The 57,671-nt window shown below is 60.7% G+C and carries 50 protein-coding genes (1 of these 50 running past the window's edge); 19 read left to right on the forward strand and 31 right to left on the reverse strand.

Annotation, left to right across the window (positions count from 1 at the left end; genetic code table 11):
* The first annotated feature begins 749 nt into the window (after positions 1-749).
* Entirely contained in the window at positions 750-908 is a 159-nt protein-coding gene (locus tag IP76_RS22985) for a YqaE/Pmp3 family membrane protein (RefSeq protein ID WP_082352663.1), read from the forward strand.
* A 5-nt stretch (positions 909-913) separates the two neighbouring features.
* Here the strand turns inward: IP76_RS22985 and IP76_RS21350 are convergent, their stop codons facing one another.
* Positions 914-1,798: an AraC family transcriptional regulator gene (locus IP76_RS21350; RefSeq protein ID WP_054160261.1), complete on the reverse strand. Its 885-nt coding sequence runs from the start codon at positions 1,796-1,798 to the stop codon at positions 914-916.
* A gap of 101 nt (positions 1,799-1,899) precedes the next feature.
* Between IP76_RS21350 and IP76_RS21355 the strand changes: the two genes are divergently transcribed.
* From IP76_RS21355 to fhuB, 3 genes are read left to right on the forward strand one after another with little or no spacing between them, the layout of a single operon-like run.
* Positions 1,900-2,706, forward strand: coding sequence for an ABC transporter ATP-binding protein (locus tag IP76_RS21355; RefSeq protein WP_054160262.1), 807 nt, complete (start codon positions 1,900-1,902; stop codon positions 2,704-2,706).
* Positions 2,707-2,725: 19 nt separating this feature from the next.
* A complete protein-coding gene (locus tag IP76_RS21360; RefSeq protein ID WP_245281538.1) occupies positions 2,726-3,616 on the forward strand; it encodes an iron-siderophore ABC transporter substrate-binding protein in 891 nt (296 codons plus the stop codon).
* A complete protein-coding gene (fhuB, locus tag IP76_RS21365) occupies positions 3,613-5,577 on the forward strand; it encodes a Fe(3+)-hydroxamate ABC transporter permease FhuB (protein WP_054160263.1) in 1,965 nt (654 codons plus the stop codon). The genes IP76_RS21360 and fhuB overlap by 4 nt, the downstream gene beginning before the upstream one ends.
* Positions 5,578-5,592: 15 nt before the next feature.
* Here fhuB and IP76_RS21370 read toward each other — a convergent pair whose 3' ends face one another.
* The 6 genes from IP76_RS21370 to IP76_RS21395 all read right to left on the reverse strand — a co-directional run bounded on the left by IP76_RS21370 (position 5,593) and on the right by IP76_RS21395 (position 13,297).
* Positions 5,593-6,684: an ABC transporter ATP-binding protein gene (locus IP76_RS21370; RefSeq protein WP_054160264.1), complete on the reverse strand. Its 1,092-nt coding sequence runs from the start codon at positions 6,682-6,684 to the stop codon at positions 5,593-5,595.
* 11 nt (positions 6,685-6,695) lie between these two features.
* Positions 6,696-8,939, reverse strand: coding sequence for a glycoside hydrolase family 2 protein (locus IP76_RS21375; RefSeq protein ID WP_054160265.1), 2,244 nt, complete (start codon positions 8,937-8,939; stop codon positions 6,696-6,698).
* Positions 8,940-8,948: 9 nt separating this feature from the next.
* On the reverse strand, positions 8,949-9,770 hold the full coding sequence (locus IP76_RS21380; protein WP_082352665.1) for a carbohydrate ABC transporter permease: 822 nt from the start codon (positions 9,768-9,770) through the stop codon (positions 8,949-8,951).
* On the reverse strand, positions 9,767-10,669 hold the full coding sequence (locus IP76_RS21385; RefSeq protein ID WP_054160266.1) for a carbohydrate ABC transporter permease: 903 nt from the start codon (positions 10,667-10,669) through the stop codon (positions 9,767-9,769). Before IP76_RS21385 ends, IP76_RS21380 begins: the two co-directional genes overlap by 4 nt.
* Positions 10,670-10,798: 129 nt before the next feature.
* The gene (locus tag IP76_RS21390; protein ID WP_054160267.1) at positions 10,799-12,067 is read right to left on the reverse strand and encodes an ABC transporter substrate-binding protein; all 1,269 of its coding nucleotides are present in this window, start codon (positions 12,065-12,067) and stop codon (positions 10,799-10,801) included.
* Positions 12,068-12,232: 165 nt separating this feature from the next.
* Positions 12,233-13,297 (reverse strand): LacI family DNA-binding transcriptional regulator, encoded by a 1,065-nt coding sequence (locus IP76_RS21395; protein ID WP_054160313.1) that lies wholly within the window; start codon positions 13,295-13,297, stop codon positions 12,233-12,235.
* Between the two features lie 275 nt (positions 13,298-13,572).
* Between IP76_RS21395 and IP76_RS21400 the strand changes: the two genes are divergently transcribed.
* On the forward strand, positions 13,573-14,604 hold the full coding sequence (locus IP76_RS21400) for a four-carbon acid sugar kinase family protein (protein ID WP_054160268.1): 1,032 nt from the start codon (positions 13,573-13,575) through the stop codon (positions 14,602-14,604).
* Between the two features lie 2 nt (positions 14,605-14,606).
* Entirely contained in the window at positions 14,607-15,332 is a 726-nt protein-coding gene (locus IP76_RS21405; RefSeq protein WP_054160269.1) for a FadR/GntR family transcriptional regulator, read from the forward strand.
* Between the two features lie 79 nt (positions 15,333-15,411).
* Here the strand turns inward: IP76_RS21405 and IP76_RS21410 are convergent, their stop codons facing one another.
* From IP76_RS21410 to IP76_RS21420, 3 genes are read right to left on the reverse strand one after another with little or no spacing between them, the layout of a single operon-like run.
* Complete coding sequence (locus IP76_RS21410; protein ID WP_054160270.1) at positions 15,412-16,527, reverse strand: iron-containing alcohol dehydrogenase; 1,116 nt, start codon at positions 16,525-16,527, stop codon at positions 15,412-15,414.
* A 5-nt stretch (positions 16,528-16,532) separates the two neighbouring features.
* Complete coding sequence (gene pdxA, locus IP76_RS21415; protein ID WP_054160271.1) at positions 16,533-17,489, reverse strand: 4-hydroxythreonine-4-phosphate dehydrogenase PdxA; 957 nt, start codon at positions 17,487-17,489, stop codon at positions 16,533-16,535.
* 1 nt (position 17,490) lies between these two features.
* Positions 17,491-18,681, reverse strand: a complete 1,191-nt coding sequence (locus IP76_RS21420) for an exo-alpha-sialidase (protein ID WP_054160272.1) — start codon at positions 18,679-18,681, stop codon at positions 17,491-17,493.
* Positions 18,682-18,914: 233 nt separating this feature from the next.
* On the opposite strand from IP76_RS21420, the gene IP76_RS21425 reads away from it, so the two are divergent.
* The 6 genes from IP76_RS21425 to IP76_RS21450 all read left to right on the forward strand — a co-directional run bounded on the left by IP76_RS21425 (position 18,915) and on the right by IP76_RS21450 (position 25,778).
* Positions 18,915-19,790 (forward strand): DMT family transporter, encoded by an 876-nt coding sequence (locus IP76_RS21425; RefSeq protein WP_054160273.1) that lies wholly within the window; start codon positions 18,915-18,917, stop codon positions 19,788-19,790.
* A gap of 23 nt (positions 19,791-19,813) precedes the next feature.
* Complete coding sequence (locus IP76_RS21430; protein WP_054160274.1) at positions 19,814-21,313, forward strand: ABC transporter substrate-binding protein; 1,500 nt, start codon at positions 19,814-19,816, stop codon at positions 21,311-21,313.
* 84 nt (positions 21,314-21,397) lie between these two features.
* Entirely contained in the window at positions 21,398-22,312 is a 915-nt protein-coding gene (locus IP76_RS21435; RefSeq protein ID WP_054160275.1) for an ABC transporter permease, read from the forward strand.
* A gap of 10 nt (positions 22,313-22,322) precedes the next feature.
* Entirely contained in the window at positions 22,323-23,246 is a 924-nt protein-coding gene (locus IP76_RS21440) for an ABC transporter permease (protein ID WP_054160276.1), read from the forward strand.
* Positions 23,239-24,858, forward strand: a complete 1,620-nt coding sequence (locus IP76_RS21445) for an ABC transporter ATP-binding protein (RefSeq protein WP_054160277.1) — start codon at positions 23,239-23,241, stop codon at positions 24,856-24,858. The genes IP76_RS21440 and IP76_RS21445 overlap by 8 nt, the downstream gene beginning before the upstream one ends.
* A 29-nt stretch (positions 24,859-24,887) precedes the next feature.
* Positions 24,888-25,778, forward strand: a complete 891-nt coding sequence (locus IP76_RS21450; protein WP_054160278.1) for a dihydrodipicolinate synthase family protein — start codon at positions 24,888-24,890, stop codon at positions 25,776-25,778.
* 101 nt (positions 25,779-25,879) lie between these two features.
* On the opposite strand, the gene IP76_RS21455 is transcribed toward IP76_RS21450, so the two are convergent.
* The 18 genes from IP76_RS21455 to IP76_RS21540 form a co-directional block, all read right to left on the reverse strand.
* The gene (locus tag IP76_RS21455; protein WP_054160279.1) at positions 25,880-27,559 is read right to left on the reverse strand and encodes an ABC transporter ATP-binding protein; all 1,680 of its coding nucleotides are present in this window, start codon (positions 27,557-27,559) and stop codon (positions 25,880-25,882) included.
* On the reverse strand, positions 27,556-28,500 hold the full coding sequence (locus tag IP76_RS21460; protein ID WP_054160280.1) for an acetamidase/formamidase family protein: 945 nt from the start codon (positions 28,498-28,500) through the stop codon (positions 27,556-27,558). Before IP76_RS21460 ends, IP76_RS21455 begins: the two co-directional genes overlap by 4 nt.
* 71 nt (positions 28,501-28,571) lie before the next feature.
* Complete coding sequence (locus IP76_RS21465; RefSeq protein ID WP_054160281.1) at positions 28,572-30,191, reverse strand: ABC transporter substrate-binding protein; 1,620 nt, start codon at positions 30,189-30,191, stop codon at positions 28,572-28,574.
* Positions 30,192-30,209: 18 nt separating this feature from the next.
* Entirely contained in the window at positions 30,210-31,130 is a 921-nt protein-coding gene (locus tag IP76_RS21470; RefSeq protein WP_054160282.1) for an ABC transporter permease, read from the reverse strand.
* A complete protein-coding gene (locus tag IP76_RS21475) occupies positions 31,130-31,978 on the reverse strand; it encodes an ABC transporter permease (RefSeq protein WP_054160283.1) in 849 nt (282 codons plus the stop codon). The genes IP76_RS21470 and IP76_RS21475 overlap by 1 nt, the downstream gene beginning before the upstream one ends.
* A complete protein-coding gene (locus tag IP76_RS21480; protein WP_054160314.1) occupies positions 31,978-32,559 on the reverse strand; it encodes an ANTAR domain-containing response regulator in 582 nt (193 codons plus the stop codon). The genes IP76_RS21475 and IP76_RS21480 overlap by 1 nt, the downstream gene beginning before the upstream one ends.
* 2 nt (positions 32,560-32,561) lie before the next feature.
* Complete coding sequence (locus tag IP76_RS21485) at positions 32,562-33,695, reverse strand: transporter substrate-binding protein (RefSeq protein ID WP_054160284.1); 1,134 nt, start codon at positions 33,693-33,695, stop codon at positions 32,562-32,564.
* A 237-nt stretch (positions 33,696-33,932) separates the two neighbouring features.
* Positions 33,933-35,519 carry an FGGY-family carbohydrate kinase gene (locus IP76_RS21490; protein WP_054160285.1) on the reverse strand — a complete coding sequence of 529 codons (1,587 nt, stop codon included), beginning with the start codon at positions 35,517-35,519 and terminating at the stop codon, positions 33,933-33,935.
* Positions 35,520-35,662: 143 nt separating this feature from the next.
* On the reverse strand, positions 35,663-36,352 hold the full coding sequence (locus tag IP76_RS21495) for an HAD family phosphatase (protein ID WP_054160286.1): 690 nt from the start codon (positions 36,350-36,352) through the stop codon (positions 35,663-35,665).
* Between the two features lie 12 nt (positions 36,353-36,364).
* A complete protein-coding gene (locus IP76_RS21500) occupies positions 36,365-37,846 on the reverse strand; it encodes a mannitol dehydrogenase family protein (protein ID WP_054160287.1) in 1,482 nt (493 codons plus the stop codon).
* A 38-nt stretch (positions 37,847-37,884) separates the two neighbouring features.
* Positions 37,885-38,661: an L-iditol 2-dehydrogenase gene (locus IP76_RS21505; RefSeq protein WP_054160288.1), complete on the reverse strand. Its 777-nt coding sequence runs from the start codon at positions 38,659-38,661 to the stop codon at positions 37,885-37,887.
* Complete coding sequence (locus tag IP76_RS21510; RefSeq protein WP_054160289.1) at positions 38,658-39,656, reverse strand: ABC transporter ATP-binding protein; 999 nt, start codon at positions 39,654-39,656, stop codon at positions 38,658-38,660. Before IP76_RS21510 ends, IP76_RS21505 begins: the two co-directional genes overlap by 4 nt.
* An 11-nt stretch (positions 39,657-39,667) precedes the next feature.
* The gene (locus IP76_RS21515) at positions 39,668-40,492 is read right to left on the reverse strand and encodes a carbohydrate ABC transporter permease (RefSeq protein ID WP_054160290.1); all 825 of its coding nucleotides are present in this window, start codon (positions 40,490-40,492) and stop codon (positions 39,668-39,670) included.
* A 12-nt stretch (positions 40,493-40,504) separates the two neighbouring features.
* Positions 40,505-41,377: a carbohydrate ABC transporter permease gene (locus IP76_RS21520; RefSeq protein WP_054160291.1), complete on the reverse strand. Its 873-nt coding sequence runs from the start codon at positions 41,375-41,377 to the stop codon at positions 40,505-40,507.
* Between the two features lie 167 nt (positions 41,378-41,544).
* Positions 41,545-42,858 (reverse strand): sugar ABC transporter substrate-binding protein, encoded by a 1,314-nt coding sequence (locus IP76_RS21525; RefSeq protein WP_054160315.1) that lies wholly within the window; start codon positions 42,856-42,858, stop codon positions 41,545-41,547.
* A gap of 152 nt (positions 42,859-43,010) precedes the next feature.
* The gene (locus tag IP76_RS21530) at positions 43,011-43,964 is read right to left on the reverse strand and encodes a sugar-binding transcriptional regulator (RefSeq protein WP_054160292.1); all 954 of its coding nucleotides are present in this window, start codon (positions 43,962-43,964) and stop codon (positions 43,011-43,013) included.
* 110 nt (positions 43,965-44,074) lie between these two features.
* On the reverse strand, positions 44,075-44,800 hold the full coding sequence (locus tag IP76_RS21535; protein WP_054160293.1) for an anti-sigma factor: 726 nt from the start codon (positions 44,798-44,800) through the stop codon (positions 44,075-44,077).
* Positions 44,797-45,348 carry a sigma-70 family RNA polymerase sigma factor gene (locus IP76_RS21540; protein WP_054160294.1) on the reverse strand — a complete coding sequence of 184 codons (552 nt, stop codon included), beginning with the start codon at positions 45,346-45,348 and terminating at the stop codon, positions 44,797-44,799. The genes IP76_RS21535 and IP76_RS21540 overlap by 4 nt, the downstream gene beginning before the upstream one ends.
* 259 nt (positions 45,349-45,607) lie before the next feature.
* Between IP76_RS21540 and IP76_RS21545 the strand changes: the two genes are divergently transcribed.
* The 3 genes from IP76_RS21545 (at position 45,608) to treZ (ending at position 49,694) form a co-directional block, all read left to right on the forward strand.
* Complete coding sequence (locus IP76_RS21545; protein WP_054160295.1) at positions 45,608-46,393, forward strand: DUF4394 domain-containing protein; 786 nt, start codon at positions 45,608-45,610, stop codon at positions 46,391-46,393.
* Between the two features lie 140 nt (positions 46,394-46,533).
* A complete protein-coding gene (locus tag IP76_RS21550) occupies positions 46,534-47,811 on the forward strand; it encodes a glycerate kinase (protein WP_156318686.1) in 1,278 nt (425 codons plus the stop codon).
* A 95-nt stretch (positions 47,812-47,906) separates the two neighbouring features.
* Positions 47,907-49,694, forward strand: coding sequence for a malto-oligosyltrehalose trehalohydrolase (gene treZ, locus IP76_RS21555; RefSeq protein ID WP_082352666.1), 1,788 nt, complete (start codon positions 47,907-47,909; stop codon positions 49,692-49,694).
* Here the strand turns inward: treZ and IP76_RS21560 are convergent.
* The 3 genes from IP76_RS21560 to IP76_RS21570 form a co-directional block, all read right to left on the reverse strand.
* Positions 49,665-50,588 (reverse strand): NAD-dependent epimerase/dehydratase family protein, encoded by a 924-nt coding sequence (locus tag IP76_RS21560; RefSeq protein ID WP_082352667.1) that lies wholly within the window; start codon positions 50,586-50,588, stop codon positions 49,665-49,667. The two genes, treZ and IP76_RS21560, sit on opposite strands and share 30 nt — an antisense overlap.
* Positions 50,589-50,612: 24 nt before the next feature.
* A complete protein-coding gene (locus IP76_RS21565; protein WP_245281540.1) occupies positions 50,613-52,481 on the reverse strand; it encodes a nucleoside-diphosphate sugar epimerase/dehydratase in 1,869 nt (622 codons plus the stop codon).
* An 82-nt stretch (positions 52,482-52,563) separates the two neighbouring features.
* The gene (locus IP76_RS21570) at positions 52,564-53,130 is read right to left on the reverse strand and encodes a sugar transferase (RefSeq protein ID WP_054160298.1); all 567 of its coding nucleotides are present in this window, start codon (positions 53,128-53,130) and stop codon (positions 52,564-52,566) included.
* 244 nt (positions 53,131-53,374) lie between these two features.
* Between IP76_RS21570 and IP76_RS21575 the strand changes: the two genes are divergently transcribed.
* The 4 genes from IP76_RS21575 to repC all read left to right on the forward strand — a co-directional run.
* Positions 53,375-54,538 carry an osmoprotectant NAGGN system M42 family peptidase gene (locus IP76_RS21575; protein ID WP_054160299.1) on the forward strand — a complete coding sequence of 388 codons (1,164 nt, stop codon included), beginning with the start codon at positions 53,375-53,377 and terminating at the stop codon, positions 54,536-54,538.
* A 355-nt stretch (positions 54,539-54,893) separates the two neighbouring features.
* Entirely contained in the window at positions 54,894-56,147 is a 1,254-nt protein-coding gene (gene repA / locus IP76_RS21580) for a plasmid partitioning protein RepA (RefSeq protein WP_054160300.1), read from the forward strand.
* The gene (gene repB / locus IP76_RS21585; protein ID WP_054160318.1) at positions 56,147-57,235 is read left to right on the forward strand and encodes a plasmid partitioning protein RepB; all 1,089 of its coding nucleotides are present in this window, start codon (positions 56,147-56,149) and stop codon (positions 57,233-57,235) included. Before repA ends, repB begins: the two co-directional genes overlap by 1 nt.
* Before the next feature lie 298 nt (positions 57,236-57,533).
* Positions 57,534-57,671: the 5' portion of a plasmid replication protein RepC gene (repC, locus tag IP76_RS21590; RefSeq protein WP_054160301.1), read on the forward strand. 1,092 nt of this gene lie beyond the right edge of the window; only the first 138 of its 1,230 coding nucleotides appear in the window; the start codon lies at positions 57,534-57,536; its stop codon lies beyond the right edge, outside the window.

Here is a 57,671-nt window from a genome sequence, read left to right on the forward strand (position 1 = left end):
AACGGGGCGCCGGAAGGAGCCACATAAAACTACTTAGACAGGCTGCTTCTGGCGCCTCGTCCGATCCTCGGGTTTCACCCGAGACAAGCACAGCCATCCCCGGAGGGAGCGATCCCGACCGGCGGCGAAGCTTGGTTTTTTTTACAGATTGAACACCACCGCCTCCCCCTCATCCTGAGGTGGGAGCGAATGCGACCCTCGAAGGACGAGGCCACCCCGCCACCCCTCAGCTGAGGTAAGAGCGAATGCGACATCAGAAGCACGAGGCCACCAGAGCGGGATGCTTCGAGGCCCGCGCTCTGCGCGTACGCCTCAGCATGAGGGCGTTGCGACAAGTGGCTTCCCTTGCACCACTTCACCCGGAAATCCCTGCCAACGCGTGCACCACCGCTTCCCCCTCAGCCTGAGGTGCCGGGCTTGCACGGCCTCGAAGGGCGAGGCCACAAGGCCACCCATGCGACAAGCTACGGGGCGATGCCTCAAGGCCAGCGCCATACCCGTGCACCCCGGCATAAGGGCGTTGCGCCAGCGGCAATCTCGGCATTAGCGCGCCTGCCACCGGGCCCTCCCCACGCCCTGGCAGCCTGCCTCAAACCTCATACAGCCTTGGCAGCCGCACCAGGAGGATCAGATCGGCCTTCAGCAGCGCGTGTCCCGGCCCGGCAACTTTCGAATTATCGATCTAATCGAATGAACGAATGCCACAGTTCTGCGTTTAAACGGCGAAGTACCACCGAACCGGAGTTTCCATGGACGTCCTTCGTATTCTTCTTGCCATCCTTCTGCCGCCCGTCGGCGTCTTCCTGCAGGTCGGCATTGGCCTGCATTTCTGGCTGAATATCCTGCTGACGCTGTTCGGCTATCTGCCCGGCATCATCCATGCCATCTGGGTCATCCTGCGCAAGTAAACCCCTTATCGCAGCCTCTCCCGCCGCCAGGCGGATGGGGAGAGGCCGGTGACTTTGCGAAACGATCGGGAGAAGTGGGCGGGATCGGCAAAACCGGTTTCGGCTGCAACGGCTGTCAGCGACAGGTCTTTGCGTGCGAGAAGCACCTTCACCCGCTCGATCCGGGCGCGAAGCTGGAACTGGTGCGGCGCGGTGCCGGTGCTCGCCTTGAAGGCATGACTGAAATGCGATTGTGACAGGCCGGTCATATCGGACAATTCATCCAGCCGGATTGCCCGGTGGCAATTATCTGCAATGAAGTCGGTCACCTTGCGCAGCTGCCAGGAGGCAAGTCGCGACCTTTCCCGCGCATGGGTGGGGGCGATCTTCAGCATGTCGGTCAGAAGCGCCAGCGTCAGACCCTCGCCATACAGTTGGTGTAGCGGATCGGGTGAGGCGCATTCGCGTGCAATCAGATCCGCAAGCAGAAGCAGCCTCTCCTCCTTTAGGGTAAATCGCGGTGCATCGAGCCGGCCTTGAGGCAGGGCATCTCCGAAGCGACGCGTCAGGCTGTCTATGTCGAAATGCAGGTCGAGATGGCGCAGAAAGCTGACGCCCGAAAGCTCGGTGCGCAGTTCGAGCCCGGCCGGGATGAAACTGACTGCGCGCTCTTCACAGGCGTTGATCGGCCGCCGTCCTTGTTCCATCATGGAAAAACGTGCCGCTGTTGCGTGACGCGTTTCCAGAACGGCAAACAGTCGCGGATGATTGCTGGCATAGGTGCCGCCGGCCTCGGAGGCGCAATCGACATCCCACAGGTCGACGACCATGCCGTCCCAATAGTGCCGGTGGAAGTTGCGTTGGATCGAAAAGCCATCGATCCGGCTGGACATCTGCGGAAGGAAATTCATGGGCTTGGGGGAGGATGGACCGGTTCAAGCGGAATATTGTTGAATGGTTCTATCATATTTAGTAGGCGAAGCTCAACGGGTGTCTCGGAGATGGGTGCGCAATGAGTGTTGGTGGTGCTTCGGTCGGGGCAGAGGCTCCAGTTCTGAAGGCGGAGCACATAGACTTTATCGTCGATGGGCGTCGCATTCTTGACGATGTCTCGCTCGATTTTGGCGCTGGTGCCATCACCAGCCTGATCGGTCACAACGGGTCCGGCAAGTCGACGCTTCTCAAGATCCTCGCCCGCCAGATCGAGAAGAGCCGCGGTGAGGTCAGACTTCGCGGCGAGCCGATCGGTGCCATTGCGGCGCGGGATTTTTCCCGCAAGGTTGGGTATCTGCCGCAGGATTTTGGCGCGGGTGCGGGCATGCTTGTGCGCGAACTCGTCGCCTGCGGGCGTTATCCCTGGCACGGCGCCCTTGGCCGCTTTTCCGATCTCGATCGGCGTAAGGTCGATGAGGCAATCGCCATGACCCACATCGAGGCCCTGGCCGATCGGACGGTCGATACGCTGTCCGGTGGCGAGCGCCAGCGTGCCTGGATTGCCATGCTGATGGCCCAGGACACAGATTGCCTGCTGCTGGATGAGCCGACTTCAGCACTCGACATTGCCCACCAGATGGAACTCCTGTCGTTGATCCGAAGGTTGTCTCGCGAACGGGGCTTGAGTGTCGTGATCGTCCTGCACGACATCAACATGGCGGCCCGCTTTTCGGACCACATCCACGCGCTGAGCCAGGGTCGGGTCGTCGCCAGTGGCGTGCCGGCCGAGATCCTCGATCCGGAGCGCTTGCGGATGATCTATGGCATCGACATGGATGTGACGCCGAATCCGCATGGTAACGTGCCGATTGCCTATGTCCGCTGACATGCCAAACGTGTCGCGTGTGATCCCGAATCTCAATCGCCGGCAGGCCCTTCTGGGCCTTGCTGCCTGCCTTGCGGCGCCCGGTTTCTCGTGGGCGGGCACGTCTTCACCACGGATTGTCTGCCTCGACTATGGACTTGCCTCCACAGCAATCGGTCTTGGCGTCACCCCGGTCGGGATCGCCTCCATGGCCGACTGGGACAAATGGGTGGTCGAGCCGGCCCTTGCGCCTGATATTGCGGATATTGGCTCGTCCTGGGAGGTCAATTTCGAGATCGTCTCGGCTCTGAAGCCAGACCTGATCCTCAATACCCCTTTTGGTGGCATGCTCACGGCGAGGCTGGAGCAGATTGCACCCGTCCTGACGCTTGGTGCCTACACGGCGGATGGGGGAGACGTCTTGCCCAAGGCCGTCGTTGTGACAAGACAGCTCGGCAAGGCTCTGGGCAGGACCCAGGAAGCGGAAGCCTTGATCGATCGTGCCGAGGCCCTGTTTGCCGGTTGCCGTGCGCGGCTTGCTGCGCTCGATGTCCCGCCGCTGGTTCTTGCGACCTTCATGGATCAGCGCCATGTGCAGGTGTATTCGGCCCCAGGCCTGTTCACCAATGTGCTTGATCGCATCGGGATCAAAAACGCCTGGCCCCGGACCAGCAGCTTCTGGGGTTTCGAAACCGTGCCGCTCGAGCGATTGGCCCGCGTAACAGACCCGCGCGCAAAGCTGATTGCACTCGAACCCTTCGCTACAGATATCGGGCAAAGCCTCGATCGCAGCGGCTTGTGGCACGCCCTGCCTTTCGCTCGACCCGGGCAGTTTGCGGTGCTCCCCGGTTCACTGATGTTCGGCATGCTGAATGACGCCATGCGCTTCGCGCGCATTCTCACGGCCCACCTGGAGGAGACACTGTCGTGACCCGTGTCGACCCTGGCCCGCTTCTGGTGACCCTTGCCCTCTTCGGTCTCGGTCTGCTCCTTGCCTGGATGCAGATCGCCCCGGTCCTCAACCTCCCCGCCGATGCACCGGATCGGGTGATTGCCTTCGTCGTGCTCGAACAGTCGACGCTTGCCCGTATGGCAACGGCGCTTCTTTGCGGCGCGGCCCTGGCGCTCGCCGGCAGTCTGTTCCAGCAGGTCCTGCGCAATCCGCTGGCCTCGCCAACCACACTTGGCATTTCCGCCGGTGCCAATCTGGCGCTGGTTGTGGCGACACTCTGGTTTCCGGCGCTGATCGGTTTCGGTCGCGATCTGGTCGCGCTCTCCGGCTCGGCGCTCGCCGCAATCCTCGTTTTCCTCCTTGGTGCCCGCCGCGGTTTTTCACCCTTGACGCTGGTGATCTCCGGTCTGGTCATCAGCCTGTGGTGCGGCGGTCTCTCCGCCGTGCTGATGCTTCTGAATGAGCGCTATCTGACGAGCCTCTCGATCTGGGGCGCGGGGTCCCTTTCGCAGCAGAGCTGGGATACCCCCATCGCACTTGGCTGGAAGCTCGCCGCAATCGGCGGTTTGAGCGCGCTTCTCGTGCGACCGCTGACGCTGCTGGATCTTGGAGAGGAAGGCGCGCGCGCCGTTGGTCTGAAGCCTGAGCGCTTGCGCCTGGTCGCAATTGCGCTGGCCGTTCTGCTCGCAGCGCTCGTCACAAGTGCCGTCGGCGTCATCGGCTTTATCGGTCTCGTTGCACCCGTCATCGCCCGGCTGTCCGGCGCGAGACGACCGGGCGCACTCCTCCTGTGGTCGACGCTGATCGGGGCGGCGCTGCTGTTCTTTGCCGACAATTTGCTGATGCAGCTGACAGGATTATGGCCGCAAATGCTGCCGACCGGCGCTTTTACCGCGATCTTCGGGTCGCCGCTGCTTCTGTTGCTTCTGCCCAGGTTGAAGACACGGCACAGGATTGCCGAGCAAAAAGCGGCGCCGCTGGCGCCGTTATTGTTGGCGCGGTATGGCCTGCTGCTTGCCATGGCTTTGGGCGTGACAATCCTGTTTTTCGCCGTGCTGGTCGGACGCAATCCGCTCGGCGGCTGGTCGCTGCTGCAAACCGATCTGTGGTCTGAGATCCTTCCGCTGCGCTTCCCCCGTATCCTTGCCGCCTGCATTGCAGGTGCCTTGCTGGCAACTGCGGGCATCATTTTGCAGCGTTTGACCGGAAACGAGATGGCAAGCCCGGAAGTGCTCGGCGTCAGCGCAGGCGCGACGCTCGGCGTTACGCTTGCCATCTTCTTCACCACGGAACCGGGCATCGGCTTCCAGCTCGTCTACTCGACCCTGGGGGCTGCTGCCGTACTGGCCGTCGTTTTCCTCTTTGCGCTGAAATCGGGGCTGGCACCCGAACGTGTCCTGCTTGCCGGCATTGCCCTTTCGGCCATGGCCGATGCGATTGGCGGGGCAATCGGTGCGACCGGCGATCCGCGGACGATTTTCCTGCTGCGCTGGATGAGCGGCTCGACCTATGCCGTTGGCATGGAGACTGCCAGTGCCGTCACCGTTATCGGGATTGTCCTGGTGAGCGTCGCACTCCTCGTCCATCGATGGCTCGACCTTCTGCCGCTTGGTCCCAGTGCAGCAAAGGCACTCGGTATCGACATCAAGGCTGCGCGCCTGACGCTGCTCCTGCTGTCCGGCTGCCTCACGGCGGCTGCGACACTCTGCGTTGGCCCGCTGACCTTCATCGGTCTGATGGCCCCGCATCTGGCCCGTGAGCTTGGATTGCGGCAGGCGCGGACCCAGCTTCTCGGTGGCCTCGTCATCGGCGGCGGACTGATGATGCTGGCCGACTGGATCGGCCGCGTATCGGTCTTCCCTTACGAAATCCCCGCAGGTCTCGTTTCTGCTCTGATCGGTGCACCGTTCTTGATCCTGATGATGCGCCGCCGGGCCTGACAACGCCAGCCCGGTTTATCGGATACGCCGTCCCTCGTGATCGAAGAGGAAGCTCGAGGCGCCGGAAATGCCGACAGCGATTTTTCCACCCAACCTTTCGCCATGCCGGCGCTCTTCCTGCTCGATGATGATCTGCTCGCCGGGCACGGTGTGGCTATAGACATAACTGGTATTGCCGAGGTGTTCGACCACGTCGACATGTGCGATCAGCTGCGCATCTCCATGGCCCTCCGGCAGGAAATGCTCCGGGCGTATACCGAGCGTGACGGCCTCGCCGACCTTCGGCACAGCCTGAGAGGATAGGGTGAGCTCTGTATCCGGCCGCGCTGTCAAGGCTACTGTCAATTGGCCGGGTCCTGGGTGCGCGATCACTTTTGCCGGCAGGAAATTCATTCTCGGAGAACCGATGAAACCAGCGACGAACATGTTGTCCGGGTCGTCATAGAGGTCGAGCGGTGCGCCGATCTGTTCTACGCGACCGCCTCGCAGCACGACGATCTTGTCGGCCAGCGTCATCGCCTCCACCTGGTCATGCGTGACGTAGACGATGGTGGCGTTGAGCTCCTTATGCAGCCGGGCGATCTCGACGCGCATATGCACGCGCAGCTCCGCATCGAGGTTCGACAGCGGCTCGTCGAACAGGAAGACATCCGGCTGGCGAACGATGGCCCGGCCGATCGCCACGCGCTGCCGCTGACCGCCGGAAAGCGCCTTGGGCTTTCGATCCATCAACGCGTCGAGTTCGAGGATTTCCGCCGCCGCATTGACGCGGGTCTCGATCTCATCCTTCGCCATGCCGGCAAAGCGCAGGGCAAAGCCCATGTTCTCGCGTACGGTCATATGCGGATAAAGCGCATAGGTCTGGAAGACCATGGCGATCCCGCGTTTGGACGGATCGACATCGTTCATCACATTGCCGCCGATATCGAGCGTGCCTGACGAAATGTCCTCAAGCCCCGCAATCATGCGCAGCAACGTCGACTTGCCGCAGCCGGATGGACCGACGAAGACGACGAATTCGCCGGAGCGCACCTCAAGGTTCACCCCCTTGATGACCTCAAGCGAGCCGTAGGACTTGCGGATATCGGTAAGCCGAACCTCTGCCATCTTGTCCTCGCTCAGGTGACGTTGAAGGTGAGGCGCTGCGTCCCGAAAGGACGGCAGGTCGCAGATAGCGTCAAGCTGCCCGCATCATTGCCTGCCTCGATGTAAAGGCCAACGGCCCCGCCCTTGAAGGAGAGAAGCGAAGGACCGACGATACGGCCAGGGCCTTCGAGCGTAACCTCGACCGGATCATCGAAGAAGCCCAGGACATTGCCGCCCTGATCGAGTGCTCGCAGGATGACGCGAACCGTGTCCTTTTCGCCCGCCCTGAGTTCTGTGTCGTCAGCCGCGATTTCGAGTGTCGTCGGCAGTGGATCGGCCGGCAGATGGCGGCGGACCACTTCCTCGCCATTGATAAAGCCGACGAGTTCACCGTCCCGCCAGGTCATCCCCCATTCGCCGAATTCCTCCGGCGTCACCATGCTGTGATCGAGAATGCAGGGCGGATGCGGCAGATGGGGATAGGTGTTGGTATCGGGCTCGATCCGCTTGACGATATGGCCCATGCGGATTTCGACATAATCGCAATTGGTGAGCACGATCAGCGGCAGCACGCCACCGATATTGCGCTCGCCACGCGCCCAGAAACTGACCGGCTGCAAAACGATGCCATCCTTCGGATCGCCCTGCGAGGCATAGACATAACCGGCGAATTTCGGCTCGCGATACATGTCGGTCACGCCGTGATAGCAGATGCGGTCGCCGGAGCCGAAATCCTTGTGCGTGTTGTAGTCGAACATGCACCAGCCGGTGGAGCCTGAGATCGAAGGATCGCCAGCGGCCGCATTCAGGATCGCCAGATGCCGACTGACATGCTCCGCCTGCCGCTGCTCCTGATCGAAGCGCTTGGTCGGATACATGTGACCACCATATTCGGTGATCATGTAGGGCACCTTGCGGTCGAGCCCGGTCACCTCGCGCTGGTCGCGCAGCACCAGCCGCTCGCGATTATGGCCCGGCAGTTCCTCCATGCCGAGAATGAAGTCATTCATCGTGTAAACGTCTTCGAGCAGCTCGCTGTCGGTGATGTAGCGCACGCCGCCAGTCTGGCGGGTCGTATCGAGCGAACGCGCCATGGCATTCGTCTCGACATAGAAGTCATGGGCGTCCTGGCTCTCATTGATGCGCACGCCCCAGATGATAACAGAGGGGTGGTTCCAGTCGCGCTCGATCATGCGGCGGACGTTCTGAACGCTCTCCGCCTTCCAGGCCTCGCCGCCAATATGCTGCCAGCCGGGGATCTCTTCGAAGACCAGCAGACCGATCTCGTCGCAGCGATCGAGGAAGTATTTCGACTGCGGATAATGCGAGGTGCGGGCGATGTTGCAGGCGAGGTCGTATTTCAGGATGTCGGCATCCTTCTCCTGACCGCGCCGGCCCATGGCATAACCCAGATGCGGCCAGGCCTGGTGGCGGTTGAGGCCGCGCAGCTTGACGGCTTTGCCATTCAATTTGAAACCATCGATGGTGTATTCGGCCGAGCGGAAGCCGAAACGGCTGGTGACGGCGTCGGTGCCTGCAGCTGTCTCGAGGGCGACGGTGAGGTGGTAGAGCGTCGGATTGTCGATATCCCAGAGCGTGATGCCCTGAAGGCCGGAAAAGCCGAGCGAGACCTCGCCGCCGGAAACACTCGCCTCGGTCCGAGCGATCTCCTGACCCGCACCATCTTTCAGAACAGCCGTCACTTTGCCGGACGGTGCCTGGTCGGTCGGATTGGAAATCCAGAGCTTTGCCGTGACCTGCTTGGTTTCAGCCAGCACATCCGGCGTCTCGATCTTGACGTTCTTGATCGAAACCGGCGCCGTCACCTTGAGCCAGACGTCACGATAGATGCCGGCATAGGTGAGATAGTCGATGACGCCGCCGAAGGGCGGGATTTCGGGGTTTTCCGAACCGTCGATCTTGACCGTCAGCAGGTTATCGCCAGCCTTCAGATGCGGGGTCAGCCGTGCCTCGAAGGGCGTGTAGCCATCCTTGTGCGCGGTGATCTCGATGCCGTTAAGATAGACCACGCTGTCCGCCATGGCGGCATCGAATACCAGCGACACCTCTTTGCCCTCGAAGCGCGGCTCCCAGGCGATCACCTTCTGATAGGTAAAGGCCTTCTGATAGCTCTTCTCGTCGAAATAATTATAGGGCAGCTCGACCGCCGTATGGGGAAGCTGGACCGTCTCACCCGGCTGGGACGCCGACGTGAAAGCCGGCTCAAAACCGGCGCGAAAAGTCCAGTTGCGGTTGAAAGTCTCGATAATGCGCATTTCAAAGTCCTATTTCACGGAGCCGAGCATGCCCTGCACGAACTGGCGTTGCATGGCGAAGAAGACGAGAAGTGTGGGAAGGGTGGCGAGGATGGTGCCGATCATCACGGTGCCGTATTCAGGCGCGTAGGCAGAGGCGAGCGAGGAGACGACGAGCGTGATCGTCTTCATGTCGTTCGACTGCAGCACGATCAGCGGCCAGAGGTAGTTGTTCCAATTGAGCATGAAGACGATGACGAAGGCCGCCGCATAGGTGGAGCGCATCACCGGCACATAGATAAAGAAAAAGATCTGCCACTCCTTCAGCCCGTCGACTTTGGCGGCGTCGCGAAGCTCGGTCGGAAACGCCTTAGAGGCCTGCCGGAAGTAGAAGATGATGAAGGCCGAGGCGAGCATCGGCAGCATGATCGCGACATGGGTGTTGATCAGGCCTGCCTTGCCCATCATCATGAAGAGCGGGATCATCAGGGCCGCAAAAGGCACCATCAGGGTCAGAAGGATGACGGTGTAGACGCGGTCCCGCAGTTTCGAGCGGAACATCTCGAACCCGTAGCCAGCAAGCGAGGACACAAGCAGCGTAAGCGCTGTGCCGACGAGCGCGATCTTCAGCGAATTCCAGAACACCAGCGGCACATCCACCTGCGCGAAGAAGGAGGCGACGTTGTCGAAGAGCGCGGTGCCGAAGGTGACCTTGCCGCGGACGATCTCGCTCGTGGTGTTGGTCGCCCCGATCACCATCCAGATGAAGGGGAAGACAGATAGAAATGCGGCGAGTGACAGGACGGCGTATTGCACGATGTCGGGCAGGCGGCGACGAAGCGTGGTCATCATGTCCGTTCCCTCGCGGCATAGAATTGCAGGAAGGAGAGAACCGCCACCATCAGCACAATCACATAGGAGACGGTTGCCGCATAACCAAAGCTCGGCATGTAGCGGAAGGTCAGGTTGTAGATATAAAGCGACAGCGTCAGCGTTGCGTCCGCCGGCCCGCCCTTGCCTTCGGTCAGGTTGTAGACCTCGTCGAAGAGTTGCAGGGTGCCGATCGTCGAAGTGATCGTGGTGAACAGGATCACCGGTTTCAGCATCGGAATGGTCAGGAAGGCGAAGCGCCCCCAGGACGGCACGCCGTCGATTTTCGCCGCCTCATAGATCGAGCGGTCAATATTCTGGAGTGCTGCCAGATAGAAGATCATGTTGTAGCCGGTCCAGCGCCAGGTGATGGCGATGATGATCAGGACCTTGGCCCAGAAGGGGTCTGTCAGCCAGCCGATCGGTTCCCCGATGATGCCGACCGCCAAAAGTACGTTGTTCACGACACCGTCGAGCGAAAACATGCTCTTGAACAGGATGGAATAGGCCACCAGCGAGGAAACGCAGGGCAGGAAGATCATCGTGCGGAACAGGCCGGAATAGCGCAGCTTCGGATTGTTCAGCATGGCGGCCAGGATCAGCGCCATGGTGATCATGATTGGCACCTGTACGATGAAGAAGATCACCGTATTCTGGAGCGCCGTCCAGAAAACAGGGTCGTTCCACAGGCGCGTGAGATTGCCCGAGCCGGAAAACTTGAGCATCATCCCGCGCCCGGAATAGAAGGATAAGACCAGCGAGCGGATGATCGGGTAAAGCATGAAGGTCGCGATCAAGGTGACGGCGGGCGCGACAAATAGCCAGCCGTTCACGTCGTAGTAGCGGCTCAGGCTCGATCTGGATCTGGTTGTTGTGGTCATGCGCGTCTGCAGCCCAATCCTGGTCTGGGAAATCTCTGTTCCAGCGGGAAGACGCGCGGCGGTTTCGCCGCACGCCTCCGGGAGGACAGGGGCTCTTGGGCCTTTAAGCCCTGGCCCCTGTGGATCGGGTTACTGGATCTGACCGGCGGCCTGGTCCTCGATTGCCTTCAGCACGTCGTCGATCGGGGCGCCCTTGACCAGCGCCGGGAAGTTTGCAGTGACGGCAGTGTCGAGTTCGTTGGTGAAGATGCCGTAGTTGACCGGCGGCACCTGGACGAGCCAGTCGGCGAAATTCTGCCAGACCGTCTGCCCACCGAAGAAGTCGTCGGGCTTCTTGTAGGCCTCGCCCGTGCGGGCCGCGAGCAGCGAACCGACGGCGCCGCGTTCGGTCAGGATCTTCTGGTAGAAGTCGAGATCCTTGGCGTAGATATCATTGAGGAAGTCGATGGCTTCGTCCTTTTCGGCGGAAGCCTCCAGCACATACCAGCTCGAACCGCCGAGGTTCGACGCAGCCGTCGCACCCTCGATGTTGAGCTTCGGAATGGCCGTCAGCGCCCACTTGCCGGCCTGATCGGCCTGGGATTTCACAGTGCCGGTGATCCACACCCCCATCAGGACGGAGGCAACATCGCCCGAGGTCAGTGCATTGATGCCGTCGTTCCAGCCGCTGGTCGGCTTGGCCACACCTTCGTTGACGATGCGGGCCTGGGTCTCAAGTGCTGCCTTCAATGCCGCGTTACCCGTGATATTCAGGCTGCCGTCTTCATTGAAGTACCACTGGCCACCGGACTGCATCATGATGCGGACAAGGCCGCCGTCATTGGCGTCGAGGGCCATCATTTCGTGCCCGGTCTTGGCCTTCACATCCTTGCCGATCTCGATGAAGCGATCCCAGGTCAGGTTCTCCATGTCGGAGGCCTTGTAGCCAGCCTGCTCAAGATAGTCCTTGCGATAATAGAGGCCGGTGACGCCGGAATCGAAGGGTACGCCGTAGGTCTCGCCCTCCAGCGTCATCACGTCGACCTTGTATTTGGCAAAGCCGGAATAATCGATCTTGCTAGTCAGGGCCGCAAACGAGCCCGGGAAGGACTGCAGATATTTCTGCGCGCCGTAGTCCTCGATCAGCACGATATCCGGCAGCGAATCTGTCATGCCGGACGCAAGGCCCGTCTGCAGCTTCTGCTCGACGTCGGTCTTGGCGAAGTCGACGATGTTGAAGGTGGTTTCCGGGTGTTTGGCTGTGTAGAGCGCCGCGGCATCCTTCATGATCGCGACGTTGAAATTGGGGTCCCAGCACCAGATGGTGACTTCGCCGGCGAAGGCGGCAGTGCTGGTCAAAAAGGCTGCACCGGCCAGCGCCGATGTCACCGAGCGCCTGAGCAGCTGAGTGTAATCCATAGTCTTCTCCTCCCTTGTGATGTCGTATGCGGCAGCCTCATCCCCTGCCTTGACGTCACTATTTCCGAAAACCGGGAGAGTGCCAAGAAAATTTTTACTAAATATTTTGTGCGCTGCGGTAGGTGGCGGAATTTACACGCAAACGTGGCGTCCGTGACGCAAAGGTCAGTCCGGTTTGCGGGCGCTGCCCCGCCAGATCATCTCTGTGGCAAGCGTCACATGTTTTGAATAATCGCGGCCATTGAGGCGCTCGACCATGAGGTCGACGGCGACTTCCCCGATCAGTTCGCCGGGAATGCGCATGGTCGACAGCGGCGGGGTCAGAAATTGTGCCACCGGAATGTCGTTGAAGGCGACAACCGCGATGTCTTCCGGAATGGAGAGCCCCGCCTCCCGGATCGCCCTGTAGGTGCCGATCGCCATGTTGTCGTTGGCGGCGAGGATCGCATCCGGCCGCTCCGAAAGGGCCAGCAGCGACTTGGCTTGCTGGTAGCCGGTTTCCAGGCGAAGGTTCTGCCCGAAGCGTTCGCTTTGTCCGAGCGCAAGCAGCTCGGCATTGTATCGACCACGCGCCTCGTGCCACTCGATAAAGGCCTTGCAGCGCTGTTCACCCTGCATCAGCGCGTCATTGTCCATCAGCTCGTAACCGCCGACAAAGCCAATGCGTCCATATCCGGCCTGCTCAAGCGCATCGAGAATGGTGACCGTAGCCTCGCCGAGATCAGCACGCACGCAATCGAATTGCGGCATGCGCGGATTGTAGTCAGCGATGACAAGGTGCGGGCAAACCCTCGCCATGGCATCAATCTCGGCCTTCGACCGGTGGCCAACCACGATGGCGGCCGAAACGCCAGCCAGAAGCGCAAGGTCGACCGGCACCTCGGGATTGAAAACCCGGGTGATCTCCAGCTTGTATTCGCGACAACGCGCCTCGATGCCGAGTCGTACACCGACATAATAGGGGTCGACCAGCTCCTCGCCCGGGGCGAGGAAATGAATGAGGGCGACATTCGCGACCACATCCGCGTGGCTCGGCATGGAAATCGAAAGCGGCGGCTGCACCGCATTTCGGCGAGCCCGCGGTGTCGCATAGTTCAGTGCCTCCGCCGTCTCGATAATGGCTTGACGTTTTGCCTCCGAGACGGAGAGCGTCTGGTCGTAATTCAGCACGCGCGAGACCGTGCCGGATGAGACCCCGACGGCCTTGGCTATTTCCTTGATGGTGACCATGCGGCCCATTCCCCTGTCGCGCGGTCCCGATCGAGGGATGCGCCAGTAAACCTTGGAAAATATTTACTAGATGATCCTTTGTGGCGGCACAACATGGCTGGTGCTGCTGAATTAGTAATTCCTGTGCCAGCGTCTGCGCCGCATCAAGAGAAGGTCAACTTCCAAATGAGAGGCTTGTCTGGTTGACTGGATATTTGTCATGCAGACGTGAGAGAGCGCTGGAAAAGAACGGGAAAATCCTTCATAAAGATAACAACATCGGGAGGACTTTGAGTTTGCTGGCCATCATTGCCGACGATTTGACCGGCGCTCTGGATACGGGCGCCCCCTTTGCCGGGCGCGGATTGCGGACGGAGGTGGCTCTGAACGTGGCTGCGATTGCGGGTGCTGTTGCAGAGGAGCCTGAGGTGCTGACAATCAACCTCGGCTCGCGTGAACTCGACGCCGTCTCGGCCGGGGCGCTCGCCAGTCAAGCGATTGGCGCTTTGCCGGCGGGCACGCGCGTGTTCAAGAAGGTCGATTCCCGTCTGAAAGGACATGTTGCGGCGGAGCTGGATCCGATCCCGTACCGTGCGGCACTTGTTGCACCGGCTATTCCGGAGTTTGGTCGTGTCGTGCGCGCAGGACATGTCGCTGGTTTTGGCGTGGAGCAGCCGATCAATGTTGCCTCGAGGCTCGGTGATCATGCCGAACGATGCAGCATCCCCGATATTGCGTCAGCCGATGAGATGCGACTTGCGCTGCAAATTGCAGATTCCGAAGGGGTTGATCTGCTGGTCGGAGCGAGGGGGCTTGCAGAAGCGCTCGCCGAGCAGATGAGCGAGCGCCATGATCCTGACTTGGCCGAACTGCCGAAAGGAAGGGCCGTGTTCGTGATCGGTTCGCGCGATCCAATCACCTTAGTGCAAATTGCATCACTGCGAGACGCTGAGCCAGATATTGATCATCGTGCGGCGCCCAATGGCGTTGTTCCGGATGAGCCTGCCGGGGATCGCCCGCTGGTTCTCATCCAGGCAACTGTTGGTGCTGAGGACGTTTCCTCGCTTCAAGTGTCCACCAATCTGGCATCGGGTGTACATCCGGTTCTAACGGCGTCAGCGACAACCCTGCTTTTGTGCGGAGGAGCAACGGCGGAAGCCGTCCTGTCTGAAATGGGCATCACCCGGTTTCGTCTTCTCGGCGAATGCCTGCCGGGGCTCGGGCTGGCCTATGCCGGCGGGCAATGTATCATCGCCAAGTCTGGAGGATTCGGGACGCCGGATACGCTCGTCACGCTCGCTGCGAGACTGCAAGGGGACATGGGCTGAAGATGGGGCTGGAAAGCGGAACTGCACGAAGAAGCTTGGCTGATCTGGTGTTTGAGCGCATGCATCGGGCGATCAAGTCTGGAGCCTATCAGCCGGACGAGCGTCTGCCGACGGAACATGATCTGGCGATTGAATTCGAAGTGTCGCGCCCGATCATTCGCGAGGCGTTGAAGCGATTGCGGGACCAGGGGTTGATCTATTCCCGCCGGGGTGCCGGCAGCTTCGTGCGATCGGTCGGCATGAAGCAGCCTCTCGGCTTTGGTCAGCTCGAAAATGTGGCCGACCTTTTGAACTGCTACGAGTTTCGCCTGACCATGGAGCCTGCTGCGGCCGAGGCTGCGGCGTCGCGGCATAATCCCTCAACGATGGCGGCGATCCGCGATGCGCTGGAGCTGATGCGCGATGCCACCAATCGCCAGGCGCATCGGGAGGATGCCGACTTTCAGTTTCATTTGGCAATCGCCCGGGCAGCGCAGAACAGTTACTTTTCCACGGCGATGGAAGCCTTGAAGGACCATATTGCTGTGGGCATGCGGTTTCATGGCGTTTCGGTGAAGCGCGACAGTGCAGGCCTGTCACGTGTCTTTGCAGAACACGAGGCAATCGCTCAGGCGATTGCCGCAGGCGAGGGCGCGCGAGCGAAAGAATTGATGTTTGCCCACCTGACGGGCTCCCGAGCTCGCCTCTTCCAGGCAAGCGCATCACTGGCTGCCCTGCCAACGCAGTGATCCCCAGCAAGGCGATGTCATTGAAAAGGGGCCTTCCGGCCCCTCTGCGATGCCGTCGGATTGTTGGAGGTCGCTTTCGTCAGAAAGCTGCCTTGTAGATCGCCAGAACGTCTTCGACCGTCATGTCTGCCGGGTTGTTGTCCATCAGCCGGCGATTTGCGTGCGCCTCCGCGGCATAAGCTTCTAGATCGCCCGCGTTTGCGCCGTGGCGAGACAGGGACATTTCAATATTCAGGTCGCTGCAGAATTTGCATGCACTGTCGACAAGTGCGGCTGGCGCCGTGTTTGCAATGCCCAGGGCCTCTGCAACTTCAGCTGTCTTCTGCGGTGCCACCGGCTGGTTGAAGCCCAGTACATGCGGAAAGACAATTGCATTGGCAAGGCCATGCGGTAGGCCGAGACGCGTACCGAGCGGATAGGCGATCGCATGACCAGCAGCCGTATTGACTGGCCCGAGGCAGATGCCACCATAGTATGAGGCGAGCATCATGCCTTCACGGGCTTCGGTGTCGCTGCCATCCTTTACTGCGCGGGCGAGGTATTGTCCGACCAAGCGAAAACCCATGCGGGCGAAGCCGTCGATCATCGGATGGGCGCGCTTGTTGGTGAAGGCTTCGACGCAGTGTGCCATGGCGTCGACGCCGGTCGCAGCCGTGACGGCCGGCGGTACGGTGAAGGTGAGTTCCGGATCAAGGACCGCAATATCCGCAATCATGTGCGGACTCTCAACAGCAATCTTTGCGCCTTTGACGGGATCAGTAATCAGCGACCGGATCCCCGCCTCCGAGCCTGTGCCAGCAGTGGTTGCCACCTGAACGAGGCGGGTGTTGCGGCCGGCGACCTTGTTCGGACCGGCGACATCGGCCAGGCCCTGCTCAGAATCCCAGAGCACTGCGACCAGCTTGGCGACGTCGAGCACTGAGCCGCCGCCAAGGCCAACCACGACGTCTGGCCTCACGCGCCGTGCAACATCCAGGGCAGCCTCCAGCGTCGCGATATCCGGTTCACCGGGAATGGCGTCGAAGACCTCCACTTTGCCGGGAAGCTGCAGGCGCTCGATAAAACGGGCGGTAATCGGGGTGGCGATGACCAGAGCGGATTTGGTGGCGCCGACCAGGCCGCCGACCTGCCCGATCGTGCCGGCGCCCACAATTAAGCGGCGCGGCTGATGCAGAGTGATGGTTGCTGTCGTCATCGGGGTTATCCTTGATGTGCGCGGCCGGCCACGAGCTTGCGGGCATAGGCGATGGCGGAATTCATGTTGCCGTGATTGGCGATCCCCTTGCCGGCAATGTCGAAGGCTGTGCCGTGGTCGACCGAGGTGCGGTCAATCGGCAGTTCGACCGAGACATTGACTGCCGTGTCGAAGGCGACGAGCTTGATCGGGATATGCCCCTGATCGTGATACTGGGCGACGACGAGGTCGAAGGCGCCGGAATAGGCGCGGTGAAACACGGTGTCGGCCGAGATCGGGCCGTAGGCATCGATGCCTTCGGCCCGTGCAGCGGCCACGGCCGGCGCGATCTGGTCGTCATCCTCGGTGCCGAAAAGGCCGTTTTCACCACAATGCGGATTGATGCCGGCGATCGCAATGCGCGGCTTGTCGTAGCCGATGCGCATCAGGTGATCGTTGCCGGCTCGGATGGTTGCCAGCACGCGCTCCGTGGTTGCCCGGCGGATTGCTTCCTGCAGCGAGACATGGGTGGAGACGTGGATGACCTTCAGGCGCTCGGAGGCGAGTAGCATATAAGCTGCCTTCGATCCCGTGAGGCTGCGCAACATGCCGGTATGGCCGTCATAGTGGTGGCCGGCTGCATTCAGCGCTTCCTTGTTGATCGGTGCGGTCACGATGCAACCGATTGTACCGGCCTCGGCATCGCGCACGGCCTTTTCAATGAAGCGAAAGGCCGCATCACCGGCAACAGGGCTCAAGGTTCCCCAGGGCAGGGGTGCGCCTTCGACCGGAATGTCGACGACAAAGGGCGTCAGCTCGATGGACAGGCCGAGAGCGTCGCGCGCCGCATTCAGCGTGGCAAGATTGCCATAGATGCGGGTTGCCGCTCGGTCCGTCTCCGACATTTCGGCGAGCGCCTTGACGGAGATTTCAGGTCCGACGCCGCAGGGGTCGCCCATGGTGATTCCGATAGTGCCGCTCATGTCATTCTCCGCTTTCGAGGCGATCCCAGCCAGGAGCCAGCCGGACATATTTGATCGCGCGTCGGTGATAGGTATAGGCGAGGTGGAGGCTCCCATCGTGTCCGGCAAGGAGCCAGGGATAGGACATTTCCAAATTGCGTCCGTCGGTGGAATCATTGGACAGGCAGGTGCCTGGGCCGTCCTCAATGAGGATCCTGTGCGGGAAGGTCACGCCGCCGTCCGATGACAGGCAGACGGATACCGGCGCGCGCGGCACGCCCCAGACGGGCACGCATCCGCCCGTCGGATCGGCATCCGGCCTGTCGTCGTCTTCGCCCAGTTCGTCATAGAGCGAAGCGCGGCGATCCAGGGAGGCCTCGGCATTCACGGGATTGCAGATGACGGCGATCCGGCCGTCATTGAGGCCGATTGCCGCGATCGACGAATTGTTGTTGGGCAGATCGGTGGCGGATGGTGCGCTCCAGCTCCGGCCCTCGTCGGCACTTTCCGTCCGATAGACGAAGTCGGCCTGGCGACGGCGGAAGAATGCTGCGGATCTCCCCGATCCAAGATTGACGGGTGACATGTGTACGCAGCCCGTCGACTGGTCGATGTCCTCGAGACGCCAGCTTTTGCCGCCATCCTCGCTCACACCGACGGCTGCCGTGTCGTGGCTTCCGTTCCATTTCTGGCCAGGGCGCTGGATGCAGCGAAAAATCGGCAGCATCCATGCGCCATCAGCGCGGATGGACAGCGGCGCCCGAACGAAGCAGCCACGCGGCAGTTCGAGATAGACGCCTTCCGAGGACGAGAGCCGGGTTGCGTCTTGTGGGTCGACGGTTACCTCGGCCATGCGGATCCGGCATTCATCCTGGTTCCCGGAAGGTTGTGACGTATGAAACAGCATGAGGCGGCCATCCGGGGCCTTGAACAGTACTGGGTTCTGTTCGGAGTGGTCAGGGTCGAAGCTGAGCCGTTGTGCCGGTCCCCAGGCAGATGCACCCTCCACTAGTGTCGACGCATAGATGGAAATATCGGACTTTCCTTCGAGCGATCCGCCGAACCAAGCGCAGATCAGGCTGCCATCATCCTGCATGTGCAGGAAGGATGCATGGTTCTGGATCATCGGTGAGGGCAAGAAAGCTTCAAGCCGGTCCGCGCTGACGGCGTCCAGCGTGCCGGTCATGCGGCGTGCGATCTCATCGGGGGTCATTGGGCACTCCTCTCATCGTTGCAAAATCCGCTTTTCGGCAAAGTTGTCAAGTTTATTTATGTTGTAAAATCGTGTTGATCGATTTTTTGAATCATTTAAGTGTCGAAAAAATATGAAGAAAATAAATTTGCTACCGAGAAGATAATTTTACATTCCGAAATGATTTGACAAAGATTGGTGGAAGTTGGATGGTTTGGGCATGTTGACGGGGAGGCCGTCACCGGGAGGATTTCATGCAGGAGCAGGGAAGGCGCGAGCGAGTGAGCGCGGCAGTCTTGTTTGCCACGGGGGCGGCGGCCCTTGCCGCATCCGACGCCGTGATCGTTCGTGTCCTGGATGGCGCCGTGCATCCTTTCGTGATCGCTTTCTTTCGCGCCCTGTTCGGCGTGGTCGTGCTGCTGCCGTGGCTCGCTATTCGCCCCTCAATACTGCAGTCGACCCATTCGATGAGGCAGCATGCGGTGCGGGCTCTGTTCAAGCTTTTTGCCATGGTCGCCTTCTTTGCGGCCTTCAGCATGGGGCCGCTCGCGGATGTGACGGCGATCGCCTTCATGTCGCCGATTTTTGTGGTCCTCGGCGCGGCGATCCTGCTCGGCGAGCGGCCGGGGCTTCGGATGATTGCGGCTGCGATGATTGGTTTTGGCGGTGCGATCACGATCGTCGGGCTGTCCGCGACGGGGCTGACGCTCGCCGTTGCGCTGGCATTTGTCGGCGCGCTGCTACAGGCCGGCATCCAGTTGATCCTCAAGTCGATGTCGCGTGGTGATGCGACCTCGACGCTGGTGGCCTGGAACCTGATCCTGACGGTGCCGATATCGCTCGTTCTCGCCTTGCCTTTCTGGACCATGCCGGGAAATCGCGAACTCGTGCTTCTCGCCCTTCAGGGCGTGATCGGCACAAGCTGCATGGGGCTGATGACGCATGCCATGTCGCTGGCGCCGGCAAGCGTCGTGGCGCCAGTGGACTTCCTGCGGCTGCCGCTCGTGGCGCTGGGTGGGCTTGCGCTGTTCAACGAAACCATTGCGTTGACCACGGTAGTCGGCGCCGGACTGATCTGCATTGCGGCGCTCATCGCTGCGCGCTCGCAAGGCATGAAGACTTCGCACTGAATTAATCTGGGAGGAGAATGAACATGAGAAAGACTGCTCTGCTTTGTGCTTTGGTCATGGGTACGGCCTTGTCGCCGGCCTATGCCGGATCTGGACCAATCAAGGTTGTTCTGGCTGAAGAGGCCGATCTGCTCGAGCCTTGCATGGCCACGCGCTCGAATATCGGCCGCATCATCATGGGCAATGTCAGCGAGACGCTGACGGAACTCGACGTGCAGGGCGACAAGGGCGTCATGCCCCGCCTGGCGGAAAAATGGGAGCAGAATGCCGATGGCAGCTGGCGTTTCCACCTGCGTCAGGGCGTCAAGTTTTCCGATGGCACGACTTTTGATGCGAAAGACGTGAAGCACAGCTTCGAACGCATCATGAGCGACAAGAACACCTGCGAATCCCGTCGCTATTTCGGCGGCATGACCGTCACGCCGACGATCGTCGACGACAATACGGTCGACTTCAAGGTCGATCCCGTTCAGCCGATCCTGCCGCTGCTGATGACACTCGTGACCATGGTTCCGGAAGAAACGCCTCTGGAATTCATCCGCGAACCGGTTGGTACCGGCCCTTACAAACTGACCAACTGGACGCCCGGCCAGCAGATCGTTCTGTCCAGCCGTGACGATTACTGGGGTGAGAAGCCGGAAGTCACCGAGGCGACCTACCTGTTCCGCGCCGATCCTTCGGTTCGTGCGGCCATGGTTGCTGCCGGCGAAGCCGATCTGTCTCCGTCGATCTCGCAGCTTGAGGCCACCAATCCGGCAACGGATTTCTCCTATCTGGACAGCGAAACCGTCTATCTGCGTATCGACCACAACATCGAGCCGCTGAACGACGTCCGCATCCGTCGTGCACTTAACCTTGCCATCGATCGCCAGGCCTTCCTCGGCACGCTGGTTCCCGACAGTGCATTGCTCGCTACCGCCATCGTTCCCCCGCCAACCCTCGGCTGGAACCCTGATGTCAAGGTTTTCCCTTATGATCCGGAAGGCGCAAAGAAGCTGATCGAAGAAGCCAAGGCTGATGGCGTGAAGGTTGAGACGCCGATCACCATCATCGCGCGCTCGGCCAACTTCCCGAACGTCACTGAGATCATGGAAGCCATCCAGCAGCAGCTGCAGGAAGTGGGCCTCAAGGTCGAGCTGAAGTTCGTCGAAGTCGCCGAGCACGAACAGTACTACTCGAAGCCCTTCGCGGAAGGTCGCGGGCCCCAGATCGTCGCTGCCATGCACGACAATTCCAAGGGTGATCCGTCCTTCTCGATGTTCTTCAAATATGCGACCGAAGGCACCCAGTCCGGCTTCTCCGATCCCAAGGTCGACGACCTGATCAAGCGCGCCTCTGCCGCCGTCGGCGAGGAACGTGCCAAGCTCTGGTCCGAAGTGATCGCCTATCTGCATGACGACGTGGTCGCAGATGTGCTTCTCTTCCACATGGTCGGCTTCTCGCGCGTCTCCGAACGTCTGGACTTCAAGCCTACGATGGCGACGAATTCCATGCTTCAGCTGTCGGGTATCAAGATCAAGTAAGTGACAGGCGGCGCCCCGCCGCCTGATCCGATGCCAAGTCATGCGGCGGGATGATCCCGCCGCACCGTTTCTTTCGAGGGTGCCATGCTGAGCTTCATCCGAAAACGTGCCGTGGCCAGTCTGATCTCGCTGATCGGACTGATCGTCATGGTCTTTTTCCTCTCCCGCCTGACCGGTGATCCGGCAGCGCTCTTCCTGCCGGTCGAGGCTTCGGAGGAGATGAAGAACCAGTTCCGCGAACTCCACGGTCTGAACGATCCGCTGATGGTGCAGTTCGGCCGTTATGTTGGCGATGTGGTCACTGGCGATCTCGGGGAATCGCTGCGCAAGGCGCGGCCGTCCCTCGACGTCGTTCTCGAAGCCTTTGTCTGGACCCTGTGGCTGGCCGTGATCACGATGACCTTGGTCACGGGCGCAGCGATCGTCGTCGGTTCCCTGGCCGCCTTTCGTGCCGGTGGCTTCTTCGACCGTTTCTCATCGATCGTTTCCCTGGTCGGCGCCTCGGTTCCCGACTTCTGGCTGGCAATCGTCGCAATCGTCCTTTTTTCCGTCAACCTTGCCTGGCTGCCAACCTCCGGCACGGGATCGATCTGGCACTGGATCCTGCCAATCGGCGTCCTGTTCGTCCGGCCCTTCGGCATCATCGTCCAGGTTGTGCGCGGGTCGATGATCACGGCCCTGTCCTCTGCCTATGTGAAGACGGCCCGCGCCAAGGGCGTGAAGTCGACGCCGATCATCTTCATCCATGCGCTGCGCAACGCCATGCTGCCGGTCATCACCGTGATCGGTGATCAGGCTGCAAGCCTGTTGAACGGTGCCGTGATCATCGAGACGATTTTCGGTTTTCCCGGCGTCGGCAAGCTGATGATCGATTCCATCCTGCAGCGCGACTTCAATGTCGTTCTGGCAGCGATCCTGGTCACGGCGCTGGCGATCTTCCTGATGAACCTGTTGATCGACCTTGCCTACGCGCTTCTCGATCCCCGTATCCGGCATTGAGGAGGGAACCATGACTCTGGAAAATTCCACCGCCGTCCTCACTGAGGAGCCGCCCTTTTACCTGCGCATGTTCCGCATGCTGCTGGCCGACAAATTCGCTCTCTGTGCGGCATTCTTTCTCCTGGTCATCCTCGCTCTGGCCGTGATCGGACCAAGCTGGTTGGGTGATCTTGCGACCAAGCAGAACCTGCGTGGCCGCAACATGGCGCCCTTCGATTTCGAAAAGGCATGGGTCTGGTGGATGGGCGCCGACGCGCTCGGCCGCCCGCTGCTCGCCCGCATCATCGTCGCAACCCAGAACACGATCATGGTCGCCGCCGGCGCGGTGCTGATCTCCTCCGTGGTTGGAACCGTGCTCGGCCTGATCGCCGGCTTCTCGTCGCCGCGCGTCAACCAGACGATCATGCGCCTTGCGGACGTGATCATGTCCTTCCCGTCGCTACTGATCGCCGTCATCGTTCTCTATATTCTTGGTTCGTCCATCCTGAACCTCATGCTGGTTCTGGCGATCACCCGCATTCCGGTCTATCTCAGAACCACCCGCGCGGAGGTTCTGGAAATCCGTGAACGCATGTTCGTCCAGGCCGCCCGCGTCATGGGCGCGTCCAGCAAGCGCATCCTGTTCCGGCACATCCTGCCGGTGGTCCTCCCGACCCTCACCACGCTCGCAACGCTCGACTTTGCCTATGTCATGCTGGCCGAAAGCGCCTTGTCGTTCCTCGGAATCGGTATCCAGCCGCCGGAAATCACCTGGGGCCTGATGATCAGCCAGGGACGTCAGTATCTGACCAATGCCTGGTGGCTGTCCTTCTGGCCGGGGCTCGCGATCATCCTCACGACCATGTCGCTGAACCTCCTGTCGAACTGGATGCGCATCGCACTCGACCCAGTGCAGCGCTGGCGCCTCGAAATGAAAGGGGCCAAGAATGGCTGACCATCTCCTCGAAGTCAGGAACCTCTCGGTCGAGTTCCATACCGCAGTTGGCGTGGTAAAGGCGGTGCGCGACATCTCCTATCATCTCGACCGTGGTGAGACGCTCGCCATCCTTGGCGAGAGTGGCTCCGGCAAGTCGGTGTCGTCGGCTGCGATCATGAACCTGATCGACATGCCGCCGGGCCGCATCAGTTCTGGCGAGATCCTGCTCGACGGCGTCGACCTCCTGACCATGCCGTCGGCTAAGCGCCGGGAAATCAATGGCCGCCGCGTCGCAATGATCTTCCAAGATCCGCTCAGCCATCTCAATCCGGTCTATACGGTCGGCTGGCAGATCCGCGAAGCTTTGACCACGCATGGCACGGATGGATCAAAGGCGCAGGCCGAAGCCTTGCGGCTTCTCGGACGCGTCGGCATTCCCGATCCCGCGCATGCGCTGGACAAGTATCCGCATGAATTCTCCGGCGGCCAGCGCCAGCGCGTGATGATCGCCATGGCGCTTGCACTGCGGCCCGATCTCCTGATTGCCGACGAACCGACCACGGCGCTCGATGTGACCGTGCAGGCGGAAGTCCTTGCACTCCTCAAGGAGCTGCAGCAGGAAACCGGCATGGCGGTTCTGATCATCACGCACGATCTCGGCGTCGTCGCCGAGATCGCGGACCGTGTCGTGGTGATGGAAAAGGGTGTCCTGGTCGAGGCCGGGACCGTCCGCGAGGTCTACAAGAACCCGCAGCATCCCTATACGAGAAAGCTGATTGCCGCCGCTCCCGGCAAGGGGGCGATGCACGAACCGTTGCGAGGCGCGGAACCGGTGCTCAGCGTCAGGGACGTGCGCAAGAATTACGGTGCCTTCGCAGCCCTAAAAGGTGTCTCGTTTGATCTGCTGGCAGGCGAAACACTGGCCGTCGTTGGCGAAAGCGGCTCGGGCAAGTCGACGCTCGCCCGCATTCTGCTGCGCCTTGACGAACCGGATACCGGCCAGGCTTTCTGGAAGGGACGCGATCTCTTTGCGCTGTCCCCGGCTGAACTCTACAAGCTGCGCCGGGACTTGCAGATGGTCTTCCAGGATCCCACCCAGTCGCGTAACCCGCGCATGACCGTGTACCAGCTGATCTCCGAGGCCTGGGTCATCCATCCGGATATCCTGCCAAAGGCGAAGTGGCGCGCGCGGGTGGCCGAGCTCCTGACCCAGGTTGGTCTTGGGCCGGAGCATATGGGCCGTTATCCGCACCAGTTTTCCGGCGGCCAGCGTCAGCGCATCGCGATTGCCCGGGCGCTCGCGCTCGAGCCGCAACTTATCATCTGCGACGAGGCCGTTTCGGCGCTGGATGTGTCGGTCCAGGCCCAGGTCATAGCGCTTCTCGATAAGCTGCGCCAGGAAATGGGCATTGCCTTCATTTTCATTGCCCATGACCTGCCGGTGGTTCGTGATTTCGCCGACCATGTCATGGTCATGCAACAGGGCGAAATCGTCGAACTGGGCACTGTCCGGGAGATCTTCGAAACCCCACGCCAGGCCTATACGCAGGCACTGCTCGCCGCCGGCCTCGATCCCGATCCGGATGTGCAGGCGCGACACCGCGCTGCCCGGCTCAGAAGCGCATCGTAAGCGCGCCCACACACTGGAGAAAGACCACCATGTCGAAAAAGGCCTTCGTCGCGCTCGTCACCTGTTTCAACGAGGACGAGACAATCAACTACGAAGCCACCCGCGCGCAGGTGCGCCGCCAGGTGGAGGCCGGCAACAACATCATGTGTGCCGGCACCAATGGCGATTTTTCGGCGCTGACCTTTGAGGAAAAGGTGTCTTTGGCCGAGGCTGTGGTGGATGAGGTCGGTGGCCGCGTCGACGTGATCGTCAATGCCGGCATGCCGGCGACCTTCGAGACGGTGAAACTTGCCCGCGAATTCGACCGGATCGGGGTAACCGCGATTGCGGTGATCACGCCCTTCTTCATCGCCTGCACGCAGGACGGCCTGATCCGGCATTTCTCGACGGTCGCGGATGCGGTCCAGACGCCGATCTACCTCTACGACATTCCGGCGCGCACTCAGAACCATATTGAGCCCGACACGGCGCGAAAGCTCGCGTCGCACGGAAATATCGCCGGTATCAAGGATTCCGGCGGGGCCAAGGAAACGCTCGAAGCCTATCTGGCCGTCGCTCGCGACATGCCTGGTTTCGATGTCTATTCGGGCCCCGACCACCTCGTGCTCTGGGCATTGCAGAATGGCGCGGCCGGCTGCATTTCAGGCCTCGGCAATGCCCTGCCCAAGGTTTTGGCCGGCATCCTGAACGGGGTCAATTCTGGTGATCTGGCGCAGGCCGAGCGCCAGCAGGACATCTTCACCGCCTTCCGCACGGATCTCTATGCGCTGGGCTTTGCCCCGGCCATGGTCAAGCGTGCGCTCTACATGCAGGACCCCAGCGTTGGTGCCAGCCGCCAGCCGGCCTTGCTGCCCGACCCCGCGCAGGATGCGAAGATCGCCGAAATTTTGGAACGTTATGGCCTGCCGTTGTATGCGTAAGGTGGCTGCTTTCTGATCAGGAAAGATGCCGGTCCCACAGGGGCCGGCATTGCCTTGTTGTCTCCCAGTACGGCAATCGCGAATGGTCTTTGCCCGAATCCTTACGAGGCGAGCCGGCGGTAGTGCCTTGGATCAGGGATCGGTACGGCCGCCATGAGCCCTTGAGTATAGGCGTGCTGCGGGTTCTCGAAGACCTCTCGCCGGGTCCCAAATTCAACGATCCGGCCACCCTGCATCACCGCCACCTGGTGCGACATCTTCTCGATCACCGCCATGTCATGCGAAACGAACAGGTAGGCCAGGCCCATCTGTTCCTGCAGTTCAAGCATCAGATCAAGGACCTGGGCTTTCACCGAGACATCGAGTGCTGCGACGCTTTCGTCTGCCACGATCAGCTTGGGTTCCAGCGTCAGCGCGCGGGCGATGCAGATCCGCTGGCGCTGGCCGCCGGAGAACTCATGCGGGTAGCGTTTGGCGGCATCCGGCGTCAGGCCGACCCGCCTGAGCAGGGTCGCCACACGGTCGTCGCGTTCGGAGGGGTTGCCTACACCGTGGATCACCAGCGGTTCTGCGATGGCCGCGCCCACGCTCATGCGGGGGTCGAGCGAGGCATAGGGATCCTGGAAGATCATCTGGGCCAGTCGGCGCACGGGCCGCATCTGCCGGTGCGAAAGATGGGAGATGTCCTGGCCGGCGATCTTCACGGAGCCGCCGAAGGGCACGAGCCCGAGTACGGCTTTTCCGGTAGTCGACTTGCCTGAGCCGGATTCGCCCACCAGCCCGAGTGTCTGGCCGGCTGGAATGACGAAGGCGATATCCTCGACGGTTGGCTTTGGCTGCGGACCACGGGAAAACAAGCCCTGCTTCTTCCCGTAGGTCACGGTAAGGCCACTCACCTCCAGTGCGGGACCCGCCTTGACCGCAAGTGGGGCATCCGAGACCCGCGGCGGCATGTCCGTGCCGGCATGAGCGCCAAGACGCGGGACGGCGGCGAGAAGCGCGCGCGTATAGGCGTCGCGCGGGGCTTCGAAGAGGGGGATGGCGTCATTCTGCTCGACGATACGGCCGTGGCGCATCACAGCCACGCGGTCGGCCATTTCCGCCACCACGCCCATATCGTGGGTAATCATCAGTACAGAGGTGTTGAACTCTGCCCGCAGGTCGCGGATGAGATCGAGGATCTGGGCCTGCACGGTCACATCGAGGGCGGTCGTCGGTTCATCGGCGATCAGCACCTTCGGTCGGCAGCAAAGTGCCATGGCGATCATCACGCGCTGACGCATGCCGCCGGACAGTTCATGCGGATACTGCTTCAATCGACGCGCGGCATCGTTGATGTGCACGGCGTCGAGCATGCGCCGCGCGGCGGCTTCAGCTCCCTCCTCGGATGCCTTCTGGTGTTCCCGAACCGTCTCGATGAGTTGCGCACCGATGGTCATCACCGGGTTCAGGGAGGTCATGGGTTCCTGGAAGATCATCGCGACATCGCCTCCCCGCATCTGGCGCATGCGGGTTGGCGAGAGCGTCAGCAGGTTTGTGTCATCGAGCAGGATTTCGCCTGACGCCACCTTGAGGCTCGCTTTTTGCAGGAGCCCCATGATCGCAAGCGACGTCACCGACTTGCCAGAGCCGGACTCGCCGGCAAGGCAAAGGGTTTCACCCTGGCGGAGGTCGAAGGTGATGTCGTCGAGCACGCGCCGCAGGCCATCCGGCGTGCGCGCGTCGACGCATAGACCCTTCACCTGCAGCAAAGGCCGATTGTTTGACTTGGGAGGGGTCAAGCCAGCACCAGACGCGGGAAATAGAAGGAGACGACCCAGTTGGGCATGTCGACGATTTCGCTGATGCGCAGGTCACCGCAAACCGAGCAGAGCATATAGGCATCAACCGGATTCATGCCGTGCTCGGCCGACAGAAGGTCGATCATGCGCATGACGGCTTCGCGGGCGCCAGTCATCAGGTCCGGGCCGATCCCTGTCGTCACCTCGTAGCCGGCACCGTCGAGGTGGCGTGTGACCGGTTCGGTGGTGGTGAAGCGCGGCGATTTGAGATTGGCGCCCTTCACCAGATCGAGTGTCAGTTCGACATTCATCTGGCTTTCGATGGCTGTGCCGCAGACTTCGCCATCGCCCTGTGCGGCGTGGGTGTCACCGACAGAAAAGAGGGCGCCCGTCACTTCGACCGGTAGGTAAAGCGTGACGCCTGCACTGAGGTCGCGGATATCCATATTGCCGCCGACGCGTCGGGGTGGAACGACGGAGTGCAGACCGGGTTCGGCCGGTGCCACGCCAATCGTGCCGGTAAAGGGCTTGAGAGGCACCCGACCGCCGGGGCCGAAGGCAGCCGGCGTCATGGAGACGGCGTCATATTTCCAGATATGCAGGGCCGGATCTTCGAACTGGTCCGCCAAAAGGCCAAAGCCGGGAATATTCGCGGTCCAGCCATGGCCGCTCGGGTGGAATTTGCGGATGGTGACCTTCAGCGCATCGCCGGGTTCAGCGCCTTCCACATAGACGGGGCCGGAGATCGGATTGATCTTGCCGAAGTCGAGATTGGCGAGCGTGTCCAGTGTCGCATCCGGGCCAAGCTGACCGCCGGAGGAATCGAGGCATTCGAACAGGATGGTTTCACCCGGCTTGGCCGTGAGTGCGGGTGGAAAATCCTTGTTCCAGCCGAAATTATGCTGGGCCTTGTGGATGGTATAGGTGCACGCGACGCACATGCTGGTCCCCTTCCGATCTGACGATGTGAGATGCGGGCACGCCGATAAAGGCGTGCCCGACTTGAGCCTGCTTACTGCTTGACGAAGATCGCGTCGTAATTGATGACGCGGGTCGGATCGATGTAGATGTTGTCTTCACCGCCCATGCGGGTCGACTTGGCAACGACGCGACGCTCGTTGATGACCGGAACCCAGGGGGCATCGGCCATGACGTCGGTGAAGATCTTGCTCCAGGCGGCCTGGCGCTCCGTGACCTTGGCCGGATCCGATATGGAGTCAGCTTCGACAGCGCGCTTGTCGAGCGCTTCGTTGCAGTACCAGGACCAGTTCCAGCCGCCCTGGACCGCGCCGCCACAGCCCAGGATCGGACCGTAGAAGTTGGACGGATCCGGGAAGTCGGCGATCCAGGCCATGCCGCCAGACCAGATCATCGGCGCTTCGCCTTCCGTGCCGCCCGCTGCAATGACATTACCCTGGGCAAGGGCGCGCACTTCCGCCTTCACGCCGATGGCGGCGAGATCCTGCTGAACGGCCTGTGCGATACGCGGCTGCGGATCGGTGTTGGTCGAGAAGAGGACCGTTTCGAAACCGTCCGGATAACCGGCTTCGGCCAGCAGGGCTTTGGCCTTTTCGACATCGTAGGCATAGCCGGTGAATGCCTTGTCATAGCCTGGCATCAGCGGCGGCAAGGGCTGGTTGGCAGCGGTTGCGCGGCCGTTGAGGATGCGGGTGATGCGCTCCTTGTTGACGGCCATGTTGATGGCCTGGCGCACCTTCACGTTGTCAAAGGGTTTTACCTTGGTGTTGAGCGTGATGTAGCCAGTGTGCAGCTGTTCGCCATCGACGATCATCTCGGCGCCTTCCGGCGAGTTCTTCACCTCAAGGAACTTGGCCGGCGGAATGCCGTCACCGGCAATGTCGACTTCGCCCTTCTGGAGGCGAAGCAGCGCGACCAGCGGCTCCTGTCCCACCTCGACGCTGAAGGAGTCGATATGCGGCACGTCCTTGACGTAGTAGTCCTTGTTGCGCTCGAAAACGAGCTTCTGGCCAATGGTCCAGTCCTTCAGCACGAAGGTGCCGGAGCCGACCGGCTTCTTGCCGAAATCCCCATCGGCGGCCTCGACCGCTTCTTTCGGCACGACAGAGGCGAAGTTGATCGCCAGCACATGCAGGAAGGTCGCGTCGGGACGCGAGAGCTTGAAGATGACGGTGGAGGCATCCGGCGTCTCGATGCCGCTCAGCACATCGGACGTGCCGCCGGTGAGCGCGTCGAAGCCCTGGATCGCGCCGAAGAAGCCAGCGCCCGGGCCTTGCGTCTTCGGGTTGACCGCGCGCTCGATCGAATATTTCACGTCTGCCGCCACAACCTCGCGGCCATTGGAGAACTTGACGCCGGGTCGGAGCTTGAAGGTGTAGGTGAGGCCATCGGCCGAAACGTCAAAGCTTTCAGCCAGCGAGGGTTCAAGCTCGGCCGTACCGGGCTTGTAGTCCATCAGGCGAGAATAGAGGCTCTTGATCATCGACCAGTTGACCCAGTCATAGCCGATTGCCGGATCGAGCGTGGTGATGTCGTCCTTGTAGGTGACGACGATATCGCCACCCTGGGCGGGGGCGTCCTGCGCCAGCGCCATATAGGGTGCGGCAAACAGCGTCGCTGCTGCCGTGGTTGTCCTGAGCCAGTTCTTCAGCATTGTTGATTCCCCTTTTGCTTATTGAAGACGGATGCGCGGATCGATGGCGGGCGCCAGCATGTCGGCAATGATGTTGCCGATGATGATGGCGAGCGCAGAAACGAGGGTGACGCCCATGATGATCGGGATGTCGACCTGCTGGATGGCCTGCCAGGCGAGCTGGCCAATGCCCGGCCAGCCATAGACCGCCTCGACCACCACCACGCCGCCCATGAACTGGCCGATATCGATGCCAATCATGGCGATGACGGGTAGCATGGCGTTCGGCAGGGCATGGCGCAGAATGACCCGGGTGCTCGACAGTCCCTTGGCGCGGGCGGTGCGGATATAGTCCTGATTGAGCACGTCGATCATGGCCGAGCGGACCATGCGGGCATACCAGCCCGCACCAAGCAGGCCGAGGGTAAGGGCGGGCAGGACAACATGGGCGGCCGTTCCATAGCCACTCATCGGAAACCAGCCCAGCGAGACGGCAAAGACATAGAGCAGCAGCAGCGCCACGACGAATTGGGGTGACGACACGCCGACAAAGGCGGAGGTCATGACCAGCTGATCGAGAAATCCGCCGCGCTTGACGGCAGCAATCATGCCGAGCGCAAGGCCGATGACCACTTCCGTCAGAATGCCTGCTGCCATCAGGGTCAGCGTCGCGGGCAGGCGGGCGGCAATCAGCGTCCAGACTTCGGTTTTCTGGGCATAGGAGCGCCCGAGATCGCCCTGAATCAGGTTGGTCAGATAGTGGAGAAACTGGAAGAGGATCGGCTGATCAAGCCCGAGTTCATGCCGGATATTGGCAACCGTCTGTGCGGTCGCGCTGCGCCCTGCGATCATGCGTGCCGGATCGGCTGGAAGCGCATAGAGGAGCAGGAATGTGATGGCCGCGACACCGAGAAGGATCAGGGCAGATTGAGCGAGCCGTTTGAGGATGAGGAACGCCATCAGCCACGTCCCCGCTGCATGGGATCGAAGATGTCACGCAAGGCATCGCCGACGAGGTTGAAGGAGAGCGAGGTGATCAGGATGATCGCGCCTGGAATGAAGACCAGCCAGGGGGCCGCCTGGAAGTAGCTCTGGCTTTCGAAGATGATATTGCCCCAGGAGGCATCCGGCGGCTGAACGCCGACGCCGAGAAAGGAGAGGGTGGCCTCGAGCAGCACCGTGGTGGCAACGCCAAGTGTGCCCCAGACAATCGCAGTCGGAAAGAGATGCGGCAGCACATGCAGGAACAGGATGCGACTATGCCCAGCCCCGAGCGCGCGCTCGGCAAGGATGAAATCGCGTTCGGCAAGCGCCCGCGTCTCGGTATAGACGATGCGGGCGACCTGAACCCAGTTCACCAGCGCAATGACCATGGCGACGATCAGCAGACTCGGCTTCAGGATCGCGGCAAGCACAATGGCGAGCAGCAATGCGGGAAAGGCCATCATGAGATCGGTGAAGCGCATGAGCAGAGTGCCGATCCAGCCGCGCAGATAACCGGCGGTTACCCCGACAAAAAGGCCGATGGTCACGGCAACGCCATTGGCTGCTAGGCCGATGATGAGCGAGGTCCGGGCGCCGTAAAGCAGGCGGGAGAGGAGATCGCGACCCAGCGTATCGGTACCCAGGAGGAATTGGGCACTCGGCGGAATGGGTGCACCTTCCAAGGTAAGGCCGTCGAACATCTGGTTGTCGGGGCTGTAAGGCGCGATCCAGGGCGCAAACAGCGCAAGCAGGCACACAAGCACGATGACCACGAGGCCGAAAAGTGCAAGTGGCCGACGGCTGATTTCCTTGAGCACGCGCATCAGCCCACCTCCCACAGGGGATCCACGCCGCCGAGGAAGGCGGCCGCGATCTGTTCCATCGGCAACCGGCGTTTCATCGCCGTTGACCGCAGGGCGGCAAAGGCCTGCTCTTCCGTCACCTTTCGCTCGCTTTGCAGCCGGGCGATGGCGGCAAAGACGACCGGCCGCAATCGGAGGCGCTCTTCAAGATGGGCAATCTTCGCCTGAACGGCCAGGCGTTCGGTGTGAATGGACACGGCGAGTACAAGCGCTGGAAAGACGGTGGCAGACGCGACCGGTTTCGGGATGATCGCGCTTGCCCCATGGCGGATGGCCCAAGCAATGCGACCCGGCGCTTCCGAGCCAAGCAGGGCAGCCACGGGGCGTTGGGGTGCCTCGATGCTCCAGGGCAGGAGCGCGTCCCATCCCCGGTCGGCATCGACGATGATGATTTCCGGCAGTTCGGTGGGGGCGAGGGGCTCCCACTGCACATCGACCTGCATGCCGAGGAGCACGAGCTGGCGTTTGAGGCGCTCCACATTGCCGTCTTCTTCGGAGAGGACAGCTGCGCGCCATCCGTTGAAATTAGGTGTCGCCGTCATCATCAAACGACCCTCAGCTTCGGAAGGGAGTGTGGTTTCACGCCGGCCAGATAGGGATCTGCGGCGATCGGCGGTCGCGTGGCAATCACGTCGAAACCATTGGCGGGGTTCACCTTACCCAGCAGGAAAGGAAGGGCGGCGTGATTGGTGGCTGGATCGACGCGCATATCGCCAAACAAGGTCGGCCATGTCCGATCAAGGATCTTCGCGCGGACGTCTACGGGTGTATCATCCCCGATGGCTTCAATCGCTGCAATGCACAGACTGACCGCTGTGAACGCACTGGCAAAGACGCTTGAAACCTGCCGGACCTCGCCGCGCCAGTCGGCAAGCCGCGTCTTGAATTCACGGTTTTCCGGGGTGGCCAGGCTATCGAAATAAGAGGCTGCGCAGAGCTGTCCGACAGCGGCGCCCGCCTGAATTTCGACGAGTTCGCATTCCTGCAGGTCGCAGCTGGCAATCGGGCAGCTGTCCGGCTGGAAATATGGATCACGCGCCGCAAGTTCCGCCATGGCCTTGAGGAAGGCATAGCTCGAAGGGCCGATGAGATTGTTGAGAATGAAGCTCGGGCGCTTTTCGGCAATATCCGCAACGAGACGTTCGACGGCGGTTTCCTCCAGCGGCAGGTAGCGTTCACCGAGGATTGTGCCGCCCTCGTTCTGCACCAGTTCGCGCGCGAGGCGGTTCATTTCCCAACCCCAGACATAGTTGGCGCCGACGAGGTAGGGGCGCTTTCCATGGCGGGGGAAGAGATGCTGGAAGAGCGGGATCAGGTGCTGGTTCGGGCAGCCACCGATATAGAGCACATTCTCATTCGCCTCGAAGCCTTCGTAGGGGCACATATACCAGAGGAGGCCGTCATGCTTTTCAACGAGCGGGATAACTTCCTTGCGCGCAGCCGAGGTGATTGTGCCCACGATATGGCGGCATCCATGATCCCGGATCAGGCTCCGTGCGCCTTCAAGATAGGCGCTGAGCTCGGCATGCGGGTCGAAAAAGACCGGCTCGACATTCCTGCCCCCCGAAGAGGCATAGAGATGAAAGGCGAACTCTGCCGCTTCGCGCGCATCCCGGCCCATCGCGCCATAGGGCCCGGTGGAGGAATAGAGGATGCCGATCTTCGCCGGATGAGGCATTGAAACTCCAAACACGAAAAGACCCACAACGCGATCCCGCGAACGGGGCGTTGTGGGGCGCTGTTGCCCAGAAAATGTGGGTGGTGGATTCGAGGGCGTATTGAGTGCCTAAAATCTAAGCCTGATTAAAATACGGCCATCTGAACTTCGTCAAGTGGAATGTTTGGGCTTGCGTTACCGACGGTTTGTGCCTTCAATTTTTGAGGGTATTTTCGTATCGGTCGCGCGTCCGCCGTTTCAGATCGTGGCCAGCGTCGCACGCAATTCCTGCATCGCCAGAAACCGGCGATAGTCCCGGTCGTATTGGTCCTTCCTTGTGGACAAATTCGGCGGCCGGCTGACGGAGGTCGGGGCCATGGCGCGGCCGGCGTCGGCGAGTGACGTGTAGAGGCCGGCCGCAGTCGCTGCGTTGATGGCTGTCCCGACGAGGACGGCATCGTCAGTCTGGGGGATCGAGACCTCACAGCCAGCGACGTCGCCATAGAGTTCATTCAGCAAGGCGTTTTTGACATGGCCACCGGTCAGGTGGAGGCGGACCGGGCCTGTCTCTCCGGCATGCATGGTCTCAAGCACCTGGCGCAGGCCAAGCGCTATGGCGACGCAGGCGCGCCAGTAGATTCGGCAGAGGCCATCGAAGCTCTGGTCGAGCGTCAGGCCTGTCATCATGCCGGTCAGTTTAGGATCGGCGAAGGGCGAGCGGTTGCCGTGGAAGTCCGGCAGGATATTGATTTCGTCGGCAAATCCCGGGCCATGTGCTGCCAGCATCGCTTGGACACGTTCAATCACGGCGCGGTGGCGCGCAACGCTTGGCTCGCCGCCGGCTGCATGCATGCCGAGAATATGGTTGAGCAGGGCGCCTGTCGCCGATTGCCCCGCTTCGGTGAGCCACGAGCCGGCAAAAACGGCCTCGTTGTAAGGCCCCCAGACGCTGTGGCGAAACAGAGGCTTCGGCGCAAAGGAGACAACGCAGCTGGACGTTCCGCCGATCAGTGCGTAGCGACCGGAGAGCGCCTCGGCTCCGTCTGCCGCATGACGGCCGAGCACGCCGAGCGCGCCGGCATAGGCATCGACCATCCCGGCACCAACGGGAATGCCGGCATCGAGCCCGAAATCCCGTGCCGCGTCTGCGCCGAGCCTGCCAATCGCCTGACCGGCGGGGACGCCGGTATCCGGCAGGGCCGCACGCGTCGCCAGATCCGACAGGCCAATGGCGCTCAGAAAGTCTGTGGGCCAGGGACTGCTGGTGCCGTGCAGGTATCCCCACTTCGAGGTGAGGGTAGACAGCGAACGGGCATTTGAACCCGTGGCACGCCAGGTGAGAAAATCGGCGAGATCGAAGGCCGAGCCAAGGCGTGCCCAGAGATCCGGGCGCTGACGCTTCAGCCACAAGAGCTTCGGGATCTGCATTTCGGGGGACAGCGTGCCGCCTGAATGCTGGATGACGGCGTGCCCTGTGTGTGTGCACTCCTCCGCTTCCGCGATTGCGCGGTGATCGAGCCAGACGATCGTATCGAAGGCCTGCCCATCTTTGGCGGTCAGTGCCAGGGGAGCGCCCAGGGTATCGCGCAGGACCAGCGAGCACGTGGCATCGAAACCAAGGCCGGCAATCCGCGCAGCCGAAAGCCCGGTCGCCTCCAGCGCGCCCTTTACGGCAATGCAGACCGCTGCCCAAATCTGCTCCGACGACTGCTCGGCTATGTCCTCTCCCTCGACATGCATGATGATTGCATGTTCGCTGCGGGCAAGCAGACGTCCGCTGCGATCGACGACGCCGGCGCGTGCGCTGCCCGTCCCGACATCCACCGCAATCACATGGTCGCGCATATTGGCTTGTTTCCGTCCCGGCTCGGTTCTTGTTGGCATTGCGTAAAGTGGAGCATGCCAGCGGTTGCGTCAAACCGGCAAACGGCCTGACGTTGAGGATCACCGACAAATGCGGGGATGACAAAAGGGTAAATCGGCATGGATCAGTCCGGTCCTCGCGGACAGACGAAGTCGACCAGGTGTTCCATCCGGTCAAAGGACGCGTCGGGCGTCAGCGATGCCATAGAGGCACGGTAGGCGGGATCGATAGTATGCGATCCACCGGTAAAGGCGCAGACGCGCATGCCGGCCGCCCGGGCGGCCTGAATTCCGGCGGGGCTATCTTCGACAACGATGCAGTGCTCGGGCGGGAAGCCCATCTCAGCCGCAGCATGGAGGAACAGGTCCGGGGCAGGTTTGCCGTTCTTGACCATGGTGGCGCTGAAGATGTCGGGTGCGAAATAGTCGATCAGGCCGGTCACGGTCAGAGACAGCTCGACCCGTTCCTTCTGGCTGGATGACGCGACGCACCAAGACAGTCCGCCATCTCTGAGCGCCTGCATGACATGGGGTATGCCCGGAAGCGGCTTAAGGTCGGTTCGGAAGCGGCGGTAGAGCGCCTCACGCATGTGCGAGAGGAATTCGGCATCGATCTCGACACCGAACTCCGCTTCGACCGATTGGGCGAGATGCGCGAGGCTTCGCCCGAGAAAACGCTCGGAGGCGCCTTCCTGATCGATGTTGACGCCTTTTTCCCTGAGCGCCTCGATCAAAACCTCCAGCGCAATCGGTTCGCTGTCGACGAGAACGCCGTCGCAATCGAATATCACCAGAGTTTTGGTCGAACCGTCCATCGCACCGCCCACTTATCCCCCGAGGCCCCCCTCAAGATAGCGGCGCAATGTGGCGGCAGTTCCCGCACTGCGCAAGGAGGTCAAGGCCTCTGTGAAGCGCTTGATGAATTGCGGATGTGTGCCGACTGCACCGAAAATATCATCAAGCGCGAGGAAGGCATTAGGCTCTTCGCGCGATGCGAGTGCAGCCGCATGAAGGCGTTCGGCGCTGCTGTCATTGAACACGATTGCCTTGCCGCTATCGCTCGTTCCTTCGAAGTAGCGGCACCACAGCGCCGAGACGAGGGCCAGTCCCTGTACGTCAAGGCCCTTGGCAAGCCGGTCTGCCGTCGAGGGCAGGATGAACTTCGGCTGGCGGTTGGAACCGTCCTGGGCGAGACGCGGGATCGTGTCCCCGATCTTCGGGTTGGAGAAACGGCGCTCGATGAGATCGAAATAGTCGTTCAGGCTGGTGTCCGGTACAGGCGGAACGACGGGGATGATCTCGTCTTTTTCGAGCTTGGCCAGAAAGGCCCGGATCAGGTCGTTTTCCATGGCTTCGTGGACGAAGTGGATGTCCATGAGCGCGGCCGGATAGGCGATGGCCGCATGGCCGCCGTTGAGGATGCGCAGCTTCATCAGCTCATAAGGGGCCACGTCCGGCACGAAGGTGACGCCGACCTTTTCAAGGGCCGGGCGACCGAGTGGGAACTTGTCTTCCAGCACCCATTGCTTGAATTCTTCGCAGAAGACAGGCCAGCCGTCGTCGATGCCGTAGGTATCTCGGGTGATGGCGATTTCGCGCGGGCCCGTCGCCGGTGTGATGCGGTCGACCATGGCATTCGGGAAGGCGACATTCTTGTGGATCCAATGGGCGAAATCCGCATCCGAGAGCTTTGCGAGGCCGCAGACGGTGGCCTCGGTCACTTCGCCGTTTCCGGGAATGTTGTCGCAACACATGACGGTAAAGGGAGCAACGCCCCGGTCCCGGCGCAGCTTGAGTCCTGCGATGATCAACCCGAAGACGGTTTTCGGATGAGCCGGGTCAGCAGCATCGGCAACGATCGCCGGATGGTTCGGATCGAACTTGCCTGTTGCCGGATCGATGAAATAGCCACCTTCCGTGATGGTCATCGACACGATACGAATTGCCGGATTGGCCAGGGTCTCGATGATCTGGTCAAAGTCTGGCGCCGTGATGACATCGACCATCGGACCGGTCACGGTGGCAGCAGAGCGGGTCGTATCCTGTTCGACCACGGTGGTGAGGAAATCCTGCGCCTTCAATGTGTCGCGCATTTTCTGGTCTGAGGGCATGACCCCGGCACCGATAATGCCCCAGTCGTGGTCGAGACCCTCGTTGAACAGTTCATGCAGGTAAACGGCCATATGGGCACGGTGGAAATTGCCCACGCCGAAATGCAGGATCCCGGCGCTGATCTGGCTGCGGGCATAGGCCGGTATGGCCGCCGTCGTGATGGCGGGGATGTTGGCGAGCGAGAGTTTAGTGGTCATGGTCGCATTCCTTGGCTCTGGGCTCCTGTTGGTTCCCGTCAGCTCATCCAGTTTCCGCCGTCGACATTGTAGGTCTGGGCAACGATGTAATCGGCATCCGTGCTGGCGAGGAAAATCGCCATGCCCGTCAGATCTTCCGCCCGGCCCATGCGGCCGAAGGGCACCGCTTCGCCGACGAGCTTTTTCTTCTCGCCGAGTGGCCGGTTTTCATACTTGGCAAACAGCGCGTCGACGCCGTCCCAATGTTCGCCGTCAACGACGCCAGGAGCGATCGCATTGACGTTGATGCCATGCTTGATCAGGTCGAGCCCGGCCGATTGGGTGAGTGAAATGATCGCGGCCTTGGTGGCGCAATAAACCGCGACAAGAGCCTCGCCGCGCCGACCTGCCTGGCTCGCCATGTTGATGATCTTGCCGCCCCTGCCGCGGGCGATCATCGATTTCGCCGCCGCCTGGAGCATGAAAAGCGAGCCTGCGACGTTGATGGAAAACAGCCGGTCATAGCTTTGGCGCGTGATCTCGACGATTGGCGCGAGATCGAACAGGGCAGCGTTGTTGATCAGAATGTCGATCCCGCCGGTGCGCGCCTCAACGGCTGCAATGGCTGCGTCGATCGACGCCTGATCGGTCACATCGAGCGCCACTGCGTAAGCCTGGGGGCCGATCTCCGCAGCGGTCTTCTCTGCCCGTGCAAAGTCGATATCAGCGATGGCGACAGTTGCGCCCTCGCGCACATAGGCTTCGGCAAAGCTGCGACCGATGCCCCTGGCGGAGCCGGTAATGAGTGCCGATTTTCCGGAAAGTCTGCCGGTCATTGTGCAAGACCCTTGTCGTTGAAGCGATGGAGACGGCTTTCGTCCGGTGTCGCGTAGACAGTATCGCCATGGCGAACCGGCATTTCGCCGCTGACACGCGCGGTGATCGTGCCGTGATCTTCCGTCTGGATATGCAGGAAAGTGTCGGAGCCCAGATGTTCGGCGACTGTGACCTTGCCCTTCCAGGCGCCTTCAGTGGTCGACAGCGTCATGTGTTCGGGGCGAATGCCGATCGTATGCGCACCCTTCTCCAGAGCCTTGGGTCCGGAGATCAGGTTCATCTTCGGCGAGCCGATGAAGCCGGCGACGAAGAGGTTGCGCGGATTGCGATAGAGGTCGAGCGGCGAGCCGACCTGTTCGATGCGCCCCTTGTTGAGCACGACGATCTTGTCGGCCATTGTCATCGCTTCGACCTGGTCATGGGTGACGTAGATCGAGGTGGCCTTGAGCTTCTGATGCAGTTCCGAAATCTCGAGACGCATGTTGACGCGCAGCGCCGCATCAAGGTTCGACAGCGGTTCGTCGAAGAGGAAGCATTCCGGCGAGCGAACGATCGCGCGGCCGATGGCAACACGCTGACGCTGACCGCCCGAAAGGTTGCGCGGCTTGCGATCGAGATAGTCGGTGAGGTTGAGGATGTGGGCCGCTTCATTGACCTTGCGGTCGATCTCGGCCTTGTCCATCTTCGCCATTTTCAGCGGGAAGCCGATGTTCGAGCGCACGCTCATATGCGGGTAAAGTGCATAGGACTGGAAGACCATGGCCAGCCCGCGCTGCGACGGTGCCTTCTCGGTCGCATCCTTGCCGTCGATCAGGATCTTGCCGCCGGACACGTCTTCGAGACCCGCAATCAGGCGCAAAAGGGTGGATTTGCCGCAACCTGAAGGGCCGACGAAGACGGCGAATTCGCCATTGTTGATCTCGAGATCGATCGAGGGAATGACCGAGACTTCGCCAAAGGTCTTCGACACGTTTTGAAGTGTGATGCTACCCATCTTCTTATTCCTTACTTCACAGCGCCAAAGGTGAGGCCGCGGACGAGTTGTTTCTGGCTGAACCAGCCGAGGATGACGATCGGGGCAATGGCGAGCGTCGAGGCTGCCGAAAGCTTGGCCCAGAAGAGACCCTGCGGGCTGGAGAAAGAGGCGATGAAGGCGGTGAGCGGGGCCGCGTTCGTCGTGGTGAGGCGGATCGTCCAGAAGGCCTCGTTCCATGCCAGGATGACATTGAGCAGCATGGTGGAGGCGATGCCCGGGACCGCCATCGGGGTCAGGACATAGACGATTTCGTTGAGAAGCGAGGCGCCATCCATGCGGGCGGCTTCAAGGATCTCGCCCGGGATTTCGCGGAAGTAGGTGTAGAGCATCCAGACCACGATCGGCAGGTTGATCATCATCAGCATGATGGTGAGCCCGATCCGGGTGTCGAGCAGGCCGAAATCGCGGAAGATCAGATAGATCGGCACGAGCACTGCGACCGCCGGCATCATCTTGGTGGAGAGCATCCACATCAGGATGTCCTTGGTCTTCCGTGTCGGCGAGAAAGCCATGGCCCAGGCGGCTGGAATGGCAATCAGCAGCGCCAGGATGGTCGAGCCGACTGAGATGACGACCGAGTTCATGAAGGGCTTGAAGTAGTCGCGCTGCGTCTGAACCGTCACGTAGTTTTCGAGCGTGAAGGACGGGACCAGGTTGAAGCCCTGGATCGCCTCGGTCTCGGTCTTCAGCGAGGTGATGATCGTGTAGAGGATCGGGAAAAAGATGATCATTGCGATGGTCCAGGCCAGCGCGGTGAAGGCGATCTTCTTGCGGGCGGTGATGGCTCTTGCCATGGTCTTGTCTCCTCAGCGGTCCAGGTTCTTGCCGACCGCGCGCATCAGGAAGAAGGCGACGATGTTGGCGAGGATGATGGCGATGATGCCGCCGGCCGATGCGCCGCCGACGTCGTAGCCGAGAAGGGCTGTCCGGTAGATCAGGAAAACCAGGTTTGTGGAGGCGTAGCCGGGGCCGCCATTGGTGGTGACGAGAATTTCCGCGTAGACGCCGAGCAGGAAGATCGTCTGAATGAGAACGACGACCGTAATCGCGCGGGCGAGATGCGGAAGTGTCAGATAGATGAACTGGTTGATAAAGCCTGCGCCATCCATCTCCGCGGCTTCCTTCTGCTCGCCGTCGAGCGACTGAAGCGCGGTCAGAAGGATCAGCGTTGCGAACGGCAGCCACTGCCAGGCGACGATGATGATGATCGAAAACAGCGGATATTGCGCGAACCAGTCAACGGGCTGGAAGCCGAAAAAGCGGTTGATATCGGCGAGCACACCATAGCCCGGATGCATGATCATGTTCTTCCACACCAGCGCGGCCACCGGTGGCATGACGAAGAAAGGCGAGATGATCATGATGCGGACGATACCCTGACCGAACATCGGCTGGTCGAGCAGAAGCGCAATCGCAATGCCGCCGACAATCGTGATCAGCAGGACGCCACCGACGATCAGCAGCGTGTTCCAGATCGACTGGAAGAAGGCCGGATCGGTGTAGAAATACTTGTAATTGAACAGGCCGGCGAAGCTGACATTGGCCGGATTAAGCAGGTTATAGTTCTGGAATGAGAACCAGAGCGTCATTGCGAGCGGCACGATCATCCAAACGAGGAGAAGGCCGACGGAAGGTGCCATCATCAGACGGGCAAGCGTCCGGGTGTTTTGCGTAGCCATGGGTTTTGATCTCTTGCAGAGGCTGGCACTCCGACGTCGGGCGCTCAGGCTCGTCTATCCAGACGGGGCAATTTTCGGCGGAGCCGGGCGGGGCCATCGAACCCGCTGTCTTCCGTCAAGAGTGCCGCCCGAACCTTCAAGGCCCGGACGGCATCTTCGGGAGGATATTACTTGATGTAACCGCCGCGGGTCATTTCACGAACCGAGACTTCCTGAGCCTGTGCCAAGGCGTCGTCGACCGACATCTGACCGGCAAGTGCCGCCGAGAAGAGCTGGCCAACCGTGGTGCCAAGACCCTGGAATTCCGGGATGGCGACGAACTGGACGCCAACATAGGGAACGGGCTTGACGGTCGGGCTCTTCGGGTCAGCCGCATTGATCGAGTCAAGCGTCATCTTCGCGAAGGGCGCAGCCTTCTGGTACTCGGCGTTCTCATAGAGAGACGTACGGGTGCCCGGAGGAACGTTGGCCCAGCCTTCCTTCGAAGCGACGAGCTCGGCATAGGCCTTGCTGGTTGCCCAGGAGATGAACTTCTCAGCCGATGCGGTCTTCTGCGAACCGGCCGGGATGGCGAGGTTCCAGGCCCAGAGCCAGTTGCCACGCTTGCCAAGACCGGTATCGGGAGCCAGTGCGAAGCCGACCTTGTCAGCAACGGTGGAGTCCTTCGGGTTGGTCACGAAGGATGCAGCAACCGTGGCGTCGATCCACATGCCGCACTTGCCCTGCTGGAACAGCGCGAGGTTCTCGTTGAAGCCGTTTGAGGATGCGCCCTGCGGGCCAGCATCGTTCATCAGCTTGACGTAGAAGTCGAGTGTGTTCTTCCATTCCGGCTGATCGAACTGCGGCTGCCACTTTTCGTCGAACCAGCGTGCACCGAAGGCGTTGGACGTGGCCGTCAGGAAGGCCATGTTTTCGCCCCAGCCGGCCTTGCCGCGAAGGCAGATGCCGTTGATGTCATTGGCGCGGTCGGTCATCTTGCGTGCGGCGTCCGCCACGAATTCCCAGGTCGGGGCGTCGGGCATGGTGAGCCCAGCCTTCTCCATCAGATCCTTGCGGTACATGATGAACGAGGATTCGCCGTAGAACGGAGCGGCATAGAGCTTGCCGTCTTCGCCGGTGAGGCCCGAGCGGATGGCTGGCAGAAGGTCGTCCACGTCGTAGTCGGCGCCGAGATTGTCGAGGGCAACGAGCCAGCCCTGCTTTGCCCAGATCGGAACTTCATAGGTGCCGATGGTCATGATGTCATACTGGCCACCCTTGGTGGCGATGTCCGTCGTGACGCGTTCGCGCAGGACGTTTTCTTCCAGCGTGACCCACTCGACCTGAATGTCGGGATTGGCTGTGGTGAATTCCGACGTCAGACCCTGCATTCGGATCATGTCGCCGTTGTTGACCGTCGCGATGGTGAGGGTTTCGGCCGATGCCATGCCGGCAAGAACCAGTGCCGAGCATGCGCCCAGCAGTACAGACTTCAATTTCATGTCTTCCTCCCAGAAGGATTTTTTGAGCATTCGCTAAGCTCATGGGCAATTACTCACCAACAGGGCGCAATCTGTCAATGGGGTGAGCGACGGGTTACCCCCCTGAATTCAGTGAACAGGCTGATTTATATGCAGGAAAATTTGTAGACTGATTACGATTGCAGCAAAAAGCGCGCTGTGATTTCGTCCGTGATCAGGCCGTTGACGTGTCCACCGCGAAGCGCGGCGCGGATCGCAGTGTGCTTGCGGGCACCTTGAGCGAGCCCGATGACAGTGGCCCGGTCGCGTGGCGGCAGCGACAGACTGGCCACACGATCATTCACCGGATGATCCAGCAGATGACCTTCGGCATCGAAAACCCAGCCGCAGATCTCGCCGACGGCGCCGATATTCAGCAACTGCCGCATCTCCTCGCGATCGAGGAAGCCGTCGAGCAAAAGCGGTGCCTCCATGGTCATTTCGCCGACGCCGACAAAGGCGACATCGGATCGATGCCCGAGTTCGATCGTTGGTGCGACCAGGGGTTGGCGATGTAGAAGATCGCGCTCCTCACGCGAAGAGACGATGACGGGAAGAGGCATTGGGAAATGCGGCGCCTTCACCGCATCGGCCATCGAAAAGATGACGTTGAAATAGGCAGCCGAGCCGTCCGGACTGATATTGCCCGTGAGCGATACGATCTTGTGTTGCGGGCATTCCATTGGCGAGAGCTGGTCGATCACGGCGCGAAGTGTTCGGCCAGTTCCCATGGCGACGACCAGAGGCTCAGGCCGCTTCAGCCAGCGCTCAAGCTCAGCCGCGCCGGTTTCGGCAACGCCGATCGTGCTTGAGGACGATCCCGGATCACTTGGCACGACTTCTACGGATTTCAGACCGTAGCGTTCCTTCACCCTTTCCGCATATTCAAGGCACTCGGCGATCGGATGATCAAGTCGGACTTTGATGAGTTTTTCGGCCACAGCGAGCGACACGAGCCGCTGCGCCGTCTGACGCGACACGCCGAGGCTTTGCGCGATCTCGTCTTGCGTGCGACCGGCGACGTAATACAGCCAGCCCGCGCGAGCGGCCTCATCCAGGCGTGTTTGACCTTCTTGACGGCGTGCCATTGACTTCTCCAACTAGCCAACATGGCTGGGATGTTTTGACCTTAATGTCAATCGTGGCCGCAAGACCTTGTCTGACAACCGGCTCCCCAATTCTGGTAGCATCGTATGCGTTACCTTGGAATGCTGGCGAAACCCTTACCCAGGATTGGTCCTGTCGGCCGCCCGGTCGGGGAGCCGCCGGCGGGTTCGATGGTGATCTCGTACAGCTGCGTTTCTTGCGGCGAAGGCAGTGCCGGTCCGTCAAGGGTCACCGTATTCCAGCCATCAAGCACACCGAGCGAAACTGGTCCGAGATCAGCGGAAGGCAGTGTCCAGACTTGTAGCGAACGGTCTGCCGGGACGGAAACGTCCACCAGCGGCACAACCTTGGCGCTGTCGTTGCCGAAGTCCTCGATCATCACCACGGGCTGGCCCTCGGCATTCATCAGGACAGCGATCACCTGGGGTTCCGGGGATGACAGCACGGTATAAGTGAGCGACGCGACGAGCAACAAGGAGGCGGCAATGGCCGAAAGCGCAATGCCGCGCCAGCGATGCGTCCAGTTGTCATTCATTGGTTCCGGCCGAGACGGGGCAGGGCTTGTTGCCGCGTCCACAGGCTTCTCGGCGTTGGTCGCGCCCAGTCGCTGCTCGATGCGGGTCCACAGATCGGCCGGGACGGATGCGGCCGGGCCGGCCAGGTCAAGCTCGAGAAAGCGATCACGTGCTGCGCCGACTTCCCGGGCGAAGGCGTGATCGGTGTCAATGTCACGTTCGGCCTTTGCGCGCTCACTATCGTCCATCAGGCCAAGCACGAAGGCATCAGCGCGTTCGCTCAGGCTTTGCCAGGTGCTCATGCCATGCACTCCCTCAAGGCGGTGAGTGATCGACGGATCCAGGCTTTGGTCGTCCCGAGTGGCAGCTTGAGCCGCCCCGCGATCTCGCCGTGGCTATAGCCGGAGACATAGGCCATCATCACTGTCCGGCGTCGCAGTTCATCGAGCCGCAAAAGGCAGGAACGCAACCGGCTCTTGGTATCAAGATCATCGAAGAGATCGGAATAGAGGGTCTCGGCGCCTTCGTCCTGCAGGCGATCCAGGCTTTCCGTTTCCGTGAGATCCTCGCGTCGTCCATCCCTTAGCGCGTTCAGGGCGCGGCTGCGGACGACAGCATAGATCCAGCCGCGGGCAGAACCACGATCGGGTTGGTACTGAAAGGCCTTGTTCCAGATTTGGACGAAGGCTTCCTGGACGATCTCTTCTGCAAGGTCGTGGCGGCGCAGAATGCGCTCGGCGATGGTCACCATGCGGGCGGATTCGCTCGTATAGATCCGCTCCAGACCGCGGCGGTCGCCGGCTGCGCAGGCATGAAGCGCCTGTTCCAGCGCCTGTTGGCTATCCTCCATTCCATCTCCCCTCGCTGCCTCCGAGCGAAAGTAGGCGAAACCTTGGGTTTGGCAACTGGGCCTTGGCTGGATCACTGTCATCTGTCGCATATCGAGCATCACCTGCATCTCGCTCTCCTTCAAATGAGAGGACACGCGAAAACGAATTTTGGATGCAAAATTTTTTTGGTTCCGACTGCATCCAAACTGGGTCGCCCATGTGTCTGGTTGTCAGGAGGCACCGATCCGGTGTCCCCGCTCATTCATTCGGGAGACCATCATGACCGCTATCCGCATCTCTACACTGCTCGCCGCCACCATGCTTGCCGCAACTGGCGCACAGGCTGCCCAGGTTCTGGGACTGGCCGGTGACAAGACCCTCGTGATGTTCGACACAGACAAGCCGGACGCAGCAACCAGCGTTGAGATCACCGGTGTTGATCGTCTCGTGGGCCTCGACTTCCGCCCGGCCGACAAAAGCATCGTCGGCGTCACCGCCGGCAGCGTGATCGTCCGCATCGACGCAAAGACGGGTGCCGCAACCGAAGTCGCCAAGATGGACATTCCGCTGACGATCGGTGACGCGCCGGTTGTGGTCAACTTCAATCCGGCTGCCGACCGCCTGCGTTTCATGACCGGCACGACCAATCACCGCGTCCATCCGGACACAGGCGCAGTGACCGTCGACGGCAGCCTCGCCTTCGAAGAGGGCGACATGCACAAGGGCGAGATGCCGAACATCGTTGCGGCCGCTTATACCAACTCCACTGGCAAGCCGGAAAAGACCGCGATGTACAACATCGACGCAACGATCGGCGCGCTTATCCAGCAGACCAAGCCGAATGACGGCACGCTAAAGGCGATCGGCAAGCTTGGCATCGAGACGATGGCGAAGACCTATGCCTTCGACATCCAGGCAACGGGCGAGGGCAAGAACACCGCATGGCTGGTCGCCGACAATGCACTCTACACCGTCAACCTCGAAACGGGTGCCGCCACGAAGGCCGGCACCATTGGGGGCATCGATATGCCGATCAAGTCAATCACCGTCATGCCGGCGATGTGATCGTCCGACACGGCGTATGATTGGCTGACAACTGCAACCACGGTCCCCATGGGGCCGTGGTTTTTTGTTTAAGTATCCTGCCCTTGCAGGATGAGCGCCGGTCGTTAGGCTATGGGTGAGGTTGGCAAAGGCGGGGATGCGTGTTGCAAGCGGATGGCTGGACAGAACAGGGGGCGCGGAATGCGCTACGGGCGATCTTCGATGCTGCAGTAGGGAGTGCGGATCCGCACCGCGTTCTGGCGCAACATCTGCCGGAAAAGCCAAAGGGCCGCTGTGTCGTCGTCGGTGCCGGAAAGGCATCCGCTGCCATGGCTGCAGCGCTGGTTGATGCCTGGCCGGACGTCGCGCTGTCGGGCGTTGTGGTGACGCGTTACGACCATGCCGTGCCGGCAGGGCAGATCGAGATCATCGAAGCCGCACATCCCGTCCCGGACGAAAACAGTGCGAAAGCTGCGTCGCGCATCCTGGAGGCGGTGTCGGGTCTCGGGCCTGATGACCTGGTTATCGCACTGATATCCGGTGGTGGGTCGGCGCTGATGGTCGCGCCGGCAGGCGCCATGACGCTGGATGACAAGCGTGCAGTCAATCGGGCTCTTCTTTCGAGCGGGGCCACGATTGCGGAGATGAATGCTGTCCGCAAGCACTTGTCGCTGATCAAGGGCGGACGGCTGGCTGAGGCCGCGTATCCCGCCCGGATCGTTTCGTTGATGATCTCGGATGTCCCGGGCGATGATCCGTCCGAAATCGCTTCGGGTCCGACCGTGCCCGATCCAACCACGATCGCGGATGTCAGAGAAATCATAGCGCGCTATGGACTTGATCTTCCTGCTGCCGCGCGGGCCGTAATTGATTCCGGCGAGGAAACGCCGAAGACGGCAGCGAATGCCGAGCTCCGCATCATCGCATCGCCACGACAAGCGCTGGAGGCGGCGGCCAAGACGGCCCGAAGCCTCGGTTTCACACCTCTCATCCTCGGGGATGCGCTGGAAGGTGAAGCGCGGGAGGCTGGCACGCTTATGGCAGGCATTGCGACCTCCGCATGCTTGCATGGCCTGCCGGTTTCGGCCCCGGCCGTGCTTTTGTCTGGCGGCGAAACGACGGTTACCATGGGCAAGGGCCCGGTCGGCAAGGGTGGTCGCAACAGTGAGTTCCTGCTGTCATTGGCCCTTGCGTTGAAAGGTCGGGACGGGATCTTTGCGCTCGCGGGCGACAGCGACGGCATTGACGGTGTAGAGGATGCAGCTGGTGCGATTGTTACGCCTCATACGCTTGCCCGCATGCGGGCAGCGGGGATCGATCCGCGCGTGGCCCTCAGCCATCACGATAGCTACACAGCCTTTGCTGCCATCGGTGATCTCGTCGTGACCGGTCCGACACTGACCAATGTCAATGATATCAGGGCGATCCTAATCCTGTGACTGCAAACAGGGCTGGCTGCGCAACTTTGTGGTGAGGCGAGGAAACTTTTTCGGCGCGAACCGGTTAGCCCGGCGTTCTTCCCGAGCGCAGAGGCATGGCTTTGACATCACACTTATTTGGCCCGGACATTACCGACACCGGCATTCTCTTTAAAATCTGGGCGCCGCTGAGCCCCCAGGTTCATCTCGAATGCGAGGGTTTGGACCCCGTTCTCATGGAGGGTGACAGGGAGGGTTGGCACCGCGTGCATCTGGAAGGGGCAAAACCCGGTTGCCGCTATCGCTTTCGTCTGGCGGACGGTCTTGCCGTTCCGGACCCAGCCTCCCGTTACCAGCCGGAGGATGTGCACGGTCCGAGCGAGGTCGTCGATCTTGGTCGGTTCGATTGGAATGCGGAAGCTTGGAGCGGACGCCCCTGGGAGGAAACCGTCATCTACGAATTGCATGTCGGCGCCTTTTCAGAAAAAGGCACCTTTCTCGGTATGCTGGACAAGCTCGATCACCTCGAAAGCCTCGGGATCACCGCAATCCAGCTGATGCCGATCAACGAGTTTCCCGGTCGGTGGAACTGGGGCTATGACGGTGTGCTCCCCTATGCGCCGGATTGCAGCTATGGTCGCCCGGAAGACCTTATGCGGTTGATCGACGAGGCGCACTTGCGCGGGATCTCGGTGTTTCTCGACGTCGTCTACAACCACTTTGGCCCTGACGGAAACTACTTGCCGGCACACGCGCCCCTGTTCACCGACAAGCACAGTTCACCCTGGGGCGACGGCATCAACCTTGATGACGAAGGCAATCATTTCGTTCGGCAATACCTGATTGAAAATGCCCTTTACTGGCTTGGTGACTACCGTTTCGACGGCCTGCGGTTCGATGCAGTGCATGCTATCCATGATGATAGTCCGGTACATTTCCTCGACGAATTGGCGCAAAGAATCCGGCAGGCTTTCCCTAGGCGTCATGTTCACCTCATCGTCGAAAACGAGCGCAACGATGCGACGCTTCTGGAGCGCGACGTGGAGGGGAGGCCCAAAACCTATACGGCCCAATGGAACGACGATATTCATCACGCCCTGCATGCCCTGACCACCGGCGAGACCACGGGTTATTTTGCAGACTACGAAGGCGGAGCCTCCATACTCGGCAAGGCGCTGGCGGAGGGGTTTGTCTTTCAGGGCGAGATCATGCCGCACAAGGGCAAGCGCCGTGGCAGCCCCAGCGCCCATCTGCCGCCAACCGCGTTTGTCTCCTTCATCCATAACCACGACCAGATCGGTAACCGCGCCCGCGGAGACCGGATCATGGCGGACCTCGAACCCCAGGCCCTGCGCTTTGCCGTCGCACTCTATCTCCTGGCGCCGCAGGTGCCGATGCTGTTCATGGGCGAGGAATGGCGCTCGCGCCGACCTTTTCCCTATTTCTCCGATTTTCATGCCGAGCTTAACCGGCAGGTGAAGGAGGGCCGAAAGGAGGAACTCATCGGCAAGCCGGGTTTCGAGGCGGAGAACATGCTTGATCCGACGTCGGACGACACCTTCAGCATTGGCAAGCTGGATTGGTTCACGCCGGGCCAGTCGGTAAACGAGGCCTGGGTGTCGTTCTACCGGGAACTCCTTGATCGGCGACTGAGTCTGGTCGTGCCCCTGATAGGCCTGATGGATGCGCCAGCCGCGCGCTTCAGTTTGAAAAACGATGTGCTCGTCGTCTCCTGGCCGCTCCACGATGGTCGCGACCTGCGTCTGGTGGCTAATCCCTCCGAGAACGAGCTGTTGGTGGGGGAGGGCGTCCTACGAGGATCGGAGATCTTCTCATTGAGCGTTGACAGCAACGGGCGGATGCGACCGTGGGCGTTATCGTTTCGCCTCGTCGAACAGGATTGACAGATTGGGTGCTGCAGGGTGCCAATCCAACACGCGGCAAGTCGATGCAATGTCGACTTGGAGGTTTTCTGTAAGGCGTCGAACCGCAGCTTTTCGGCCGGAGACCGTGCCGAGAAGCTGCAGAACAGAGACAGGGATTGGCAGGCTCCATCCTGGACGACCGCTTGCAGCCATTAGCTGCGAGAGGAGTTCATGGGTTGAAAGATCGTGTCCATCGCTCGCCAGAAGGACTTTGTTCGCGGCCATCGGATGTGTGGTTGTGGTGATCAAGAGATCACAGAGGTTCGCCACGTCAATGAAAGATCGCTTGTTCCTGACGCCCGCGAATATCGAGGGTGCGCCGCTTTTGGCCCATGTCATGAGTGTGCGAAAATTACCCCGAACGCCCGGGCCATACACGAGCGGGGGACGGACGATGGTAATTTCCATGCCCGTCTCGCGTCCAAGCGCAATCAGGGCTGCTTCCGCTTCCGCCTTGGAGATGGCATAGAGGTCTTGAGGGTTCGGCATATCCGCCGCGCTGAAGGGTTTGCCCGGCTCGGTGCGCTCTCCATTCACCTTGATGGAGCTGACGAACACGAAGCGTTTGACGCCGGCCGCAGCTGCCTGTCGAGCAAGATTGACTGCCGCTCCGACATTGGATTGGCGAAAGAGTGCAAGGGGATCCTTGGCTGTTTCGCGCATGACGTGGACACGTGCTGCAAGATGCACGACAGTCTCGATGTCTCGCAGGTGCTCGCGCCAATCCATCTGAGGTCCGTAAGACGGCACGCGCACCAAATTCGGACTTGGTGCTCGACTGACCCCTCGCACGGCCAAGCCACGCCGTGCGAGCTCTGCCATGAGGTGTGAGCCCACAAACCCCGATGCACCTGTTACAAGTGTCATACCCATCGAAAGCTTGTCCCGGCATATTGGTCAGCCATGCTCAACGACCTGCTTTGGCGGATCCTCGGCCGAAATCAGAGCAAACAGAAGATCCCTTGCCCGCGCTTCGTCTTCTGTTTCGACGGCCTCTTTTAGGTCTCTCAACCACTGGTCGATGTCGCAACTGGCGCCAGCCATTGCGTCGGCGCGCATGATTTTCGGATGACTGGTCGGCCGGGAGTTGTTGTGGTCGTAGAAGAGTTCCTCGAAGAGTTTTTCTCCCGGCCTCTTGCCGATCACTTCGATGGCGATGCCACTATCGGGTGATTTGCTGTTGCGCACCTGAAATCCGGCCAATCGTATCATGTTTTCCGCCAGATCGCCGATGCGCACCGGATCGCCCATGTCGAGCAGGAAGACATCGCCCCCGACAGACAAGGCGCCTGCCTGGACAATCAGTTCGGCCGCCTCGGGGATCGCCATGAAATAGCGAGTCATGTCTGGATCTGTCACCGTCACGGGTCCACCCTTGGCGATCTGCTGCTTGAACAATGGCACCACCGAGCCGTTCGAGCCGATAACATTGCCGAAACGGACGGCGCAAAAGACTTGTTTTTCAGGCCTCGTCTGAGCCTCGATTGCCATCTGGCGCACAACGAGTTCCGCCCAACGCTTTGTTGCGCCCATGACATTGGTTGGTCGGACTGCCTTGTCGGATGAGATGAGCACGAAACTCTCGACATTTTGGGCAGCAGCGATTTTGGCCACAGTCAATGTACCGAAGACATTGTTGCGAATGCCTTCCAGAACATTGGCTTCCACCAGTGGAACATGCTTGTGGGCCGCAGCGTGATACAAGACCTCCACGCCATGGGTTCGAATGGCGCGCTCAACGGTTTTCGCATCGGTCACGGAACCCAAGACCGGCACAATATGCTGGGGGCTGACCGCCAGCAATTCCTGCTCGATTTTGTAGAGTGCGTATTCGCTCGCTTCAAAAAGGATCAGTGTCTTCGGTTTTCGCCGGACAATCAGGCGACAGAGTTCCGAGCCTATGGAGCCCCCGGCTCCTGTGACCATCACGACCTTGCCGGAGATCGCCTTGTCGAGCAGGGTCGTATCGGCTGGAACACAAGACCGCCCCAGCAATTCATCGATCTCGATTTCGCGAATCTGGCTTACAATGTAACGTCCGTCGACGAGATCGGAGATATCTGGAAGACTTCGTATCTTCACGCCCAATTCCGTGAGGCGCGTCAGCACGGCCGGCCGCTTGGCCACAGGGATCGCCGACATGCTGAGGATGATTTCCTTGATTCCATAGCGCTCGATCAGAAATGGCAGGTCGCTCGAGGAAAAGACCCGGTAGCCGCCGATATCGCGACCCTGGCTGGCCGGATCGTCATCGATGAGGCCCATGACGTAGCGATTTCCATGGCCTCTCAGCGCGCGACCGAGTTGGGCTGCAGCGGGACCCGCGCCGTATATGAAGACCGGCTCTTCGTTGCGACGCAGGCCCGTGCCGGAAACCAGCAGCCATTTTGCGGCAAAGCGCAGTCCACCGATCAGCAAGGTTCCTAAAACGAAATAGAGGAAGGGAACGGATCGCGGCACGATGCCTTGGCCTGCCATCTCGACAAGGAAGATGATGATGACCCAGCTCATCGTCGCAATCAGCATCGCCTTCAGAATGGTCCAGATCGCTGCCTCCGGGAGGTAGCGGATCACCGACCGGTAGAGGCCCAGCCGGATGAAGACAGGAATAGCGACGACGGGCGCGAAAGCGGCCAGAAGCAGTCGTTCTCCAGTGACCTCTGGCGTCCAGACGGACAGTCGTATGGCATAGCTTGCCCAAAGGGCGAAGATCAGGCTTGCGATGTCGAGCGCAATCAGAAAAACCCGCTTCCAGAAGCGAGGCATTCTTATCACACATTCCCTGAGACGCTTGACCAGGGGCTGGTTGGTCCAATCCGAAACGAACATGATCATGCGGCTTTACTTGCTAATGTTGGACATTGGCAGAGCCAGCCACCTTAATGGCTGTCATGACCAAAATGCGCAAATCAAAAAAAGTGCTTTGTCGGCGAAGATACTCGGCATCCAACTCCACCTTAGCCGGGATTGAAAGCTCGTCACGGCCATTCACCTGGGCCCAACCTGTCAGCCCCGGCAACAGCACATGTACGCCTTTAGCCGTGCGCGCCGCGATCAGGTCTTCTTGATTGAAGAGCGCAGGCCGAGGCCCGACAAAACTCATCTTACCCAGAAGGATGCACCAGAGTTGAGGGAGTTCATCCAGGCTGGTTTTGCGCAAGAAGCTGCCAATGGGTGTGAGGTGTCGTTGCGGGTCGTGAAGGAGATGCGTGGCGACGACGGGGGTGTCTATCCGCATGGTTCGGAACTTGGGCATCCAGAACAGCTGATTTTCGCGACCGACACGTTGCGACCAGTAGAGCGCGGGTCCTTGCGATGTGATCCGTACCATGGCGGCAATCAGGGCCATCGGTATGGCGAGGATAATCCCCGCTATCATCGCAATCGCGATATCGCAGGCTCTCTTTACAATCATTAGGATCAGCTCAGCTTCAGGTCAGATCAAGCAATTTCTGCGTGCATACGGGAAATCGCGCTGGACCGCCAGAACCTTGTGGCTGCTGCCGGGCAGCGCGTCTCGTCGCCGGTGTGGTTCTTGCGGATAAAGAACCGCTGGTGAGTTCGTCTCGCCCAAACGTCTGGCTCAATTAACGCCGACACCCCGACCAAAATGACCCATAAAAACTTGACCTTCTGCACCAGGGCTCGACATACCCGTAATGACCGACGCCATGACGATTGACCCTGATTATCTTACGCGACAGCTCCAGGCCCTTCTGGCGATCGCCAGCCCGACCGGTTTTACAGATGAGGCGGTTCGGCATACGGCGCAGGAGCTGGCACGTTTGGGGCTTGAGGTGAAGCTGACCCGGCGGGGTGCGATACGAGCGCTTCGACGTGGCAAGGCCCGGCGACCGGCGCGGGGGATCGTCTCGCATCTGGATACGTTGGGCGCGCAGGTAAAGGCGCTCAAGGAGAATGGACGACTGGAACTCGTGCCGGTCGGCCATTGGTCAGCGCGGTTTGCCGAGGGCGCACGCGTGTCAATCTTGTCCGCCAAGGGCACCTACCGCGGTACCATCCTGCCGCTCAAGGCGTCGGGGCATACGTTCAATGACGAAGTCGACTGCCAGCCAACGGGGTGGCGCCATGTCGAATTGCGAGTCGATGCGCTTAGCCGCGACCACAATGATCTGACCCAGCTTGGCATTGATGTCGGGGACATCGTTGCGGTCGACCCACAACCCGAGTTCCTTGAAAACGGCTTCATCGTCTCACGCCATCTCGATGACAAGGCGGGGGTCGCGATCATGCTGGCGGCCCTTGAAGCGATGCAGCGGCAGAACATCGAGACGCCGGTCGACACGTACTGGCTCTTCACCATTGGCGAGGAAGTGGGCGTCGGTGCCTCGGCTGCACTGACGCCCGAGATTGCATCGCTGGTAGCGATCGACAACGGCACGACCGCGCCGGGACAGAATTCGCGCGAGTTTGGTGTCACGCTCGCCATGGCAGATCAGACCGGACCCTTTGATTACCACCTGTCGAAGAAACTGCATCAGTTGTGTCTTGCCCACGGTGTTCCGGTGCAGAAGGATGTATTCCGCTATTATCGTTCGGACGCGGCTTCAGCGGTTGAGGCAGGTCATGATGTGCGCACAGCACTGATCGCCTTTGGTGTCGACGCTTCGCATGGTTATGAGCGCATCCACTTGAATGCTCTGATGTCAAATGCGCGCTTGTGTGTGCTCTACAGCGCAAGCAATGTAGAGATCGGGCGGGATGCCAATGAGCTTTCGGACCTGGAAGGCTTTACCCATCAGGAGGTGCCGGACGCCGCGCCGGAGCAAGTCCTCCCCGCCGATCTTTCGACCGAGAACTGAAGCTGTCCCATTGTTGCACAGAGGCAACGCCAGAGGTGGTGCGTTTGAGCGACGGATCTAGACCTCAGAATGCTGCATAGGCTGGCGTTTCCTAATATTGAGCCGGGACCGCGTTAAGGTTTTGTTAACGAAAAACCGCTTGACCCGAATCGGGTCGTGCCACACGCTGTTACGGAGATTGGCCATAAATTGCGCCTCTCGCCGTTACTGAGAAGCCTTCCTGTTAATTCGGCACCATTGCGTATGTTCATCGCGGTGAGAATCAGGAAGGGTGCGTGTAGTTTGCCTGTGTCGATCAGTTGGCGCCATGAAGGCGTGTGATCTGAGCGCTACTGGCCAGAATTTGGAGTTCAGGATGGGTCAGCCATCGATCAGAGCAGCCATCGAGGAGATCGGTCCCTTGCGTCCAGCAGACGAGACGATTGCCGAAGACGCCCAGGCGCTCTCTGCCCAGCTGAAGGCTATGCGCGAGCGGCTTTTCCCGCCGACCGCCCAGAAGACATTGCGTTCCTTTACCTCTGGCGAAGCCGCACGTTTGATCGGTGTATCCGACGGTTACCTGCGGCAACTGTCTCTGGCGGGAGAGGGACCGCAGCCTGACGTCGGTGCCGGCGGGCGGCGCTACTATTCGCTGTCAGACATCGATGCGCTGCGCCATTTCCTGGCAGAGCAGGCGCGGCTCAAGGGGAACGACGCCAAGGCGCGGTCCTATGTGAAGTGGCGTGATCCGGCTCGCGGTGAGCATTTGCAGGTCATTTCCGTGACCAACTTCAAGGGTGGTTCCGGCAAGACGACATCGTCGGTACATCTCGCCCAGTATCTGGCGATGACGGGACACCGCGTCCTTGCCGTCGATCTCGATCCGCAGGCATCGCTGTCAGCGCTTTTCGGTTACCAGCCGGAACTCGATCTGCAGGGCAATGACACGATTTACGGCGCGATCCGGTATGACGGCGAGGCAAAGCCGCTGAAGGAGATCATCCGCAAGACCTATTTCCATGGTCTCGATCTCGTTCCCGGCAATCTCGAACTGCAGGAATTCGAACACGCGACACCGCGGGCGCTGTCCGAGCGCAAGGCGGGCGATACGCATTCGCTGTTCTTCACCCGCGTCCAGGCGGCACTCGCCACTGTGGCCGACGACTACGACGTGGTCGTTATCGACTGCCCGCCACAGCTTGGTTATCTCACACTGTCGGCACTGTGTGCCTCCACATCGGTTGTCGTGACAGTGCATCCGCAAATGCTCGACGTTGCGTCGATGAGCCAGTTTCTGTTCATGACATCGGATCTTCTTTCTGTGGTGCGCGAGGCGGGTGGCCAGCTGAATTTCGATTTCTTGCGGTATCTGGTGACGCGTTTCGAGCCGCATGATGGTCCGCAGACGCAAATCGTCGGTTTTCTGCGTTCGCTCTTCGGCAACCGAGTTCTGACTGCGCCGATGTTGAAGTCGACGGCAGTGTCGGATGCGGGCCTGACCAAGCAGACGCTTTACGAGGTAGGCCGCGAGAACTTTTCCCGCGGCACGTATGACCGGGCGATGGAATCGCTCGATTCCGTCAATGGTGAGATCGAGGCGCTTATTCACGCCGCATGGAGGCGCACGTGATGGCAGGACGCGACCGCAAGAACTCCATCAAGGCGTTGTTCGGGGATTCCTCGCCGCTTGCGCCGGAAGCCAAGATGCAATCGGCAGAGACTGTTGCCGGCGAGCAGGCTGGCTCTCGTGAAAGCCAGCCCGATCAGCGCCCGGCCGAGCCGGCAAATGGTCCGGCGCGCGCGGCGTCAGGCGCCGTGAAAGCCATGGGTCTGTCGCTGTCGTCCATCGCCCGCGAAGCCGAGGAAGCGCGACAGCTGCGCCAGGCCCTGGAGGAAGGCGAGCGGGTCATTTCGCTGTCGACAGAGCGTATTGAGGCATCCTTTGTCCAGGATCGGCTGAGCAATGGCGATGTGGACGATCCGCAGTTTGCCGAGCTGATCGAGAGTATCCGCGAAAGCGGCCAACAGGTCCCAATCCTCGTCCGACCGCATCCCGAGCACGAAGGGCGTTTCCAGGTCGCCTATGGCCACCGTCGTCTGCGCGCTGCTCAGGCGCTCGGCGTTGAGGTCAAGGCGCTGGTGCGCACGCTGAGTGATGATGAACTGGTGGTGGCGCAGGGCAAGGAAAATGCCGAACGCCGCAATCTGTCGTTCATCGAACGGGCGCTGTTTGCCAAGACGCTTGCGACGCGCGGTTTCGACCGCAAGCTGATCGGCGATGCGCTGGCGGTGCAGAAGTCTGAGCTGTCGCGCTTGATCCAGGTTGCGGACGGTCTGCCGGACATGGTCATTCGTGCGATCGGCCCTGCCCCGAAGGCGGGTCGCGATCGCTGGATGAAGATGGTGGAACTCCTGTCCGCGAAGGCGGCCATGCAGCTGGCGAGCGACGAGATCACCCAGGAGAGTTTTCGGACTGCAGACAGCGACCGGCGTTTCGAACTGTTGTTTGGCCGTCTGGCACAGCCGGTTGCAGCGACCAGGACAATCAACGAGCCGCTCCGGCTGACGGCCGAGGATGGCCGCAGCTTTGCTGAATACAGGCGACAGGGTCGCACGGTGAAAATCGATTTTGCCAAGGATGCTGACCCGGCGTTTTTGGACCAGCTGTCTGAGCTTTTGCGCAGCGCCTATGCCGCGCATGTAAAGACGAAACACTGAGATGAGGATGCCGCTCGCAAGGGCGGCCGTCTGATTCGACCGGTTGCCATTGGGATCAAGGGATGAACCCGGATGGCATCAGACAACGCGAAACCACGGAAAGGAAGCGCGGAGACAAGAAAAAAGGCCCCCAAAACGTCACGTTCCGGAAGCCCCTCTCCTATGTAGCAATCTGAGAGAATCACTTCCGACAGTCAAAGTCAAGAGTCGGCGGCATCCGATGCCGATCCGAGTGTGATTTCGTGCGTCTGAACAGGCGTTTCCAAGGGCTCCTCTTGCCTCTTCAAAAGGGGAAATCATGATCGAGAGACTGGGAACGACGCCTTTCGGCGGCGGCCGGATGTCTGCGCGGCTTTTTGCCCGTCAGACCATGGTCGCGGAACGGCAGGGAAAACTGCGCGCTGGCGACGGCGGCAATGACACAGGCACGGCCGAC

Origin of the sequence: Rhizobium sp. AAP43, from assembly GCF_001296045.1 — a bacterium.
Taxonomy (GTDB): domain Bacteria; phylum Pseudomonadota; class Alphaproteobacteria; order Rhizobiales; family Rhizobiaceae; genus Allorhizobium.

Bases quoted from the DNA above. Each gene is read 5' to 3' on its own strand.
- IP76_RS22985 (WP_082352663.1), top strand. From the start codon at position 750: ATGGACGTCCTTCGTATTCTTCTTGCCATCCTTCTGCCGCCCGTCGGC.
- IP76_RS21350 (WP_054160261.1), bottom strand. From the start codon at position 1,798: ATGAATTTCCTTCCGCAGATGTCCAGCCGGATCGATGGCTTTTCGATC.
- IP76_RS21355 (WP_054160262.1), top strand. From the start codon at position 1,900: ATGAGTGTTGGTGGTGCTTCGGTCGGGGCAGAGGCTCCAGTTCTGAAG.
- IP76_RS21370 (WP_054160264.1), bottom strand. From the start codon at position 6,684: ATGGCAGAGGTTCGGCTTACCGATATCCGCAAGTCCTACGGCTCGCTT.
- IP76_RS21375 (WP_054160265.1), bottom strand. From the start codon at position 8,939: ATGCGCATTATCGAGACTTTCAACCGCAACTGGACTTTTCGCGCCGGT.
- IP76_RS21380 (WP_082352665.1), bottom strand. From the start codon at position 9,770: ATGATGACCACGCTTCGTCGCCGCCTGCCCGACATCGTGCAATACGCC.
- IP76_RS21385 (WP_054160266.1), bottom strand. From the start codon at position 10,669: ATGACCACAACAACCAGATCCAGATCGAGCCTGAGCCGCTACTACGAC.
- IP76_RS21390 (WP_054160267.1), bottom strand. From the start codon at position 12,067: ATGGATTACACTCAGCTGCTCAGGCGCTCGGTGACATCGGCGCTGGCC.
- IP76_RS21395 (WP_054160313.1), bottom strand. From the start codon at position 13,297: ATGGTCACCATCAAGGAAATAGCCAAGGCCGTCGGGGTCTCATCCGGC.
- IP76_RS21405 (WP_054160269.1), top strand. From the start codon at position 14,607: ATGGGGCTGGAAAGCGGAACTGCACGAAGAAGCTTGGCTGATCTGGTG.
- IP76_RS21410 (WP_054160270.1), bottom strand. From the start codon at position 16,527: ATGACGACAGCAACCATCACTCTGCATCAGCCGCGCCGCTTAATTGTG.
- pdxA (WP_054160271.1), bottom strand. From the start codon at position 17,489: ATGAGCGGCACTATCGGAATCACCATGGGCGACCCCTGCGGCGTCGGA.
- IP76_RS21420 (WP_054160272.1), bottom strand. From the start codon at position 18,681: ATGACCCCCGATGAGATCGCACGCCGCATGACCGGCACGCTGGACGCC.
- IP76_RS21425 (WP_054160273.1), top strand. From the start codon at position 18,915: ATGCAGGAGCAGGGAAGGCGCGAGCGAGTGAGCGCGGCAGTCTTGTTT.
- IP76_RS21430 (WP_054160274.1), top strand. From the start codon at position 19,814: ATGAGAAAGACTGCTCTGCTTTGTGCTTTGGTCATGGGTACGGCCTTG.
- IP76_RS21435 (WP_054160275.1), top strand. From the start codon at position 21,398: ATGCTGAGCTTCATCCGAAAACGTGCCGTGGCCAGTCTGATCTCGCTG.
- IP76_RS21440 (WP_054160276.1), top strand. From the start codon at position 22,323: ATGACTCTGGAAAATTCCACCGCCGTCCTCACTGAGGAGCCGCCCTTT.
- IP76_RS21445 (WP_054160277.1), top strand. From the start codon at position 23,239: ATGGCTGACCATCTCCTCGAAGTCAGGAACCTCTCGGTCGAGTTCCAT.
- IP76_RS21450 (WP_054160278.1), top strand. From the start codon at position 24,888: ATGTCGAAAAAGGCCTTCGTCGCGCTCGTCACCTGTTTCAACGAGGAC.
- IP76_RS21460 (WP_054160280.1), bottom strand. From the start codon at position 28,500: ATGTGCGTCGCGTGCACCTATACCATCCACAAGGCCCAGCATAATTTC.
- IP76_RS21465 (WP_054160281.1), bottom strand. From the start codon at position 30,191: ATGCTGAAGAACTGGCTCAGGACAACCACGGCAGCAGCGACGCTGTTT.
- IP76_RS21470 (WP_054160282.1), bottom strand. From the start codon at position 31,130: ATGGCGTTCCTCATCCTCAAACGGCTCGCTCAATCTGCCCTGATCCTT.
- IP76_RS21475 (WP_054160283.1), bottom strand. From the start codon at position 31,978: ATGCGCGTGCTCAAGGAAATCAGCCGTCGGCCACTTGCACTTTTCGGC.
- IP76_RS21480 (WP_054160314.1), bottom strand. From the start codon at position 32,559: ATGACGGCGACACCTAATTTCAACGGATGGCGCGCAGCTGTCCTCTCC.
- IP76_RS21485 (WP_054160284.1), bottom strand. From the start codon at position 33,695: ATGCCTCATCCGGCGAAGATCGGCATCCTCTATTCCTCCACCGGGCCC.
- IP76_RS21490 (WP_054160285.1), bottom strand. From the start codon at position 35,519: ATGCGCGACCATGTGATTGCGGTGGATGTCGGGACGGGCAGCGCACGC.
- IP76_RS21495 (WP_054160286.1), bottom strand. From the start codon at position 36,352: ATGGACGGTTCGACCAAAACTCTGGTGATATTCGATTGCGACGGCGTT.
- IP76_RS21500 (WP_054160287.1), bottom strand. From the start codon at position 37,846: ATGACCACTAAACTCTCGCTCGCCAACATCCCCGCCATCACGACGGCG.
- IP76_RS21505 (WP_054160288.1), bottom strand. From the start codon at position 38,661: ATGACCGGCAGACTTTCCGGAAAATCGGCACTCATTACCGGCTCCGCC.
- IP76_RS21510 (WP_054160289.1), bottom strand. From the start codon at position 39,656: ATGGGTAGCATCACACTTCAAAACGTGTCGAAGACCTTTGGCGAAGTC.
- IP76_RS21515 (WP_054160290.1), bottom strand. From the start codon at position 40,492: ATGGCAAGAGCCATCACCGCCCGCAAGAAGATCGCCTTCACCGCGCTG.
- IP76_RS21520 (WP_054160291.1), bottom strand. From the start codon at position 41,377: ATGGCTACGCAAAACACCCGGACGCTTGCCCGTCTGATGATGGCACCT.
- IP76_RS21525 (WP_054160315.1), bottom strand. From the start codon at position 42,858: ATGAAATTGAAGTCTGTACTGCTGGGCGCATGCTCGGCACTGGTTCTT.
- IP76_RS21530 (WP_054160292.1), bottom strand. From the start codon at position 43,964: ATGGCACGCCGTCAAGAAGGTCAAACACGCCTGGATGAGGCCGCTCGC.
- IP76_RS21535 (WP_054160293.1), bottom strand. From the start codon at position 44,800: ATGAGCACCTGGCAAAGCCTGAGCGAACGCGCTGATGCCTTCGTGCTT.
- IP76_RS21540 (WP_054160294.1), bottom strand. From the start codon at position 45,348: ATGGAGGATAGCCAACAGGCGCTGGAACAGGCGCTTCATGCCTGCGCA.
- IP76_RS21545 (WP_054160295.1), top strand. From the start codon at position 45,608: ATGACCGCTATCCGCATCTCTACACTGCTCGCCGCCACCATGCTTGCC.
- treZ (WP_082352666.1), top strand. From the start codon at position 47,907: ATGGCTTTGACATCACACTTATTTGGCCCGGACATTACCGACACCGGC.
- IP76_RS21560 (WP_082352667.1), bottom strand. From the start codon at position 50,588: ATGGGTATGACACTTGTAACAGGTGCATCGGGGTTTGTGGGCTCACAC.
- IP76_RS21565 (WP_245281540.1), bottom strand. From the start codon at position 52,481: ATGCCTCGCTTCTGGAAGCGGGTTTTTCTGATTGCGCTCGACATCGCA.
- IP76_RS21570 (WP_054160298.1), bottom strand. From the start codon at position 53,130: ATGATTGTAAAGAGAGCCTGCGATATCGCGATTGCGATGATAGCGGGG.
- IP76_RS21575 (WP_054160299.1), top strand. From the start codon at position 53,375: ATGACCGACGCCATGACGATTGACCCTGATTATCTTACGCGACAGCTC.
- repA (WP_054160300.1), top strand. From the start codon at position 54,894: ATGGGTCAGCCATCGATCAGAGCAGCCATCGAGGAGATCGGTCCCTTG.
- repB (WP_054160318.1), top strand. From the start codon at position 56,147: ATGGCAGGACGCGACCGCAAGAACTCCATCAAGGCGTTGTTCGGGGAT.